The organism is [Clostridium] clostridioforme AGR2157 (assembly GCF_000424325.1).
Lineage (GTDB): Bacteria > Bacillota > Clostridia > Lachnospirales > Lachnospiraceae > Enterocloster > Enterocloster clostridioformis_A.
The window spans coordinates 1-57,671 of the sequence record NZ_AUJR01000031.1 but is presented as its reverse complement, the minus strand read 5'-3'; the positions used below and the strand labels follow the sequence as shown (position 1 = coordinate 57,671).

The 57,671-nt window shown below is 50.0% G+C and carries 59 protein-coding genes and 1 pseudogene (1 of these 60 running past the window's edge); 56 read left to right on the top strand and 4 right to left on the bottom strand.

Annotation, left to right across the window (positions count from 1 at the left end):
• The 27 genes from ffh to G614_RS0113945 form a co-directional block, all read left to right on the top strand.
• Positions 1 to 990 carry the 3' portion of a signal recognition particle protein gene (gene ffh, locus G614_RS0114075; protein ID WP_027642461.1) on the top strand. It extends 387 nt beyond the left edge of the window, so 990 of the gene's 1,377 nt are visible here — the last part of the coding sequence; the start codon falls outside the window, past its left edge; the stop codon is at positions 988 to 990.
• A gap of 100 nt (positions 991 to 1,090) precedes the next feature.
• Entirely contained in the window at positions 1,091 to 1,333 is a 243-nt protein-coding gene (gene rpsP / locus G614_RS0114070) for a 30S ribosomal protein S16 (protein ID WP_002583195.1), read from the top strand.
• 18 nt (positions 1,334 to 1,351) lie between these two features.
• Positions 1,352 to 1,579, top strand: a complete 228-nt coding sequence (locus G614_RS0114065) for a KH domain-containing protein (protein WP_002567740.1) — start codon at positions 1,352 to 1,354, stop codon at positions 1,577 to 1,579.
• 114 nt (positions 1,580 to 1,693) lie between these two features.
• Positions 1,694 to 2,206, top strand: a complete 513-nt coding sequence (gene rimM, locus G614_RS0114060) for a ribosome maturation factor RimM (RefSeq protein WP_027642460.1) — start codon at positions 1,694 to 1,696, stop codon at positions 2,204 to 2,206.
• A 154-nt stretch (positions 2,207 to 2,360) separates the two neighbouring features.
• Positions 2,361 to 2,996 (top strand): YcxB family protein, encoded by a 636-nt coding sequence (locus G614_RS0114055; protein ID WP_027642459.1) that lies wholly within the window; start codon positions 2,361 to 2,363, stop codon positions 2,994 to 2,996.
• 82 nt (positions 2,997 to 3,078) lie between these two features.
• Positions 3,079 to 5,139: a DNA mismatch repair endonuclease MutL gene (mutL, locus tag G614_RS0114050; RefSeq protein WP_027642458.1), complete on the top strand. Its 2,061-nt coding sequence runs from the start codon at positions 3,079 to 3,081 to the stop codon at positions 5,137 to 5,139.
• An 11-nt stretch (positions 5,140 to 5,150) separates the two neighbouring features.
• Entirely contained in the window at positions 5,151 to 6,110 is a 960-nt protein-coding gene (miaA, locus tag G614_RS0114045) for a tRNA (adenosine(37)-N6)-dimethylallyltransferase MiaA (protein WP_027642457.1), read from the top strand.
• A gap of 29 nt (positions 6,111 to 6,139) precedes the next feature.
• A complete protein-coding gene (locus G614_RS0114040) occupies positions 6,140 to 7,468 on the top strand; it encodes an aminotransferase class I/II-fold pyridoxal phosphate-dependent enzyme (protein ID WP_027642456.1) in 1,329 nt (442 codons plus the stop codon).
• A gap of 62 nt (positions 7,469 to 7,530) precedes the next feature.
• Positions 7,531 to 7,782, top strand: a complete 252-nt coding sequence (locus tag G614_RS0114035; RefSeq protein ID WP_002567735.1) for a DUF4321 domain-containing protein — start codon at positions 7,531 to 7,533, stop codon at positions 7,780 to 7,782.
• A 44-nt stretch (positions 7,783 to 7,826) separates the two neighbouring features.
• Positions 7,827 to 8,522 carry a RadC family protein gene (gene radC / locus G614_RS0114030; protein WP_027642455.1) on the top strand — a complete coding sequence of 232 codons (696 nt, stop codon included), beginning with the start codon at positions 7,827 to 7,829 and terminating at the stop codon, positions 8,520 to 8,522.
• A 14-nt stretch (positions 8,523 to 8,536) separates the two neighbouring features.
• The gene (mreC, locus tag G614_RS0114025; protein WP_027642454.1) at positions 8,537 to 9,382 is read left to right on the top strand and encodes a rod shape-determining protein MreC; all 846 of its coding nucleotides are present in this window, start codon (positions 8,537 to 8,539) and stop codon (positions 9,380 to 9,382) included.
• Positions 9,379 to 9,912 (top strand): rod shape-determining protein MreD, encoded by a 534-nt coding sequence (gene mreD, locus G614_RS0114020; protein WP_027642453.1) that lies wholly within the window; start codon positions 9,379 to 9,381, stop codon positions 9,910 to 9,912. The genes mreC and mreD overlap by 4 nt, the downstream gene beginning before the upstream one ends.
• Positions 9,905 to 12,826: a penicillin-binding transpeptidase domain-containing protein gene (locus tag G614_RS0114015; protein ID WP_027642452.1), complete on the top strand. Its 2,922-nt coding sequence runs from the start codon at positions 9,905 to 9,907 to the stop codon at positions 12,824 to 12,826. The genes mreD and G614_RS0114015 overlap by 8 nt, the downstream gene beginning before the upstream one ends.
• Positions 12,827 to 12,847: 21 nt before the next feature.
• Positions 12,848 to 13,516 carry a septum site-determining protein MinC gene (gene minC / locus G614_RS0114010; protein ID WP_027642451.1) on the top strand — a complete coding sequence of 223 codons (669 nt, stop codon included), beginning with the start codon at positions 12,848 to 12,850 and terminating at the stop codon, positions 13,514 to 13,516.
• A 77-nt stretch (positions 13,517 to 13,593) separates the two neighbouring features.
• Positions 13,594 to 14,385: a septum site-determining protein MinD gene (gene minD, locus G614_RS0114005; RefSeq protein WP_002567729.1), complete on the top strand. Its 792-nt coding sequence runs from the start codon at positions 13,594 to 13,596 to the stop codon at positions 14,383 to 14,385.
• Between the two features lie 16 nt (positions 14,386 to 14,401).
• Positions 14,402 to 14,686 carry a cell division topological specificity factor MinE gene (minE, locus tag G614_RS0114000; RefSeq protein ID WP_027642450.1) on the top strand — a complete coding sequence of 95 codons (285 nt, stop codon included), beginning with the start codon at positions 14,402 to 14,404 and terminating at the stop codon, positions 14,684 to 14,686.
• Between the two features lie 2 nt (positions 14,687 to 14,688).
• Entirely contained in the window at positions 14,689 to 15,810 is a 1,122-nt protein-coding gene (locus tag G614_RS0113995) for an FtsW/RodA/SpoVE family cell cycle protein (protein ID WP_027642449.1), read from the top strand.
• 21 nt (positions 15,811 to 15,831) lie between these two features.
• Complete coding sequence (mgsA, locus tag G614_RS0113990) at positions 15,832 to 16,227, top strand: methylglyoxal synthase (protein WP_002567726.1); 396 nt, start codon at positions 15,832 to 15,834, stop codon at positions 16,225 to 16,227.
• Positions 16,227 to 17,204 carry a D-alanyl-D-alanine carboxypeptidase family protein gene (locus G614_RS0113985; RefSeq protein WP_027642448.1) on the top strand — a complete coding sequence of 326 codons (978 nt, stop codon included), beginning with the start codon at positions 16,227 to 16,229 and terminating at the stop codon, positions 17,202 to 17,204. Before mgsA ends, G614_RS0113985 begins: the two co-directional genes overlap by 1 nt.
• An 89-nt stretch (positions 17,205 to 17,293) precedes the next feature.
• A complete protein-coding gene (locus G614_RS0113980) occupies positions 17,294 to 17,713 on the top strand; it encodes a hypothetical protein (protein ID WP_027642447.1) in 420 nt (139 codons plus the stop codon).
• A 127-nt stretch (positions 17,714 to 17,840) separates the two neighbouring features.
• Positions 17,841 to 19,241: an HlyD family efflux transporter periplasmic adaptor subunit gene (locus G614_RS0113975; RefSeq protein WP_027642446.1), complete on the top strand. Its 1,401-nt coding sequence runs from the start codon at positions 17,841 to 17,843 to the stop codon at positions 19,239 to 19,241.
• Positions 19,242 to 19,255: 14 nt separating this feature from the next.
• Positions 19,256 to 19,936: a YggS family pyridoxal phosphate-dependent enzyme gene (locus G614_RS0113970; RefSeq protein WP_027642445.1), complete on the top strand. Its 681-nt coding sequence runs from the start codon at positions 19,256 to 19,258 to the stop codon at positions 19,934 to 19,936.
• Positions 19,937 to 19,983: 47 nt separating this feature from the next.
• The gene (locus G614_RS0113965; RefSeq protein ID WP_002583177.1) at positions 19,984 to 20,493 is read left to right on the top strand and encodes a cell division protein SepF; all 510 of its coding nucleotides are present in this window, start codon (positions 19,984 to 19,986) and stop codon (positions 20,491 to 20,493) included.
• Between the two features lie 95 nt (positions 20,494 to 20,588).
• Positions 20,589 to 21,683 (top strand): 3-dehydroquinate synthase, encoded by a 1,095-nt coding sequence (gene aroB, locus G614_RS0113960; protein ID WP_027642444.1) that lies wholly within the window; start codon positions 20,589 to 20,591, stop codon positions 21,681 to 21,683.
• Positions 21,683 to 22,192 carry a signal peptidase II gene (gene lspA / locus G614_RS0113955; protein WP_027642443.1) on the top strand — a complete coding sequence of 170 codons (510 nt, stop codon included), beginning with the start codon at positions 21,683 to 21,685 and terminating at the stop codon, positions 22,190 to 22,192. Before aroB ends, lspA begins: the two co-directional genes overlap by 1 nt.
• 31 nt (positions 22,193 to 22,223) lie before the next feature.
• Complete coding sequence (locus G614_RS0113950; RefSeq protein WP_027642442.1) at positions 22,224 to 23,135, top strand: RluA family pseudouridine synthase; 912 nt, start codon at positions 22,224 to 22,226, stop codon at positions 23,133 to 23,135.
• A gap of 170 nt (positions 23,136 to 23,305) precedes the next feature.
• Positions 23,306 to 23,965: a cytidylate kinase-like family protein gene (locus G614_RS0113945; protein ID WP_027642441.1), complete on the top strand. Its 660-nt coding sequence runs from the start codon at positions 23,306 to 23,308 to the stop codon at positions 23,963 to 23,965.
• 135 nt (positions 23,966 to 24,100) lie between these two features.
• Here G614_RS0113945 and glmS read toward each other — a convergent pair whose 3' ends face one another.
• On the bottom strand, positions 24,101 to 25,927 hold the full coding sequence (gene glmS / locus G614_RS0113940) for a glutamine--fructose-6-phosphate transaminase (isomerizing) (RefSeq protein WP_027642440.1): 1,827 nt from the start codon (positions 25,925 to 25,927) through the stop codon (positions 24,101 to 24,103).
• A gap of 605 nt (positions 25,928 to 26,532) precedes the next feature.
• Between glmS and G614_RS0113935 the strand changes: the two genes are divergently transcribed.
• Positions 26,533 to 28,476: an LCP family protein gene (locus tag G614_RS0113935; protein ID WP_027642439.1), complete on the top strand. Its 1,944-nt coding sequence runs from the start codon at positions 26,533 to 26,535 to the stop codon at positions 28,474 to 28,476.
• A gap of 96 nt (positions 28,477 to 28,572) precedes the next feature.
• Here G614_RS0113935 and G614_RS0113930 read toward each other — a convergent pair whose 3' ends face one another.
• A complete protein-coding gene (locus G614_RS0113930; RefSeq protein ID WP_027642438.1) occupies positions 28,573 to 29,298 on the bottom strand; it encodes a tRNA 2-thiocytidine biosynthesis TtcA family protein in 726 nt (241 codons plus the stop codon).
• A gap of 213 nt (positions 29,299 to 29,511) precedes the next feature.
• Between G614_RS0113930 and G614_RS0113925 the strand changes: the two genes are divergently transcribed.
• From G614_RS0113925 to G614_RS0113865, 12 genes are all read left to right on the top strand, one after another.
• Complete coding sequence (locus G614_RS0113925; protein WP_027642437.1) at positions 29,512 to 29,769, top strand: HPr family phosphocarrier protein; 258 nt, start codon at positions 29,512 to 29,514, stop codon at positions 29,767 to 29,769.
• A gap of 147 nt (positions 29,770 to 29,916) precedes the next feature.
• Positions 29,917 to 31,011: a DUF871 domain-containing protein gene (locus G614_RS0113920; RefSeq protein WP_027642436.1), complete on the top strand. Its 1,095-nt coding sequence runs from the start codon at positions 29,917 to 29,919 to the stop codon at positions 31,009 to 31,011.
• Positions 31,012 to 31,035: 24 nt separating this feature from the next.
• Positions 31,036 to 32,955 carry a BglG family transcription antiterminator gene (locus G614_RS0113915; RefSeq protein ID WP_027642435.1) on the top strand — a complete coding sequence of 640 codons (1,920 nt, stop codon included), beginning with the start codon at positions 31,036 to 31,038 and terminating at the stop codon, positions 32,953 to 32,955.
• Between the two features lie 141 nt (positions 32,956 to 33,096).
• A complete protein-coding gene (locus G614_RS0113910) occupies positions 33,097 to 33,435 on the top strand; it encodes a PTS lactose/cellobiose transporter subunit IIA (RefSeq protein ID WP_027642434.1) in 339 nt (112 codons plus the stop codon).
• 79 nt (positions 33,436 to 33,514) lie between these two features.
• The gene (locus tag G614_RS0113905; protein ID WP_027642433.1) at positions 33,515 to 33,835 is read left to right on the top strand and encodes a PTS sugar transporter subunit IIB; all 321 of its coding nucleotides are present in this window, start codon (positions 33,515 to 33,517) and stop codon (positions 33,833 to 33,835) included.
• Positions 33,836 to 33,903: 68 nt separating this feature from the next.
• On the top strand, positions 33,904 to 35,238 hold the full coding sequence (celB, locus tag G614_RS0113900) for a PTS cellobiose transporter subunit IIC (RefSeq protein WP_027642432.1): 1,335 nt from the start codon (positions 33,904 to 33,906) through the stop codon (positions 35,236 to 35,238).
• Between the two features lie 72 nt (positions 35,239 to 35,310).
• Complete coding sequence (locus tag G614_RS0113895; RefSeq protein ID WP_027642431.1) at positions 35,311 to 35,835, top strand: GrdB-related putative oxidoreductase; 525 nt, start codon at positions 35,311 to 35,313, stop codon at positions 35,833 to 35,835.
• Positions 35,836 to 35,850: 15 nt separating this feature from the next.
• Entirely contained in the window at positions 35,851 to 36,831 is a 981-nt protein-coding gene (locus tag G614_RS0113890) for a N(4)-(beta-N-acetylglucosaminyl)-L-asparaginase (RefSeq protein ID WP_027642430.1), read from the top strand.
• A 4-nt stretch (positions 36,832 to 36,835) separates the two neighbouring features.
• Positions 36,836 to 38,011, top strand: a complete 1,176-nt coding sequence (locus tag G614_RS0113885; protein WP_027642429.1) for a Sapep family Mn(2+)-dependent dipeptidase — start codon at positions 36,836 to 36,838, stop codon at positions 38,009 to 38,011.
• Between the two features lie 50 nt (positions 38,012 to 38,061).
• Positions 38,062 to 38,808 (top strand): copper homeostasis protein CutC, encoded by a 747-nt coding sequence (locus G614_RS0113880; RefSeq protein WP_027642428.1) that lies wholly within the window; start codon positions 38,062 to 38,064, stop codon positions 38,806 to 38,808.
• A gap of 4 nt (positions 38,809 to 38,812) precedes the next feature.
• Complete coding sequence (locus tag G614_RS0113875) at positions 38,813 to 39,685, top strand: YitT family protein (RefSeq protein WP_027642427.1); 873 nt, start codon at positions 38,813 to 38,815, stop codon at positions 39,683 to 39,685.
• 242 nt (positions 39,686 to 39,927) lie between these two features.
• On the top strand, positions 39,928 to 40,968 hold the full coding sequence (locus G614_RS0113865) for a hypothetical protein (RefSeq protein ID WP_242828094.1): 1,041 nt from the start codon (positions 39,928 to 39,930) through the stop codon (positions 40,966 to 40,968).
• A 283-nt stretch (positions 40,969 to 41,251) separates the two neighbouring features.
• On the opposite strand, the gene G614_RS0113855 is transcribed toward G614_RS0113865, so the two are convergent.
• The gene (locus G614_RS0113855) at positions 41,252 to 41,485 is read right to left on the bottom strand and encodes an HPr family phosphocarrier protein (protein WP_027642424.1); all 234 of its coding nucleotides are present in this window, start codon (positions 41,483 to 41,485) and stop codon (positions 41,252 to 41,254) included.
• A gap of 518 nt (positions 41,486 to 42,003) precedes the next feature.
• Here G614_RS0113855 and G614_RS0113850 point away from each other — a divergent pair.
• From G614_RS0113850 to G614_RS0113770, 16 genes are all read left to right on the top strand, one after another.
• The gene (locus tag G614_RS0113850; RefSeq protein ID WP_027642423.1) at positions 42,004 to 42,423 is read left to right on the top strand and encodes an Hsp20/alpha crystallin family protein; all 420 of its coding nucleotides are present in this window, start codon (positions 42,004 to 42,006) and stop codon (positions 42,421 to 42,423) included.
• An 86-nt stretch (positions 42,424 to 42,509) separates the two neighbouring features.
• Positions 42,510 to 42,971, top strand: coding sequence for an Hsp20/alpha crystallin family protein (locus tag G614_RS0113845; RefSeq protein WP_027642422.1), 462 nt, complete (start codon positions 42,510 to 42,512; stop codon positions 42,969 to 42,971).
• Between the two features lie 260 nt (positions 42,972 to 43,231).
• Complete coding sequence (locus tag G614_RS0113840) at positions 43,232 to 44,545, top strand: hypothetical protein (RefSeq protein WP_242828093.1); 1,314 nt, start codon at positions 43,232 to 43,234, stop codon at positions 44,543 to 44,545.
• 255 nt (positions 44,546 to 44,800) lie between these two features.
• The gene (locus G614_RS0113835; RefSeq protein ID WP_027642420.1) at positions 44,801 to 46,024 is read left to right on the top strand and encodes a hypothetical protein; all 1,224 of its coding nucleotides are present in this window, start codon (positions 44,801 to 44,803) and stop codon (positions 46,022 to 46,024) included.
• A 126-nt stretch (positions 46,025 to 46,150) separates the two neighbouring features.
• The gene (locus G614_RS0113830) at positions 46,151 to 48,217 is read left to right on the top strand and encodes a ribonucleoside triphosphate reductase (protein WP_027642419.1); all 2,067 of its coding nucleotides are present in this window, start codon (positions 46,151 to 46,153) and stop codon (positions 48,215 to 48,217) included.
• A 90-nt stretch (positions 48,218 to 48,307) separates the two neighbouring features.
• Entirely contained in the window at positions 48,308 to 49,153 is an 846-nt protein-coding gene (locus G614_RS0113825) for a PhzF family phenazine biosynthesis protein (protein ID WP_027642418.1), read from the top strand.
• 52 nt (positions 49,154 to 49,205) lie between these two features.
• Positions 49,206 to 49,877, top strand: a complete 672-nt coding sequence (locus G614_RS0113820) for a response regulator transcription factor (protein ID WP_027642417.1) — start codon at positions 49,206 to 49,208, stop codon at positions 49,875 to 49,877.
• Positions 49,878 to 49,891: 14 nt separating this feature from the next.
• Complete coding sequence (locus G614_RS27500; RefSeq protein ID WP_330366894.1) at positions 49,892 to 50,617, top strand: hypothetical protein; 726 nt, start codon at positions 49,892 to 49,894, stop codon at positions 50,615 to 50,617.
• Between the two features lie 6 nt (positions 50,618 to 50,623).
• Positions 50,624 to 50,929, top strand: coding sequence for an ATP-binding protein (locus G614_RS33720; protein ID WP_330366893.1), 306 nt, complete (start codon positions 50,624 to 50,626; stop codon positions 50,927 to 50,929).
• A 178-nt stretch (positions 50,930 to 51,107) separates the two neighbouring features.
• On the top strand, positions 51,108 to 51,872 hold the full coding sequence (locus tag G614_RS0113810; protein ID WP_027642416.1) for an ABC transporter ATP-binding protein: 765 nt from the start codon (positions 51,108 to 51,110) through the stop codon (positions 51,870 to 51,872).
• Positions 51,869 to 53,851: an FtsX-like permease family protein gene (locus G614_RS0113805; RefSeq protein ID WP_027642415.1), complete on the top strand. Its 1,983-nt coding sequence runs from the start codon at positions 51,869 to 51,871 to the stop codon at positions 53,849 to 53,851. Before G614_RS0113810 ends, G614_RS0113805 begins: the two co-directional genes overlap by 4 nt.
• Before the next feature lie 277 nt (positions 53,852 to 54,128).
• Complete coding sequence (locus G614_RS0113790) at positions 54,129 to 54,311, top strand: hypothetical protein (protein ID WP_027642414.1); 183 nt, start codon at positions 54,129 to 54,131, stop codon at positions 54,309 to 54,311.
• A 74-nt stretch (positions 54,312 to 54,385) separates the two neighbouring features.
• Complete coding sequence (locus G614_RS0113785; RefSeq protein ID WP_027642413.1) at positions 54,386 to 55,009, top strand: DUF4317 family protein; 624 nt, start codon at positions 54,386 to 54,388, stop codon at positions 55,007 to 55,009.
• Positions 55,010 to 55,217: 208 nt separating this feature from the next.
• Positions 55,218 to 55,430: a hypothetical protein gene (locus G614_RS27495; RefSeq protein WP_242828091.1), complete on the top strand. Its 213-nt coding sequence runs from the start codon at positions 55,218 to 55,220 to the stop codon at positions 55,428 to 55,430.
• A 58-nt stretch (positions 55,431 to 55,488) separates the two neighbouring features.
• Positions 55,489 to 55,974, top strand: a complete 486-nt coding sequence (locus G614_RS0113775; protein WP_027642412.1) for a UPF0236 family transposase-like protein — start codon at positions 55,489 to 55,491, stop codon at positions 55,972 to 55,974.
• A gap of 279 nt (positions 55,975 to 56,253) precedes the next feature.
• Complete coding sequence (locus G614_RS0113770; RefSeq protein WP_027642411.1) at positions 56,254 to 57,273, top strand: DnaJ C-terminal domain-containing protein; 1,020 nt, start codon at positions 56,254 to 56,256, stop codon at positions 57,271 to 57,273.
• A 145-nt stretch (positions 57,274 to 57,418) separates the two neighbouring features.
• On the opposite strand, the pseudogene G614_RS27490 reads toward G614_RS0113770, so the two are convergent.
• Positions 57,419 to 57,671 (bottom strand): annotated as a pseudogene (locus G614_RS27490) (IS110 family transposase); the annotation flags it as partial.

The following is a 57,671-nucleotide window of genomic DNA, read 5'->3' as shown; positions in this document are numbered from 1 at the left end:
GGACGTAAGCCCCTGTTAGCTGCCTGCGACATCTACCGGCCGGCTGCCATAGAGCAGCTGCAGATTAACGGCGACCGGGTAGGCATTCCGGTATTTTCCATGGGAAACAAAAACAAGCCTGTGGACATTGCCAAGGCAGCCGTGGAACACGCATCCAAAAACGGCCTTAACGTGGTCATTCTGGATACGGCGGGACGTCTCCACATCGATGAAACCATGATGGATGAGCTGGTGGAGATAAAGGACAATCTGGATGTCTGTCAGACCATACTGGTGGTGGACGCCATGACCGGCCAGGATGCCGTGAATGTGGCCGGTACATTTAACGATAAGATAGGTATTGACGGTGTCATCCTCACAAAGCTGGATGGCGATACCAGAGGCGGTGCGGCCCTTTCCATCCGCGCAGTCACAGGTAAACCGATTCTATATGTTGGTATGGGCGAGAAGCTGTCCGACCTGGAACAGTTCTACCCGGACAGAATGGCTTCCAGAATCCTGGGAATGGGCGATATCCAGTCCCTGATTGAGAAGGCGGCTGCCGAGGTGGATGAGGAACAGGCCAAGGAGCTGAGCCAGAAGCTGCGCAAGGCGGAATTCGATTACAATGACTTCCTGACCCAGATGCAGCAGATTAAAAAGATGGGCGGTATGGGAAGTATCCTTTCCATGATGCCGGGCATGGGAAACCAGCTGTCCGGTGTGGATATGGATGAAGGTGAAAAATCCATGCACAGAGTAGAGTCCATCATCCTCTCCATGACAAAAGAGGAGAGGGCCAATCCAAATCTCATAAACCCTTCCAGAAAACAGCGCATTGCAAAAGGCGCCGGTGTGGAGGTCAGCGAGGTCAACCGTCTGGTAAAACAGTTCGACCAGATGAAGAAAATGATGAAGCAGATGCCGGGCCTTATGGGCGGCGGCAGGCGAAAAGGCGGATTCGGCGGTCTGGGAGGACTGCTGGGCGGCAAGATGAAGATGCCCTTTTAGGACACAGAATGCTGATAAAACAATCCGCAGACCAGGCTAGTCAAACAGGAATACTCCTGTATGTCTAATATAAGAACAATTCACAAGGAGGTGAAATCACATGGCAGTAAAGATGAGATTAAGAAGAATGGGACAGAAGAAGGCTCCTTTCTATAGAATCGTAGTTGCTGATTCCAGATCCCCAAGGGATGGCAAGTTCATCGAGGAAATCGGCACTTATGACCCAACCAGGGAACCAAGTGTCATCAAATTTGACGAGGAAGCAGCTAAGAAGTGGTTAGCAACAGGTGCACAGCCAACTGAGACCGTAGGAAAGCTCTTAAAAATCGCCGGCATTCAGTAGTTGAAATGAGGTGTTAAGATGAAGGAATTAGTCGAAGTGATTGCGAAAGCACTGGTCGATAACCCAGAAGAAGTTGTTGTTACCGAATCAATGAAGGGCGAGGACACCCTGATTGAGCTTAAGGTGTCTCCTGCCGACATGGGCAAGGTCATCGGCAAGCAGGGCAGGATTGCAAAGGCAATCCGTTCCGTTGTCAAGGCCGCTGCATCCAAGGAAGACAAGAAAGTAATTGTTGAGATTCAGTAAGCAGACAAGTTGAGGACCGCTGGCCGCAGGGCTGGCGGTTCATTTATTGCTCCGGAATATTGTCCCGGAAATATTGCTCCGTAAAATTACTTATCACAGAAAGGTGACAGGTGTATGGAAAACATGCTGAGAGTGGGAGTCATAACCTCCGCCCACGGAATCAAAGGGGAAGTAAAGGTATTCCCCACCACAGATGACGCCAAACGTTTCAAAGAGCTGAAGGAAGTCATCCTTGACACTGGAAAAGAGCATATTCCCATGGAAATCGAACATGTGAAATTCTTCAAGAACATGGTCATCCTCAAATTCAAGGGATATGACAATATAAATGAAATAGAAAAGTATAAATCCAAGGACCTGCTGATTACCAGGGATCAGGCCGTGGACCTTGAGCCCGATGAATACTTCATCACGGACCTGATTGGACTCACCGTTGTATCTGACCAGGGCGTGGAGCTTGGAACCCTTAAGGATGTGCTGGAAACAGGGGCCAATGATGTGTATGTGGTTGCCATGAAGGACGGAAAGGAACTGATGCTTCCCGCCATCGGTGACTGTATCCTGAATGTGGACCTGGAACAGGGGCGCATGGAGGTCCATGTTCTGGAGGGACTCATGGATTTGTAATGCTCATGACCCGGTAAGGCCCATGGTTCTGTAAAAAGGGCTTGTGTTTTATCTGGTTTTGTTGTATATAAAGAGAGGGGATAAACCGTACTGCATCATGTAATGCAGTATTGGGGCGGAAGGCCGCCGGTGCAGCAAGGAAAAGGAATCTGATATGATAACAGAAGACCAGCAGGCTAAGACGCAGTCCGTCTGCTATACGGTTGACATGAAGATGAACCAGGAATCATTGTACCATATGGTTTCCGTGGAAAAACATTTGAATCCGTCTGCGCCCCTTTGGGTGTGGCTTACATTCACGGCTCTCTTATGGACATGCCGCGCCGGCTGCGTAATTTCCATTCTCCTGCGCATATTTGGCATTTTCCACTCCCTGACCGCTGCCATTATCTTCCTGATTCTGGCGTATCTGGTCCGCACCGGGGGGCCAGGGTTCGTCCGCAGCGGCCTCTTTAATTCAGACCGTTCCAACCGGATGCAGCTGGACACTGCATGGAAGCGTTTCCTTGTCAAAAATGGAGAACCCCTTACGGTGACCTATGAATTTTACCGGAATTATTTCAGGACTTCCGGAGGCAGGGCAGTCCACGCATACAGCCAGATATCCCACATATGCGAGACACAGCGCTGCCTGGTGTTATATACCATGGACCACGGCGGCTATCTGCTGGATAAGAGACAGATGGGCGCTGTCTGCATAAACGGCCTGCGGACGTTTCTCTCAGAGCGTTCCGGAAAGTCGGTGAAATGGATACAGGTCAGGGATTATATACCTGTAAAAAGCAACTGATAAAGCCGGCCCTGGCATCTAAGATTGGGGCCGGCTTTTAGAGATACTTTTTGGCTGAGTACAGACAGAAAGGAACTTAAACATGGCCAACATAACTGTTTTAGACCAAAGCACTATCAATAAAATTGCGGCCGGCGAGGTCATTGAGCGGCCTGCCTCCGTAGTGAAGGAGCTGCTGGAAAATGCCATCGACGCCCATGCCACTGCCGTAACCGTGGAAATCAAGGACGGCGGCTGTTCCATGATTCGCGTCACTGACAACGGATGGGGCATCCCAAAGGAAGAGATTCCCCTGGCATTCCTGCGCCACGCCACAAGCAAAATCAAAACAGTGGAGGATTTATTCACCATATCCTCCCTGGGCTTTCGCGGCGAGGCCCTGGCCAGCATAGCGGCCGTGGCCCAGGTGGAGCTGATTACAAAGACAGGAGACAGCCTTACCGGTTCCCGGTACCAGATTGAAGGCGGGGTTGAGAAGGGACTGGAGGAGATAGGCGCCCCTGAGGGAACCACCCTCATTGCCCGCAGCCTGTTTTACAACACGCCTGCGCGGAAGAAATTCCTTAAGACCCCCATGACAGAGGGAGCCCATGTGGCGGCCCTGGTGGAGAAGATTGCCCTTTCCCACCCGGATATTTCCATCCGCTTCATACAGAACAATCAAAATAAGCTCTACACCTCAGGAAACCACAACCTGAAGGACCTGATATATACTGTATTCGGACGGGAGATTGCGGGAAACCTTCTCCCGGTGGAAATCAACGAGGACTGGATTACAGTCACCGGATTTACAGGCAAGCCGGTTATAGCCAGGTCCAACCGGAATTACGAGAATTATTTCATCAATGGCCGTTATATCAAGAGCACCATCATATCCAAGGCCATTGAGGAGGCATATAAGCCCTATATGATGCAGCACAAGTACCCGTTTACCATGCTGCATTTCCATATTGAGCCGGATACCCTGGACGTGAATGTACATCCCACCAAGATGGAACTGCGTTTTGCCGATGGGGAGAAGGTGTACAATGCAGTGTTAAGGGCTGTCAGCAATGCCCTGGCCCACAAGGAACTGATTCCCCAGGTAAGCCTGGAAGCCAGGCAGGAAAAGGAGGCAAGGCAGCTGGCAGAGAAGCTGGCTCCCCGCCCCGAGCCCTTCGAGGTGCGCAGACGGGAGAACTTAAGCCGGAAAACCGCCGTCAGCCCTGACCAGGTACAGCACGGCGGCCCATCCTCCGGCGCCGGTTCTGTTTACGCCCAGTCGGCCCCGCCCAGGCCCTCCTTTGTCAATGAGCTGATGCCTGACTGGCTGAAGGAGAGAAGAAAGGAACAGGAAAACCGTTTAGTCTCCCCGGCCGCCCTTAATCCTCTGAAGGGAAACCGCAAGACAGAGCTTCCGGTCCGGGAGGAGCGTATGGATACGGATACAGAAAAAGGTGCGGGTACCGGAAATTCTGACACACCTGATACCGCTTCTGCCCATGCCGCCGCCGGTACAGGTGGCGGCGCCGCTGAGCCGGAACAGCTGGACCTGTTTGACGGCAAGCTTTTGGACCCCAAGGCCAGGCTGAAGCATAAGCTTATCGGCCAGCTGTTTGACACCTACTGGATGGTGGAGTACAACGAACAGCTGTTCATCATTGACCAGCATGCCGCCCATGAAAAGGTGCTCTACGAGAATACCATAAAGTCTTTAAAGACGCGGCAGTACGACATGCAGATGGTGGACCCGCCCATTATCCTCACGCTGAACATGAACGAAGAACTTCTCCTGAAGAAATACATGGATTATTTCACGGGAATCGGTTTTGAGATAGAACCCTTTGGCGGCAGGGAATACGCGGTGCGCGGTGTGCCTGCCAACCTGTTTTCCATTGCCAAGAAGGAACTGCTGACAGAGATGATCGACGGGCTTTCGGAGGATATGTCTGTACATAACCCGGACATCATCTATGAAAAGGTGGCCTCGATGTCCTGCAAGGCAGCTGTCAAAGGGCATCATACCATGTCCTTCCAGGAGGCCAATGTGCTCATTGACCAGCTTCTGGACCTGGAAAATCCCTATTCCTGCCCTCACGGCAGACCTACCATCATCTCCATGAGCAAGTATGAGCTGGAGAAAAAATTCAAACGCATTGTCTGAAAGGAGCTTTTATGAAGCAGCCGCTCATTGTCCTCACAGGACCCACGGCAGTGGGAAAGACCGCCCTTTCCATCCGGCTGGCAAAGGCCATTGGCGGGGAAATCATCAGCGCGGATTCCATGCAGGTATACAGACACATGGATATCGGCTCTGCCAAGGTGACTCCCGGGGAAATGGATGGCGTTCCCCATTATCTCATTGACGTGCTGGAGCCACAGGAGTCCTTTAACGTGGTCACCTTCCAGCAGATGGCGAAGGAGGCCCTGAGGGAGATTTACAGCCGCGGCCGCATCCCTGTCATTGCCGGCGGAACCGGTTTTTATATACAGGCCCTGCTGTACGATATTGATTTTAAGGAAAATGAGGACAGCAGCCCTGTCCGCAGGGAACTGGAAGCCCTGGCTGAGCGGGAGGGAGAGAGGGCGCCCCAGGTCCTTCACGCCATGCTCCGCCAGGCGGACCCGGAGGCAGCCGCTCAAATCCATGCCAACAATATAAAGCGTGTCATCCGGGCCATTGAATACTTCCGCCAGACAGGGGAGAAGATTTCCCTCCATAACCAGCAGGAGCGGGAGAAGGAATCCCCCTACAATTTCCTCTACTATGTTCTGAACACGGACCGGGCCCTGCTCTATGAGAGAATTGACCGCAGGGTGGACCTGATGATGGAACAGGGACTGGTGGAGGAAGTAAAGGCCTTAAAGAATATGGGCTGCCGGAGAGGCCATACCTCCATGCAGGGGCTGGGATATAAGGAGATTCTGGACTATCTGGAGGGCAGATGCAGCCTGGAGGAGGCTGTATATATACTGAAGCGCGATACAAGACATTTTGCAAAACGCCAGCTGACCTGGTTCAAACGTGAGAGGGATGTACGCTTTTTGAATCTGCCTGAGTTCGGAGGGGATGTTTCAAAAGTCCTGGAGCGGATATTAGAGGATTGCGCAAAGCAGGGAATCGTGCTACAATAACAAACCGGAAAACGGAGGATTATAAACCAATGGATATAAATGAAATGAACCAGATGTACGAAAGCCTTGGCATCAGCCGGGAAGTCAGGGAATTTGCGGCAGAAACGGAAAAAGCGCTGAAGGAACGCTTTGAGGCCATTGATGCGGTGGCGGAATACAATCAGATGAAGGTCATCAAGGGAATGCAGGACAACCGTGTCAGCGATATCCACTTTGCAGCCACCACCGGCTACGGTTACAATGACCTGGGACGTGATACCCTGGAGGATGTGTACGCCAGCGTATTCCACGGTGAGAGCGCCCTTGTGCGTCCTCAGCTCATGAGCGGCACCCACGCCCTTCACGTGGCCCTGTCAGGCAACCTGCGTCCCGGGGACGAGCTTTTGTCGCCTGTGGGCAAGCCCTATGACACCCTGGAGGAAGTCATTGGAATCAGGGATTCTGTTGGCTCCCTTAAGGAATACGGGGTGGTCTACCGCCAGGTGGACCTGTTTGAGGACGGTTCCTTTGACTATGAAGGCATTGCGGCAGCCTTAAATGAAAAGACAAAGCTGGTGACCATACAGCGTTCCAAGGGATACGCCACCCGCCCCACATTGTCTGTGAAGCGGATTGGGGAATTGATTTCCTTTATCAAGAACATAAAACCGGACGTCATCTGCATGGTGGACAACTGCTATGGAGAGTTTGTGGAAACCCTGGAGCCAACCGATGTGGGGGCGGATATGATTGTGGGTTCCCTGATCAAAAATCCCGGCGGCGGACTGGCTCCCATCGGCGGCTATATCGTGGGCAGAAAGGACTGTATTGAACGGGCATCCTACCGCTTAAGCGCTCCCGGACTGGGTAAAGAGGTGGGCGCCAGCCTGGGGTTAAACCAGCAGCTCTACCAGGGACTTTTTCTTTCACCGGTTGTGGTGTCAGGAGCCTTAAAGGGCGCCATATTCGCGGCCAACATTTATGAGCGCCTGGGCTACGCAGTGGTGCCAAACGGCAGTGAATCCCGCCATGACATTATCCAGGCCATCACCTTTGGCACGCCTGAGGGAGTCATATCCTTCTGCAGGGGAATCCAGGCAGCGGCGCCGGTGGACAGCTATGTGACACCTGAACCATGGGACATGCCGGGATATGACAGCCCTGTTATTATGGCGGCAGGCGCTTTTGTCCAGGGATCGTCCATCGAGCTCTCAGCTGACGGTCCCATTAAGCCGCCTTATGCCGTATATTTCCAGGGAGGACTGACCTGGTACCACGCCAAGCTGGGAATACTCAAGTCATTACAGCAGCTGTTGGATGACGGGGTTTTTGAAAATCTTAAGATGACACCCCAGGAAACTTATGGTAATATATACTAATTAGGCCGAACCCAGGCCCTGTGGCCCAGGGGTTTGGCCTGACTGACCGGAGGGTAAGACACATGCATTACAAGAATTTCTGGATACTTTTAATCATGCTGCTGGCAGGCATTGTCCTAGGAGGCTTCATGGGACAGCTGGCTGAAGGGATTTCCTGGCTGAACTGGCTGAATTTCGGACAATCCTTTGGGCTGGATTCGCCTCTGGTAATTAATTTCGGCATCCTGGTCATCACCTTCGGACTGACCATCAAGATTACCATGGCCAGCATCATCGGCGTGGCAGTGGCACTCATCATTTACCGGTATATATAATTTTCCTGACTTTGTGCTTGGAGAGGTGCGTAGTTAGGAGAGAGATGGAAAGAATAAGAATTAAGGATTTGCCCCACAAGGACCGCCCCTATGAAAAATGTCTGCGTCTGGGTCCGGACAGCCTGTCCGACACAGAGCTTCTGGCAGTCATCCTGCGCACCGGAAGCAGGGAGGGAAACTCCCTGGACCTGGCAGACAGCCTGCTGGCTCTTGGAAGCCCCGGAGAAGGCCTTCTGGGCCTTTTACATCACTCCCTGGAGGACTTTACAGGAATCAAGGGCGTGGGTAAGGTAAAGGGGGTCCAGCTGCTTTGTATAGGAGAGCTGTCAAAACGAATCTGGAAGCGGAAGGCCAGCGAGCATGCCCTTTACTTTGGGCATCCGGAGGAAATATCTGACTATTATATGGAAGATATGCGCCATCTGGAGCAGGAGGAAATCCGCGTCATGTTCCTGAATACAAAGCAGGCCATGATTCGTGATCAAATCATGGCCAGAGGGACGGTAAATGCATCTGTCATGACGCCCCGCGAGGTACTCATAGAGGGGCTCAGGTGCCGGGCCGTGTCCATGGTGCTGGTTCACAATCATCCCAGCGGAGACCCCACCCCCAGCAGAGCGGACATGCTGCTCACCAAACGCCTGAAGGAAGCGGGAGACCTGGTGGGAATCACACTGATTGATCATGTTGTCATCGGAGACAGGCGCTATCTCAGTTTCCGCGAAGAGAATTTAATGTAAGAGGAAGTTTATCCATGGAAACCAAACACAGTAAATATATTCTGGCAGGACTTACGGTGCTGTGCGTACTGCTCATCTGCATCACATCCCTGAAGGACGGCATCATGGAACCCCTGCGCACCGGTGTGGGATATTTTCTGATTCCCATTCAGACAGGAGTCAACGCAGTGGGTACCGGCATCTATAACGAGTTAAAGGATTACGGCAGCTTAAAAGACGCGCTGCGGGAAAATGAGGAGCTGAAGACACAGATTGTACAGCTCACAGAGGACAATAACCGTCTGCAGGCAGAACAGTTTGAACTGGACCGCTTAAGGAAGCTCTACGAGCTGGACCAGGATTATATGCAGTATGATAAAATCGGGGCCAGGGTCATTGCCCGCGACTCGGAAAAATGGTTCCAGGTGTTCCGTATCAACAAGGGCTCTGCCGACGGAGTGGCCGTGGACATGAACGTGGTTGCCGACGGCGGTCTGGTGGGCATTGTGACGGATGTGGGCGCCAATTACGCCACGGTGCGTTCCATCATCGACGATTCCAGCCGGGTGGGAGCCATGAAGCTGGATTCCTCCTATAACTGTATTGTGGCAGGAGATCTGACCCTCTATGAGGAGGGGCGTCTTAAGCTTACGGATCTTTCAAAGGATGCGGTCCTCAGGGACGGCGATCAGATAGTTACCTCCAACATCAGCACCAAGTTCCTTCCGGGAATCCTGGTTGGATATGCTGCGGATGTCTCCATTGACCCGGATCACCTGACCCAGTCAGGCTACCTGATTCCGGTGGCTGATTTTAATAATCTGCAGGAAGTGCTGATCATTACGGATATCAAAGATACAGGAGAGGCGGCTGCCCAGTGATTCAAGCAAAGATAAAACAGGTACTTATCAATATATTGTTTATCGTGCTGGCATTTACGGTGCAGAACTGCGTATTTCCCTTGCTTCCGTTTTTGTCGGCAACGCCCAATCTGCTTTTAATCCTTACGTTTTCCTTTGGTTTTATCCACGGAAAGAACGCGGGGATGTTTTACGGCGTCTTTTCAGGCCTTTTACTGGATCTTTTCTACAGCGGGCCTTTTGGTTTTTATACCCTGATATATATTTATATCGGCTATGCCAACGGCATCTTTACCAAATACTATTATGAAGACTACATCACCCTTCCGCTGATACTCAGCATTTTCAACGGAATCTGGTACAGCATGTATATATACGTCTTCCGTTTCTTAATCCGCGGACGTCTGAACCTTCCTTATTATTTCAGGAACATCATGCTTCCGGAGATTATATTTACCGCAGTTACCACCCTTTTGATTTACAGGCTGTTCCTTTCCGCCAGCAGACGCGTGGAGGATATAGGAAAAAGGAGAGACACAAAACTTGTTTGACGAACTGTTAGAAATAGTAAAAGAATTTTTCAAGAAGCTGTTCAGCTCACGGCTCTTTGCACTTTCCGTGATATTTACCGTCATGTTTGCCGGGCTGTTAGGCAAGCTGTTCCAGATGCAGATTCTGGACGGAAGCGAATACCAGGAAACCTATATGCAGAGGACGGAAAAAAGCGTCACGACACCGGGGTCCAGGGGCAACATCTATGACAGGAACGGCAACAGGCTGGCTTATAATGAGCTGGCTTATTCCGTCACCATACAGGATTTGGGGGATTATCCCAGGCCCAGTTCCCGCAACCAGATGCTCTACCGCCTGGTACGGATACTGGACCGCCGCGGGGAGACCGTGGAAGGCAAATTCGAGATTGCCCTTGATCAGAACGGCGAGATGTTCTTTACATCCAGTTCTGATTCCGCCAGAACCCGTTTCTTCCTGAACTTTTACGGTCTTTCTTCCACCGCAAGCCTCAACGACCCAAAGGGCAAGTATCCCACCAACATCACGGCCAGAGAGGCCTTTGAGCGCAAGAAGGTGGACTATGAGCTGGATAAGATGAAGGATGAAAAAGGCAATCCCCTGGTCATACCGGACAACATTGCCCTTGACATGATAAACATTATCTACACCATGAAGCTGACCGAATACCAGAAGTACGAGACCACCACCGTGGCCACCAATATCAGCAATGAGACCATGGTGGAAATCAATGAAAACGCCGCGGACTTAAAGGGCGTCACGGTGGAGCAGTCCTATGTGCGCAGGTATGAGGACAGCATCTATTTCGCCCCTATCATCGGCTATACCGGCAAGGTTCAGGAGGACCAGCTGTCCTCCCTGAACGAACAGTGGCACCAGTCCGACGAGGCCGCCGGCCTGCCGGAAGACGCCCCGGACAAATACGATCTCAACGATATTGTGGGCCGTATCGGAATCGAGAAATCCATGGAGCTGGAGCTTCAGGGAGAAAAAGGCTACTCCAGGATGTATGTGGACAACATGGGACGTCCCCGCGAAATCATTGAAAAGACGGACGCCAAGGCCGGGGATGATGTGTACCTGACCATTGACAGGGACCTGCAGATTGCTGTTTACAAGCTGATTGAGCAGCAGCTGGCCGGTATCATCAGCTACCATCTCCAGTACGATGATTTGGACCCTGATAAGACCTATGACCCTTCCAAGATACCCATTCCTGTGAAGGACGCATATTACCAGCTGATTAACAACAATGTGCTGTCCCTGATGGATATGTCCCAGGAGGGGGCGTCTGACATTGAAAAACAGATTTACAGCAAATACGAGACATCCAGGGAACAGATACTCGCGGCGATACGGAACGAGCTTCTCAGCTCCCATGCCCTGGCCATGAACGATCTTCCCAAGGACATGGCTACTTATATGAATTATATCTATGCTTATCTGTCTGACGGGTCCGTAGGTATCATACAGAAGGATAAGATTGATCAGTCCTCGCCGGAATACCAGGCTTGGAGAGAAGGCACCATCAGCCTGAGGGACTATATCTACAGCGGAATCGCGGGAAACTGGGTGGACACCACCCATCTGGACGTGACCAGCAAATATTCCGATGCCGACGACATATTCACCCAGCTGGTGGACCATGTCATCGACTCCCTGCGCAGCGACAACAAATTCACAAAGCGCATGTTCCGTTACCTGATTAATGACGAGGTCATAACAGGCCGTGAGCTCTGTCTGGCCCTTTATGCCCAGGGTGTCCTGGCTTATGACGCCCAGGCCATAGCAGCTCTCCAGATGGGGGATTCCACCTACACCTACCAGTTTATCAAGGAGAAGATATCCAACCTGGAGCTGACGCCGGCACAGCTGGCCCTGGACCCGTGTACGGCCGGAGTAGTGGTAACGGACGTAAAGACGGGAGAGGTGCGGGCCCTGGTCACATACCCCAGCTATGACAATAACCTGATGTCAGGCAGCGTGGACGCAGCTTATTTCAGCCAGCTCCAGGACGATATGTCCAGACCACTGTACAACAACGCGACTCAGGCCCAGAAGGCTCCGGGCTCCACCTTTAAGCCCATCACGGCTGTGGCAGCCCTGGAAGAGGGCGTGATTGGGCTTCAGGACACCATCGAGTGTACCGGTATATACGACCAGATTTCCAAGCCCATCAAGTGCTGGATCTGGCCCGGGCGCCATAACAGCGAGAACATCGAAGAAGGCATACAGAACTCCTGCAACTACTTCTTCGCCGAGCTGGCCCACAGGCTCTGTATGAAGCCGGACGGCACCTATTCGCCGGACCAGGGTCTTGCCACTCTGCGCAAATACGCAACCCTTTTCGGTCTGGACCACACCTCAGGTGTGGAGATTTCCGAGAACGAGCCCCAGATATCATCTGAGGACCCGGAGCGTTCCGCCATGGGACAGGGCACCCATTCCTACACCAATGTCCAGCTTTCCCGCTATGTGGCTGCCCTTGCCAACCGCGGAAATGTATTTGAGCTGAGCCTTTTAGATAAACTTACCGACTCTGACGGCAACCTGATTAAGGACTATACCCCTGCCATAAGCTCCCATGTGGACGCGGCTGACAGTACCTGGGACGCAGTCCAGACCGGTATGCGCCGGGTAATCACAGACAGCTCCGCCAAGAGCATTTTCTCCGACCTCCCCGTGGAGGTGGCAGGCAAAACCGGAACAGCCCAGGAGGACAAGAGCCGTTCCAACCATGCCTTCTTCGTGTCCTTTGCGCCTTACAGCCATCCGGAAATCGCCGTGACTGTAAATATTCCTTACGGTTATGCGGGAACTAACGCCGCAACCCTTGGCAAAAAGGTGTACGAGTATTATTATAAATATACCACCCTGGAGCAGATAGAAAGCTCCGGTGCATTAGGTGTATCAAATGTAAAAATCGGTGACTAAACCAGCAAAAGAGGTGATTGTATGCGCAATGCAGTTGTAATTAAGAGCAGCAAGGCAGGAATGACTGTCATCCTGGACCCTGAACTCCCCTTTGGCGAGCTTTTGGAGGCCATTGGGAAGAAGTTCAGCGAGAGCGCCCGTTTCTGGGGTTCTGTCCAGATGACCCTGACCCTGGAGGGCCGGGATCTGACTGCGGCCCAGGAATTTGCAATTGTCGATACGATTACGAAGAACTCACAGATAGAAGTCCTCTGTCTTCTGGACACGGATGCGGAACGGATTGAACGCTGTGAGAAAGCACTTAACGATAAGCTGATGGAACTGAACTCCCAGACAGGACAGTTCTACCGGGGTACACTGAAGCGGGGAGACTGCCTGGAATCCGAGGCCAGCATCGTGCTCATAGGAAATGTGGACCACGGAGCCAGGGTAACGGCCAAGGGCAATGTCGTTGTGCTGGGAGAGCTGAAGGGTACGGTGACAGCCGGCGTGTCCGGCAATCCCCAGGCCATTGTCATGGCCCTTGACATGGCTCCCCTGCAAATCCGCATCGGAGATCTGAGCAGCCGTTTCAACGAAAGAAACAAGCGTCTGGGGCGGGGACCCATGATAGCCCTGGTGGAAGATAGGGCCATTGTTATGCGGTCTTTAAAAAAGTCATTCCTAAACAATATGTTAAATTTTGCTTAATGCCAAAAAAATACTGGTAAATTTACGAAATTTAATGTACAATAGGAAGGTAAAGTAATTTTCAGGAGGATTTCATCATGAGCGAGGTCATTGTGATTACTTCTGGAAAAGGCGGGGTAGGAAAGACGACTACTTCTGCCAATGTGGGAACAGGACTGGCTATCCTGGGTAAGCGGGTAGTGCTGATTGATACAGATATCGGCCTGCGCAACCTGGACGTGGTCATGGGACTGGAGAACCGCATTGTCTACAATCTTGTAGACGTGGTGGAAGGCAACTGCCGTATGAAGCAGGCCCTGATAAGAGACAAAAGATACCCGAACCTATACCTTCTGCCTTCGGCCCAGACACGGGACAAGACGTCCGTGAATCCGGAGCAGATGATAAAGCTGGTTGATGACCTGAGGGAAGAATTTGACTACATACTGTTAGATTGTCCCGCAGGCATTGAACAGGGATTTTACAATGCCATAGCCGGTGCTGACAGGGCACTGGTGGTTACGACGCCGGAGGTCTCGGCCATCCGCGATGCGGACCGTATCATCGGTCTGCTGGAACATGCGGAGATAGACGAGATTGACTTGATTGTCAACCGGATCCGGGCCGACATGGTCCGCAGGGGAGACATGATGTCCTTAAGCGATGTGACGGACATTCTGGCAGTAAACATCATCGGAGCAGTGCCCGATGACGAGAATATCGTCATTTCCACCAACCAGGGAGAACCTCTGGTGGGACTGGGTTCTACGGCCGGACAGGCTTATCTTGATATCTGCCGCAGGATACTGGGAGAGAGCATACCTATGACAAATCCCGGTGAGACGGAAACCTTTTTTGCCAGGCTGCGCGGAATACTTAAGAGAGCATAGAAGGGATGGTGTCAAGGTGAGATGGTTCCAGGGGCTTCAAACCAGGCGTTCCGGAGAGACAGCTAAGATGCGGCTAAAGCTTTTGCTGGTATCCGATAAGGCAGGCTGCTCACCGGAGATGATACTGATGATAAAAGATGACGTGATACACGCCATTTCCAAATATATGGAGATAGAAAAGGACAAAGTCCAGATACAGATGGATACAGAGGGCAGTCCCCAAAAAGGCGGCTGCCGGACACTGCCTGTGCTTCATGCCAACATACCGATTCGTTCCATATCGAACAAGGGGCTATATTAAATATGTTTTTGGATTATGATTTCAGACATTTTAATTTTCGGCTGATATTTTATATGATTGTACTCAACGTCATCGGCGTGCTGGTTATCCGCAGCGCTACGAACATGAACGCGGATGCAGTCAACAAGCAGCTATTAGGAGTGTTCATAGGACTGGCTGTGGCCATTGGTCTTTCCCTGGTGGATTACCACAAAATCCTGAACTTCAGTACCCTCATATACGGCCTGTGTATTGCAAGCCTTGTGGCTGTACTGATTTGGGGCAATGTGGTGAACAACGCCAGGCGGTGGATTGAGGTTCCGGCCATCGGCCAGCTTCAGCCATCGGAATTTGTTAAGATAGGCCTTATCATAACCTTTTCCTGGTATTTCATGAAATACCAGGAAAAGATTAATCAGGTCAGTACCGTAGCCATAGCAGCCGTACTTTTTGCCATTCCGGCGGCATTGATCTTCGAACAGCCGAATCTGTCTACTTGTCTTGTGATTATGGTAATGGTACTGGGAATCGTATTTGCAAGCGGCATAAGCTATAAGTGGATTGCGGGAACACTGGCTGTTACCATTCCCGTAATGTCCACCTTTGTCTACCTGCTGCTTCACGGTATGATTCCATTCATAAAGGATTATCAGGCAGGGCGTATCCTGGCCTGGTTTTATCCGGACCAGTACGGAGAGGCCCGTTATCAGCAGAATAACTCCATCATTGCCATCGGTTCAGGCCAGCTAAAGGGCAAAGGGCTTTTCAATACCACCATAGCGTCTGTCAAGAACGGCAATTTCCTGTCAGAGGAGCAGACGGACTTCATCTTTGCCGTGATCGGCGAGGAGCTGGGATTCATCGGCTGCGTGGTGGTCATCGCCTTATTTTTATTGATAATTTATGAATGTCTTATGATGGCTGCACGGGCCAGGGATTTATCCGGCCGCCTTATCTGTGTGGGCATGGCAACACTGATTGCGTTCCAGGCATTTGCCAACATCGCCGTTGCCACAGGCATCTTTCCCAATACAGGACTTCCCCTTCCGTTCATCAGTTTCGGAAGCAGTTCCCTAATCAGTATCTTCATGGGAATAGGGCTGGTGCTCAATGTGGGGCTTCAGAGAGAAACAAGACATATCTAATCCAAGGAGGGTTAATTTAATATGACAATTGGTTTGATTGCACATGACGCAAAAAAGAAACTGATGCAGAACTTCTGCATCGCATACAGAGGAATACTCAGCAAGAACACACTGTATGCAACAGGCACCACAGGCCGCCTGATTGAAGAGGTGGCTAACCTTAATATTCACAAATATCTGGCAGGGCATCTGGGCGGTATGCAGCAGATGGCAGCTCAGATTGAGCACAATGAGATGGATTTGGTCATCTTTTTACGTGACCCGCAGAATCCCAAATCACACGAGCCGGATGTAAACGACGTGGTCCGCCTGTGTGACATCTACAATATTCCCCTTGCCACCAATCTGGCATCTGCCGAACTGCTTATCAAGGCTCTTGACAGAGGCGATATGGAATGGCGCGAGGTAGTCAGGTAATGAAGGCAGTGCGGACGCGCAGCTTTCTGTGTGCGCTTCTTCTGGGGGCTGTCGCCCTTTCCACTACGGGCTGTCTTTCAGGCGTTAAGGAACCCTACAGCCTGGAAGATCGAATCCCGGTCATGGAGGACAGCCTGTCCCGGACCGTGCGCTATGCAGACGGTTTTGCTTCGGATTTATGCGTAGTGGAGGATGAAGGCAGCTTTGACGAAAGTTATGTGACATCGGAGGCAGCTGCCCTTTTTGATGTCAGCGACAGGGAAACACTCTATAGCAAGGAAGCCTTTGAACGGCTGTATCCGGCCAGTATCACCAAGGTGATGACAGCCCTTGTAGCCATTAAAAACGGCGATTTGAACGCCCGGGTAGTTGTGACGGATGATGCCGTCATCACGGAATCCGGGGCCACCCTGTGCGGCATTAAACCGGGTGATACCCTGACATTGGAACAGCTTTTATATGGGCTCATGCTCCCTTCGGGCAATGATGCGGGCGCTGCAATCGCAGTGCACATTGCGGGCAGCATTGATAAGTTCGCTGACATGATGAATCAGGAGGCTGCCAGTCTGGGAGCCACCGGAACTCATTTTGTGAACCCTCACGGGCTCAACGATCCGGACCATTATACCACGGCCTATGACCTGTATCTAATTTTCAATGAGGCCCTCAAATATCCGGTATTCCGGCAGATTGTGGGTACCACATCCTATACTGCCAACTACCACGACAAGGACAGCCAGGCCGTCACCAAGACATGGAAAGGCGGAAACTGGTTCATGACAAGGGAGCGGGAGACGCCGGAAGGCCTGACCGTATTCGGGGGAAAGACAGGCACTACAAACGCAGCCGGCTATTGTCTCATCATGGCTACCAGGGACCAGAATGATAAGGAATATATATCTGTTGTACTGAAATCGGACAGCCGTCCCGGCCTATATGATAACATGACAAATATAATTTCTAAAATCGTCAAATAGTGATTGCGCTTTCTATGAATTTATACTATAATTAAAGTAATCTTAATTGATTTTTTATACAACATATATAACTCAAGGAGGAGATTGGTATGGTTCAGATTATTGCAGGAAAAAAAGGTAAAGGCAAGACCAAACATCTGTTAGATATGGCCAATGCAGCTATCAAGGGGGCCAACGGCACTGTCGTATATCTGGATAAGAGTGCCCAGCATATGTATGAGTTAAACAACAAGATTCGTCTCATTAATGTCAATGAATTCCCACTTTCAAACAGCGATGGATTTTTAGGATTTATCTGTGGTATTATCTCTCAGGATCACGATTTGGAGACCATGTACCTGGATAGCTTTTTAAAGCTGTCATGCCTGGAGGGAGCAGACATTTCTGATACATATATGACATTGAAAAATATCGGTGAAAAATATCATATAACCTTTGTGTTAAGTATTTCCATGGACGCTGCGGAGCTTCCTGAGTGTGCTAAGGGCGATGTGATTATTTCATTGTAATGATACATATTCTGTGATAAAATACAGACAGGATTTATAGGCTGCCAACCTGCTGGGATTAAAATGCCTGGTATGGAGGGCAGCTTTTTGTGAAGTGATGCGTATTTTGTAAAAGGAGGCCGGATTTATGGCCAAAAAGAAAAACAAAAAAGTCATACGTTACCGCAGGCCTCTCAACATCAATGTGGGAATGATTATCTTCTTTATCATTTTCATCTACCTGGTATTCAGCGTTTATACGTATCTGAAACGGGAGAAGATCCAGTTTTATGAGGTGGTGGACGGCGGAATCGTCAATAACCGAATCTACAACGGGCTGATTCTCCGGGAGGAGCAGGTGCGCACAGCAGACCGCTCCGGCTATATCAACTATTATCTGCGGGAGGGAAAACGTGCTTCCGTGGGAAGCCGCATTTATTCCCTGGATGAGACAGGGAACCTGGAGGCACTGTTAAAAGAGAACGCCGAGGAGGGCAATTCCCTTTCCGATGACAGCCTGTCAGACCTGAAAAAGCAGCTTACATCCTTTGTGCTGTCCTTTCAGAACCAGGATTTCGGAACCATCTATGACGCCAGGATTTCCCTGGACGCCTCGGTGATGGAGTATTCCAGCTTCAGCACCCTGGACCAGTTAGACAAGCTGGCGGAACAGTCCGGGGCTGTCTTTGAACAGGTCCGATCCGATGTGTCCGGAGTGGTGTCTTACGGAATTGACTCCTTTGAATCCATGACAACGTCAGACGTGGAGGCAGCTGCCTTTGACCGGAGCACCTACGTCAAGACAGTACATAAATCCGGGGATTTGATTGACAGCGGCTCCCCGGCCTATAAGATTGTTACCTCGGAAAAATGGTCCATCGTATTTCCGCTGAGCGACGAGGACGCGGCCCTTTATAATGACAAGACCGTCCTTCGTGTCATATTCCGCGACTATTCCCTCAGCACACCGGCTGCCTATTCCACCTTTACGGGCAAGGATGGGGCCGCCTATGGGAAACTGGATTTTTCAAAATATATGGAACAGTTTATCTCGGACCGTTTCGTGGATTTCGAGATAAAAGTGGATAAGGCTGACGGTCTTAAAATTCCTGTCAGCGCAGTGACGGACAAGAATTTTTACCTTATACCGCTGGAATACATGACCCAGGGCGGCGATTCCTCGGAAGACGGTTTTTATAAGGAAGTTTATACGGAAAACGGCACATCCATTGTCTTCGTGCCCACTACGGTCTACTATTCGGACGACGAATTCTATTATGTGGACATGGGCGAGGAAAACGGCTTCAAGGCAGGGGATTATGTGGTCAGGCCCGAATCCCCGGACCGTTACCAGATTGGGAGGACTGCTTCCCTGAAGGGTGTTTACAATATTAATAAAGGCTATACTATTTTTAAACAAATTGATATACTGGATTCCAACAGTGAATATTATACTGTGCGGAAGAACATGAAATACGGCTTGTCCGTGTACGATCATATCGTGCTGGATGCCTCCATGGTGGAGGAAGGACAGCTGCTGTACCAGTAAGGGAGGAAAACAATATGATAAAAAATCAGCTGGAAGAAGTAAGAAAGCATATTGAAGATGCCTGCCGCAGGGCGGGAAGAAATCCTGAGGACGTGACTCTCATCGCAGTCAGCAAGACAAAACCCGTTTCCATGCTTATGGAGGCTTATGATGCAGGGGCCAGGGAGTTCGGTGAGAACAAGGTACAGGAAATCCTGAACAAGAAACCGAAGCTTCCGGAAGACATCCGCTGGCACATGATTGGGCATCTGCAGCGCAACAAGGTCCATCAGGTCATTGACAAGGCCGTGCTGATTCACTCTGTGGATTCCCTGCGCCTGGCGCAGCAGATTGAGACAGACGCGGCAAAGCTGGGACTGGATGTGGACATCCTTCTGGAGGTCAATGTGGCCCGTGAGGAGAGCAAATACGGGTTCCTCATGGAGGAAGTGGAGGATGCCATCATGCAGATTAAGGATTTCTCCCATGTGCATATTAAGGGGCTTATGACAATTGCGCCTTTTGTAGATAATCCAGAAGAAAATCGCGGAATTTTTAAAAAATTATTTGAATTTGCTGTTGACATAGGTGACAAAAACATTGATAATGTTACTATGAGTGTGCTCTCAATGGGAATGACTGGGGATTACGAGGTTGCCATTGAAGAAGGAGCAACCATGGTCAGGGTCGGTACCGGTATTTTCGGTGCACGATAAGGTGTTTCCCCCAGTAAGCACTTCATATAGAGATTGGAGAGTGTAAGATGAGTCTGTTAGGTAAGTTAATGGATACCATGAGATTAAATCCTGATGAGGAAGAGGATGATTACTACCTGGACGATGACTTTGAAGAGGAGGCCCCGCGCAAGGGACTGTTCTCAAAGAAGAATACGGAATATGATGATGAAGAGGAGCAGGACAAGCCCCGGTTTTTAGGAAGATCCAATCCCAAAGTAGTACCTATGAGACGCAGCATGGAAGTGACGATGATTAAACCCACATCCATGGAGGATTCCAGAGACATCTGTGATTACCTTCTGGCAGGCAAGGCAGTGGTACTGAATATGGAGGGTATACATACAGAAGTGGCTCAGAGAATCATAGATTTCACCTCAGGAGCCACCTATTCCATGAACGGCAATCTGCAGAAGATATCTAATTATATCTTCATCGCAACACCTGATTCCGTGGAACTGTCCGGGGATTTCCAGGACATTCTGGCCGCAGGCGGCGCCATGGGCATGGATGTTTCAGGACTTAATATCCATTTGTAATTGACAAGGAAAAGGAAGCCCCTGTATAGGGGACAAGTATGCGGCAGACCTGGTGTGTCTGCCGATTTGTTGTATAAAATCAGGAGGATACTGGCATGGCTGACAGGATAAATGTATGCAGGGATGGGAAGGCTATCTACGATATTGTACTGGCCCAATCCTTTGACGGTTTAAAGGAGGCAGTATCCTGCCTTCCTGTTAAGGAACACAAAATTTGCATTGTGACGGATTCCAATGTGGCGCCCCTTTATCTGGAGGAGGTGCGATCCATTCTGTCCGGATGCTGCAAGGCTGTTTCGGTCTTTACATTCCCGGCAGGGGAGGAGAATAAACATCTGGATACGGTGCGGAACCTGTATGAGCACCTGATTCTGGAGCATTTTGACAGAAAGGACATGCTGGCTGCCCTGGGAGGCGGTGTGGTCGGTGATTTATGCGGTTTCGGAGCCGCCACTTACCTCAGGGGAATTGACTTTATTCAGATTCCAACCACCCTGCTTTCACAGGTGGATTCCAGCATCGGCGGTAAGACCGGCGTGGATTTTGATGCCTATAAAAACATGGTAGGCGCTTTTCATATGCCCCGGCTGGTTTATGCGAACCTGAGCACCCTTTTAACCCTTCCCGAGGAACAGTTCTCCTCCGGCATGGGGGAGGTGGTGAAGCACGGCCTGATCAAGAATAAGGAGTATTACCAGTGGCTGAAGGATAACCGTGAGGGCATTGCTGCCAGGAATCTGGATCTGTGCCAGGCCATGGTTTACGAGAGCTGTATGATTAAAAAGCGTGTAGTGGAGCAGGACCCCACGGAACAGGGGGAGAGGGCTCTTCTGAATTTCGGCCATACCCTGGGCCATGCGGTTGAGAAGCTGGAGAATTTCACCATGCACCACGGCCACTGCGTGGGACTGGGCTGTATAGGTGCTGCCCGTATATCCCAGCTCAGAGGCATGCTTACGGAGGAAGAGGCGGCGGATATCAGGAATACCTTCCTTTCCTTTGGAATTCCTGACGCGGCGCCGGGCCTTGCGTGGGAGCAGGTACTTAAAACCGCCAAGAGCGATAAGAAGGTTGACGCCGGCGTCATCCGTTTTGTCCTGCTTAAGGCCATTGGACAGGCGTATGTGGACAAGACCGTTACGGCTGATGAGATGAAGGCTGGTTTTGACGTGATAGGAGGACAGGCATAATGACAAAACAAAAGCAATCCCTGATTGTCAGCTTCCTGATCGGCTTCGCTATTCTGGTGGGCCTGGACCAGTGGACCAAGGGACTGGTGGTACAATCCTTAAAAGGCCAGAAGCCCTTTGTCATCTGGAACGGGGTATTTGAATTCTATTATTCGGAAAACAGGGGCGCTGCCTTCGGGATGATGCAGGAAAAACAGCTTTTCTTCTTTCTCATCGCGGTCCTTGTGCTGGGAGCAGTGGCTTACCTCATATGTAAGATGCCGTCAGACGGCAAATACCGTCCCCTGGCCGTCTGCCTGATGATGATAAGCGCAGGCGCTGTGGGAAACATGATAGACCGGGTCTGCCAGGGATATGTGGTGGATTTCCTGTATTTTAAACTTATTAATTTTCCTATCTTTAATGTGGCCGACTGCTATGTTACCATCGGCGCTGCCTGCCTTGTGCTTTTAATCATGTTTTATTATAAGGACGAGGACATGGCATGTTTCTCATTGAAAAAACATTAGCATAAAACATCAGACAGGAGGACATACCCCTTTGAAACAGGAATTTTATCCAACGGATATGGAAGACCATGTGCGTATTGATAAATACCTTGCCGAAGCCTGCCCTGATTTAAGCCGCTCCTACATCCAGAAGCTCCTTAAATCAGGGCAGGTCCTGGTTAACGGCCAGGGCGTGAAGGCAAGCTATATCGTGGAGGAAGAGGACAGGATTGAGCTGGAGGTACCGGAGGCCGTGGAGCCGGAAATCGACGCGGAGCCCATGGATCTGGACATCCTCTATGAGGACCAGGACGTCATCCTCATCAACAAGCCTAAGGGAATGGTGGTCCACCCGGCTGCCGGACATTGCAGCCATACCCTGGTAAACGGCCTCATGTACCATTGTAAGGGCCAGCTCTCAGGCATCAATGGCGTCATGCGCCCGGGTATCGTCCACCGGATCGACATGGATACCACCGGGGTTATTATAGCGTGTAAGAATGATATGGCCCACAGCTCCATCGCAGCCCAGCTCAAGGAACACTCCATTACCCGCAGATACCAGGCCATTGTCCATGGCGTCATTTCAGAGGATGAGGGGACAGTGGACGCTCCCATCGGCCGCCATCCTGTGGAGCGCAAGAAGATGAGCATCAATTACCAGAACGGCAAGGATGCCGTAACCCATTACAGGGTTCTGAACCGTTTCAGACAGTACACCCATGTGGAGTGCAGGCTGGAGACAGGCCGCACCCATCAGATTCGCGTCCACATGGCCAGTATCCGCCATCCCCTTTTGGGGGACGCTGTGTACGGGCCTGCCAAGTGTCCCATAAGCGGTCTCAGCGGCCAGACCCTTCACGCCGGCGTTCTGGGATTCATCCATCCCAGAACGGGAGAATATATGGAATTTTCAGCGCCCCTGCCGGAATACTTTGATAAACTTCTCCATACCTTAAACTGAACCAGGGCGAAAAAGCGCAGTAAAAACATACTTTAATAGACAAGTTGTCACTTTTGTCGCAAAGCTTTATACTATTTTTTACTTTTTTATACATTTCTATATACTTTTCTGAATTTTTGAGTTATAATACTTAATAGATAAAATATGACTTATGACCTACAGGACAGACAGTGCAGAAAGGGGAATGTAGAATGACAAATAATCTTATTATCACCATTGGAAGGCAGTGTGGCAGCGGCGGCAAGATGATTGGCGAATTACTGGCAGAAAAGATGGGAGTTAAGTTCTACGACAAGGAATTGTTATCCATGGCTGCAAAACACAGCGGACTTTGCGAGGAGCTGTTTGAGAAACACGACGAACGGCCCACCAGCAGTTTCCTCTACTCACTGGTTATGGATTCCTATTCCATGGGCTATACGGCATCGGGATATTCCGATATGCCTATTAACCATAAGATATTCCTGGCACAGTTTGACACCATCAAAAAGCTGGCTGACGAGGCTTCCTGCGTCATGGTAGGACGGTGTGCGGATTACGCCCTGGAGGACTACCCCAATGTAGTCAGCGTATTCATCACGGCCAACGACGATGACAAGCTGAAACGCCTTCAGGACCTGTACAAAGTGGACGCGTCCAAGGCAAAGGACATCATGATTAAGACAGACAAACAGCGCGCCAGCTACTATAATTATTACTCCAACAAGAAGTGGAGCGATCCCCGCAGCTATGACTTGTGCCTCAACAGCAGCGTCACAGGACCGGAGGGCGCAGTGGATGTCATCCTGAATTTTGCAAAAGTGAAGCAGGAGTGGAGGAAACAGAAGTAGTCCCAGCGAAATGCAGGGGGACAGGGCATAAGTAACTAAAAAATCAGATGCAGCAACGCCGGCTATACCGGTATTGCTGCATCTGATTTTTACTGTAACAGATATTCACTGACTGGGATGCAAAGCAGAGCACTGTCACTCAACTGTAACGGATTTTGCCAGGTTGCGGGGCTGGTCCACATCCAGATGCTTGCCGACGGAAGCATAGTAGGCAATCAGCTGCAGGGCCACTGCAATAGGGAACACGGTGAAGCGGTCTTCCAGGTCCGGAATCCGAAGTTCCATGTCAGCCACTCCGTCCTCCACCACAGACTGTTTCTTTGCCAGAAGGATGACGTAAGCGCCTCTGGCCTTCACCTCCCGGATATTGGAAATGGTCTTGGCAAAGACATGGTCCTGGGTGGCTATGGCGATAACAGGCACATTGTCGTAAATCAGGGCAATGGTTCCGTGCTTTAATTCACCGGCAGCATACGCCTCCGCGTGGATGTAGGAGATTTCCTTAAGCTTCAGGGCTCCCTCCAGGGAAAAAGCGTAATCCAGGCCCCTTCCGATAAAAAAGGTGTCCCTCTCACGAATCAGGTGGCGCACAAAGGACTGGATGAATTCAGACTGTCCAATCATGGTTTCCATGGCAGGTATGACATCCATCAGGTCCTTCATGAATTCCCGGGCCTCTTCCTGGCTGAATGCCCCCCGGACCAGGGCCATACGGCAGCCAATCATGTAGAGGGCAGCCAGCTGCACGGAATATGCCTTTGTACTGGCTACTGCAATCTCAGGACCTGCATGGGTATAAAATACGTAATCGCTTTCCCTGGCAATGGTGGCCCCCTTTACATTGACAATGGAAAGGGTGGGAGAGCCAAGACTTTTAGCCAGGTTCATGGCGGCCAGCGTGTCAATGGTCTCCCCTGACTGCGAGATGACCATGACCAGGGTGCCGGAATCAATCAGCGGGGCCTCATACCGGAACTCAGACGCAATGGACACGGTGACGGGAATCCGGAGCATTGGCTCCATCAGCGCTTTTGCCACCATTCCTGCATGCATGGCAGTACCGCATGCAATGATGCGCACCTGGGAACACTCTGCGAATATGGAGTCCGGAATGCCGTCATCCCTAAAATCAGGCAGACGGTCCACCATCCTTGGAAGAATGGTATTCTTAAGGGCTTCCGGCTGCTCGTGGATTTCCTTAAGCATGAAATGAGGGTATCCGTTCTTCATGGCCGCATCCATGTTCCAGCTGACCTCCAGTGCCTCCGGCTCCACACGGTTAAAGTCCATATCGTATACACGGACTTTGTATGGCGTCAGGCGCACGATACAGCCCTCCGGAACCACGAAATACTCCCTGGTATAGGAAATCAGGGCAGTAAGGTCTGAGGCCACAAGAGCTCCTGAGTGGGTGTAGGATGCCACAAGGGGGCTTACCTTCCTTACGGCATATATCTCTCCGGGACGGTCCGCGAAAAGGATACAGAAACCATAGGAGCCTTCCAGTCTGCCTGTAAAAGCAGCGATGGCCTTAAACGGGTCCCGGCCGTATTCACTGTAAGCAGCATCCAGCACAGCCGCAGCCACCTCGCTGTCGGTCTGGGAGACAAGACGGCCTTCCAATCCGTATTCCTGCGTAAGCTGGCGGTAATTCTCGATGATGCCGTTGTGAATCAAGGTTACCTGCCCGAAGCTGTGGGGATGGGCATTGGCGTCCGTTACGCCTCCATGGGTGGCCCAGCGGGTATGGCCGATTCCGCAGTGGGATATCTCGTCGGTTGATTTTACACATTCTCTTAGGGCGGCCACCTTTCCCACCTTTTTAATGGTCCTGACCTGGGAATCCTGGTTGAAGTAAGCAATTCCGGCGCTGTCATATCCTCTGTATTCCAGTCCGGCAAGTCCCTTTAACAATACATCCCTGGCCTCCAAAGGGCCCGTATATCCAATTATTCCACACATAATTTGTTCTGCCTTTCTTTGTTAGTTGCAGTTACTTAAACTGCGGTGTCGTTCCTGAAAAAGACAACAAAAAACCAAGCTGTCTTATACAGGCAGTTTTCAGCATTCCATTTATCAACAATTTTTATATGATGTGATTTATCCGGTCACGCCGGCTTTGTTTTGCAGTTACCCGCATATTTTCCGGCATGCAACACGCCCGGACAGCATGGGAGAGCACCCGCCGAATTTCTCGATTCTCTCTCCACCTCGTTAACCTTTCCACCGGCAGCAGACCTTCCTGCTGTTCACGTTCCCGGTAAAAGGTGCATGGCGCTTAGCTTTGCTATGAGTCCCTATCCCTCCTGTGACAGATTGTGAATATTATAGCTCACTCTATTTTATGCGTCAACCATATTTGGGGTGAGCGGCCCTGCCGGACCCCGGCATAATCCCTGTTACAGGCGCTATTTTAAAGATTCTTTAAGACTTTTGTTCTATTCATTCCCCTGCCTGTGTGATATAATGGGGGACGGTGCAATTATATGATTTATGAATGATAAATTACCGGCGTATCCTGGAATGATTTTCGTATAGGAACCAAATAGATAAAGAGGAGTATAATCATGAATAACAGAGAAAATGACGATGAGCTGGAACGTATGAGGGCCCGTGCCAGAAGGGACGGCGTCCGGCAGGGCGGCGGCAGGTCATACCAGAGGCCTGCGCAGCCTGCCAGGGAGCGCATAAGTACCAGGCAATCCTATGATGGTCACGATGAGTATGACGAGGAGTACTATTACGGCGAGGAATACGACGTGGAAGGGGACAGGGAGGTTGATTTTCCCATGGAAGACTATCTGGACGACGAACCTCCGATGCCCGCCCGCCGCCTGAGGTCTTCCCGTGGTTCGTCCGGTTCTGCAAAAGGCCGGCACCAGGCACAGTCCGCGGGAAGCAGGCAGGCCCGGGGCGGGAAATCACGTCAGGCGGGAAGCGCCTCCTCCAATCCGGACAGGGCCAGGGCGGCACAGTCTGTTTCAAGGAATCAGGGGCGCGCCGGAAAAAGGCAGCGGGATACTATGGAAAGGGGCAGAACATCTGCCGGACGGCAGCAGGGACAGATGGCAAAACGACGTAAAAAGGGCAGATGGAAGGGGATTCTTTTGCTCCTTCTGGCTGCATTCATAGGATATGGGGCCTGGCTGTTCCTTCACAGACCCACAGGATATTGGAATATAGCTGTATTTGGCGTGGACAGCAGAGATGGCAATACCAAGAACGCCCTGGCAGATGTACAGATGATATGCAGCATTGACAGGTCCACGGGAGAAATCCGCCTTGTCAGCGTTTACAGGGATACTTACCTGAAAATCAATTCAGAGGGAACCTATCATAAAATCAATGAAGCATACTTTAAGGGGGGACATAAGCAGGCTGTGTCTGCCCTGGAGGAAAACCTGGATATCAAAATTGATGACTATGCCACCTTTAATTGGAAGTCAGTGGCCGAGGCCATCAATATTCTGGGCGGCATAGACCTGGAAATCACGCCTGCGGAATTTAAGTATATCAACGGATTTATTACAGAGACCGTCAATTCAACCGGCATTGGCTCCTATCAGCTGGAACAGGCCGGGATGAACCATTTAGACGGTGTTCAGGCCGTGGCCTACAGCCGGCTGCGTCTCATGGATACGGATTTCCAGAGGACGGAGCGTCAGAGAAAGGTGGTTGAGCTTGCCTTGGCAAAAGCAAAGCAGGCTGACCTCTCAACTTTGACTTCACTGGCAGGCTACATGGTACAGGAAATTTCCACCAGCGTAGGAGTAGGCGATGTGCTGCCTCTGGCAAAGGATATTGGAAAGTATCACATCGGAGAGACTGCCGGTTTCCCATTCTCAAGGCAGACCATGAAAATCGGAAAGATGGACTGCGTTGTGCCCGCCACCCTGGAAAGCAATGTAATCCTTCTCCATCAGTTCCTGTACGGCGAGGAGACATCCTACAGTCCATCTTCCTCTGTCAAGAAAATCAGCGCCCATATATCGGAAGAAACAGGGCTTTATGAGGAGGGTAAGGCGGCTCCTTCCGGAGGCGGTTCCTCAGGAGGCGGTTCCTCAGGAGGCAGCTCCTCAGGCGATAAGGCGCCTGCCCGGAATGTGCCGGCAGAGACACCTCTGCCCGAAATAACAGCGCCTGAGGAAACAACCCAGGAGAGTACAGAGGAGACAGATGAGACAGAGGAGACCACCCAGGAGAGCACCGAGGAAACAAAAGAGACCGAAGAAGTGGGGCCGGGCGTCTCAGACAAACCCACAAAGGCTCCTGACAGCACTAAAAATCCGGATGAGGAACAGGGACCGGGAGCCAGCGGACCAGGCGGCAGCGATGCCGGGGAGCCTTCCGGCAGCCATCCTGCAAAGGCTCCTGAAACAGAGAAGCCTGACTCCGTTTCCACCTCTGGTCCCGGATCCGGTTCTGACAGCACAAGCCAGGGTCCCGGAGGCCAGGACAACGGCCCTGGTCAGGCCCAGAGCGGTACGGGCGGGGGCGGCCCTGGTATGTAAGGTACCTACGGTATGTATGGTGCCTCCGGCATGTATGGCAGCCCCGACCTGCAAGACGCCCCCGGTATAGTAAATACAAAAGGATAACCTCAGGCATTATTTCAACGCCTGGGGCCATCCTTTTATATTGCCGTCCAATATGGCCCGGAACATGCAGTCTTTTATGTGAGGATTGTCCTCCTGCAGCTTATGTATCAGCTCCTTAATGTACTGCCGCTTTGTGTATCCGTCCATGGGGCATGGATTCTTGCATACAGGAAGCTGGTACTTATTCCGGAACCCTATAACATCTGCCTCTGTGACAAAAATCATGGGGCGGATGACTGTCAGGTCCATGCGGTCCAGATAGGTATAGGGTGAGAAGGAGTGGAACCTTCCCTCATAGAACAGTGACATCATCATAGTCTCAATCACATCATCCCTGTGATGGGCATAGGCAATCTTGTTGCATCCCATCTCCTTTGCTTTTTCATTGAGAGCGCCTTTTCGCATCTTGGCGCAGAGGGAACAGGGGTTGGTTTCCTTGCGGATGTCAAAGAGCACAGCGCCGATTTCCGTGCGGATGATTTCATATGGAATTTCAAATTCCCGGCACATGGCCGCCACCGGCTCCAAATCCATGTTGCCCAGTCCCAAATCCACGGTAATGGCGCACAGTTCATACTTTGCAGGGTAGAACCTCCTCAGATGATGAAGGGCGTGGATGAGTGTCAGGCTGTCCTTTCCTCCTGACACTCCTATGGCGATGCGGTCACCGTCCTGAATCAGCCCGTATGTATCAAGAGCCTGGCGTGTCAGGCTCAGAAGACGTTGTAATTTCATGTGGGTTCCAACTAATCCTTTCTGGTCATTATTTGCCGGTTCAGTGCCTTCGGTATTTCGTCTTTACCGGAATGCTGCACGGCTTTTTCTATTCTACCTGTCCACACACCTGGTTGTCAAGAAAAGTTAACTATGTTAAAATGGGGGAGAATAAATTAGTAACAGTTCACATCGGATGTCTGAACTGTTACATAAATTAAGGATGATGATGAAATGATAAGTTATAAATATGTAGTATCTGACAAGCAGGGGCTTCATGCTACCAATGCCATGAGTCTGAGCAGGGCGGCCGCAGGATATGAGAGCCGGATAACCCTTAAAAGCCAAAAGGGTACAGCGGACTGTAAGAATGTCCTTGCCCTCATGAGTCTGGGCGTGCACCAGGGAGAAAGCCTGGAGCTTACGGTAGAAGGGCCTGACGAGGGCCAGGCCTCCGGTTTCTTACAGGGGCTCATGCGCACCATTTTATAAACACGCTCTTGACAGGCGGCCATGATAAAATCAACCCGTTTCCTAGCTGTTAGGAAAAGGATTTACCGCAAAATCCCCTCTTGACAGGCTATAGTTAATGTCAAAGAACTGCTTTGCAGTCCAAATCTGGAAAGAGGGGTTATTATTATGGCAAGATTAGGTATTTCTATTTATCCGGAGCACTCCACAGAAGAACAGGACATAGCGTATATCAGAAAGGCAGGTAAACTGGGGTATAAGAGGATCTTTACCTGTCTTTTAAGTGTTGGGGAAAAGAGCAGGGAGGTAATCATCGGACAGTTTCGCCGCTTGGCTGATGAGGCCCATGCCTGCGGCATGGAAATCATTCCGGATGTAAGCCCTGCTGTATTTTCAAGGCTGGGAATCTCCTATGAGGACCTGTCCGTGTTCCGGGAAATGCATGTGGACGGCATCCGGCTGGACGAGGGATTTGACGGCATGAAGGAAAGCCTTATGACCTATAATCCACAGGGGCTGAAGGTGGAGCTGAATGCCAGCACCAAGCTGGTGTATGTGGAGAACATCATGGATCACCATCCGGACCGTGAGAAACTGATTACCTGCCATAATTTTTATCCGCAGGCATACACGGGACTGAGCCTGAAGCATTTTAACCGGTGCAATGACAAGATGAAATCACTGGGCCTCAGGGTTGCTGCGTTTGTATCCAGCAATGCGCCCGGAGCTTACGGTCCATGGCCTTTAAACGAAGGACTCTGTACTCTGGAAATGCACCGCGGCCTTCCGCTGGATTTCCAGGTACGCCATATGTTTGCCACGGGCATGATTGATGATGTGCTGATTGCCAATGCCTATGCGACGGACGAGGAGCTCAATGCCTGCGCGGCTGTCAATCCCGGCATCCTTACCTTCGGCATTGAACTGGAAAAGGAGCTGACAGACACAGAGAGACGGATCCTGGACTATGAGCCAAAGCATGTGGCGAGAGGGGATATGAGCGAATACATGATCCGCTCCACCTGGCCCAGGGTGACATTTGCGGACCAGTCCATTCCGGCTGCCAACACCAGGGATTTAAAGCAGGGCGATGTGGCCATTCTCAATGACGGTTACCTGAAATATAAAGGAGAGCTCCACATCGTCACAAAGGATATGCCCAATGACGGCCGCAAGAATGTGATTGGCCATCTGCCGGAGTATGAACATGTGCTGTTAGACTATATCGAGCCCTGGAGGGTGTTCGCGTTCCGTATTGTATAAGACTGTAGGAGAAGGAGTTTAACCATGCAGAATAAAAGACAGGAGCAGCTGCTTGCCATATTATCAGAGCGGGGGGACTGGATGACCAGCCTGCAGCTGGCCGGCCTTCTGCAGGTGTCGGACCGGACCATCCGCTCCGATGTGGGGGCCATCAATAAGCGCATGGACCCGCCGCCCATCGAGTCCAATGTGCGTCAGGGATACAGGCTGTGCGAGGATGCACGGCCTGCCCTGGCGTCCGGGGCAGAGACAAGGGAGGCAGACATTCCCCAGACTCCCGGCGCCCGCTGTGCATACATGATACAAAAATTGCTTTTTGAGGTAAAGGAGCTGAACCTTACCATGCTCCAGAGTCAGATCTATGTCAGCGGTTATTCCATTGACAATGATTTAAAGCGCATACGCAAGATGCTGGAGCCTTACGGCGGCCTTAAGCTGGTGCGGAACAAGGAATGCATATCCTTAAAGGGAGACGAGGCCAGCAAGCGCCGTTTCTACCGGGATTTACTGGTGGCTGAGGTGCAGGAGAACTTCCTTAACCTGAACACCCTGGCCCATCTCTACAGAAGCTTTAACCTGATTGAGGTCAAGGATATCTTTGTGAATGTGCTGGAAGAATATGATTATTCCATCCATGAGTCCATGTTTCCCATGCTGATTCTTCATGCGGGGACCAGCATTGAACGGATGAACTGCGCTAATTACATCAATATGGAGGAGGGGATGCAGGGGCTGGAGGAAACCATCGAATACCAGATATCCCAGACCTTCTTTGACCGCATTTCCAAGCGGCTGCACATAACGGTCCACGACGGCGAGGTGGGCATGTTTGCCCTGGTAATCATGGGCAGACGGGCTTCCAATTACACCAGCGATTTTGTCAATTATAATGGGAAGTGGATGAATACCAAGAAGCTGGTGGCTGAGGCCCTGGAACAGGTCTATGCCCTGTTCGGCCTGGATTTCAGGCAGGACGACGACCTGATGGCAGGTCTTAAGATGCATTTTCACGGACTCATCGAACGTGTTAAGAACCAGGTGCGGATGGAGGATGTGTTCGTGGAGGAAATCAAGCGCAAATATCCCCTTGTATTTGAAATGGGAATCTATGTGCTGGAGTTTCTGGAGCAGCGGCTGGGACGGCCCATATCAGATGTGGAAAGCTGTTATATTGCCCTTCACCTGGGAGCTGCCAGTGAACGCATGAATTCCGTGAGAAAATACAGGGCTGTGATGATTCTGCCCCACAACCAGTCCTTCTCCGACATGTGTGTGAAGAAGATATCCGACATGTTCCGTGAGCGGATGGAGGTGTTAAAGGTATTCGGCTATTTCGAGGAGGACGAAGTGTCGGCCCTGGATCCGGATTTGCTCCTCAGCACCTTTCCCCTGGAGCACAGATTGGATGTGGAGACAGTCTCCATCAACCTGTTTGTGGACTCGGAAACGGAGTCAAAAATCCTCCAGGCCATCAACCGCCTGGACAAAAAGGGCTTCCGGCTGGAATTCACATCCCATATAGGGAACCTGATACGAAAGGAGCATTATCACTCCCAGGTAGACATGGACCAGCCCGAGGAAATCATCCGTATGCTGTGCGCGGGCCTGGAAAAGGAGGGCATCGTGGAGCCGGAATTCACGGAAGTGGTCTTAAAGAGGGAGCAGATGTCGCCCACTTCCTTTGTGAACATCTTTGCCATTCCCCATGCCTTTGGCGCCTTTGCAAGAAATTCCACCATTGCCGTGGCGCAGCTTAAGAATCCGGTGAAATGGGGCGCCTTTGAGGTGCGTCTGGTCATGCTTTTCGCCATCAACGAGGGGGATGCCAGAATGATTAAAATTTTCTTTGACTGGGTATCCAATGTGGTAAACCAGCCTGAGGAGCTGGCAAAATTAGTGGCTCCATGCAGCTATGAGGAATTTATTGACAGAATTATGGGTTGAATTTCCTAACAGCTAGGAAATGCCTTTAAGGAAAAAAAGTGAATAACTGTCTTATAATTAAGGCAACTTAATAAGAAATGCAGCAAACAGAATGGTTTTGTTGCATTTTCTCGTTTCAAAAGCAGTAAGGAGGCAGTAAAAATGATAGAGGGATTAGAAATGATTTGCTTCAAAATTATCTCCAATGTAGGAGGAGCGCGTTCCAGCTACATCGAAGCAATCCAGAAAGCAAAGCAGGGCGACTTTGAGGGCGCCAGGGAATGTATAAGGACTGGACAGGAGATGTTCTTAGTTGGACATGAGGCCCACTTTGAACTGATTCAGAAGGAAGCCCAGGGAGAGCAGGTAGGCGGTTCCATGATTCTGGTTCATGCAGAAGACCAGCTCATGAGCGCGGAAGGCTTTAAAATTATCGCAGAAGAGATGATTGCCAGCTACGAAAGAATCGCTGAACTGGAGAAAAAGCTGGAAAATCGGTAAGGACAGATACGGTGTTTTACCCGTCGGTATAAAACAGGAACAATAAAAGGAAGCTATATATATCAAGGAGGATTTAATCATGAAACGAGTATATTTATTTTGCAGCGCGGGAATGTCCACCAGTATGCTGGCAAGCAAGATGCAGGGCGTAGCCAATTCCCATGACCTTCCCATCGAAGTGGAGGCCTTCCCGGACGGAAAGATTGGTCAGATTATTGATGAGAAGCACCCGGATGTGATTCTCTTAGGACCCCAGGTCAAATACCGCTACGGCGAAATCGTGGAAAAGTACGGCGGCAAAGGCATCCCGATTCAGGTCATCGATCAGACGGATTACGGTATGATGAACGGTGAGAAGGTGCTGAAATCAGCCATCAAGCTCATGAAATCAGCAAAATAACAGTCCGGCGCAGCATCGCAGCCGGCCTGGGTTAAAACAATCATAGTTGAAATGGGGGAACATGAATCATGCTAAATAAGTTAGAGTCCGTACTCATGCCATTGGCAGAGAAAATCGGAAAGAATAAATATCTCATTGCCATCCGTGACGGCTTCCTGCTGTCCATGCCGCTATTAATCGTAGGGTCCTTTTTCCTGCTGATTGCCAACTTCCCAATACCGGGATGGACGGATTTCTGGGCCCGGTTTTTCGGGGACAACTGGGCATCCTATTTTTCAAAGCCCACTGACGCCACCTTCTCCATCATGGCAGTGCTGGCCGTTGTAGGCATTGGCTATTCCTTCGCAGAACAGATGAACGCAGATAAGCTTTTCGGAGCCGCCATTGCCCTGGTAAGCTGGTTCCTCATCATGCCCTACGAGATTCTTGTGGACGGCGGTTCCAGCGTCACCGGAATTCCGTTAAACTGGGTGGGATCCAAAGGTATCTTCGTGGGAATCATCGTAGCCTTCCTGTCAGTCCATATCTATGCGTGGGTAAACAAAAAGGGCTGGGTCATCAAGATGCCTGACGGCGTTCCTCCTACGGTATCAAAGTCGTTTTCGGCCCTGATTCCTGCTGGTGTTTCCATACTGGTATTCTTTATCATGAATATCGTATTTGCAATGACTCCTTATAAAAATGCATTTAACTTTATCTTTACTATTTTGCAGACACCGCTTTTAAAGCTGGGCAATACGCTTCCGGCCATGGTAATCGCATATATATTCCTTCACTTCTTCTGGTTCTTTGGAGTGAACGGCGGTTCCGTGGTAGGCGCTGTGTTCAATCCCATCCTTCAGACCCTGTCTGCCGACAACCTGGCTGCATTCCAGGCTGGCCAGGCACTGCCCAATATCATTTCCCAGCAGTTCCAGGATTTGTTCGCAACCTTCGGCGGATGCGGTTCCACACTGTCACTGCTCATCGCAATGCTTTTATTCTGCCATTCCAAGCGTATCAAGGAATTAGGCAAACTGGCGTTAATCCCCGGCGTGTTCGGCATCAACGAGCCCATCGTGTTCGGCCTTCCCATTGTGCTGAACCCAATGATTCTCATTCCTTTTATGCTGGTGCCGACCATAAACATCGTGATTTCTTATTTCTGTATGAGCATTGGTCTGGTTCCCCTCTGTACGGGCGTTGCCATTCCATGGACCATGCCTGTGGTGCTGTCCGGATTCCTGGCAACAGGATGGCAGGGAGCCGTACTGCAGCTGCTGCTTCTCATACTGGGAGTATTTATCTACATGCCGTTCATTAAGATGATGGATAAGCAGTACCTGGAAGATGAGGCCAAGGCTTCTGAGAAATCAGATGACGATGACATTGACTTTGATGACCTTTCCTTTGACGACCTGTAGGACGGCTGCCATTGACGGCCCGGCTTTCCTTTGACAATCCCAATGGGGATACAATAATATGAGGTGAAGATAATGAAAATTATTATGATATACGACCAGATTCAGTCCGGTCTTGGAACAAAAGATGACACAATGGTTCCCCTTACAGGCAAAAAGGAGCCCATCGGTCCCGCAGTCATGATGGAGCCCTTCTTAAAGAAGGTGGACGGCCATGTGACAGCCTGCCTGTGCTGCGGCAACGGAACCTTCTTAGCTGACCCGGAGGAGGTAAGCCGCAAGCTCTGCGCCATGGTAAATAAGCTGCAGCCGGATGTGGTCATGTGCGGTCCTGCCTTTAACTTCGCTGACTATGCGGCCATGTGCGCAAAGGTGGCATGCGACATCAACGCCACCACAAAGGCAAAGGCATTTGCAGCCATGTCCGTAGAGAACAAGGATACCATCGCCGCCTACAAGGATAAGGTGGCCATTGTGGAAACACCGAAAAAGGGCGGCATGGGACTGAACGACGCGCTTAAGAACATGTGTGAACTGGCAAAGGCACTGGCTGACGGCAGCGATACAGCGGAACTGGAACATAAATTCTGTTTCAAATAGAGGAGGATATGCAGGATGTGGGGTATGATTGCAACCTGGCGCATGGCAGTGGAGGGAATCACTAAGGGCGCCGAAATGTTAAAGGACGGCGGGGACGCAGGAGACGCCATCGAGTCTGCCATCCGGGAAGTGGAGGATTTTCCTTACTATAAATCCGTTGGCTACGGCGGACTTCCCAACGAGGAGATGGAAGTGGAAATGGACGCTGCCTTTATGGACGGCAATACCCTGGATATCGGCGCTGTTGCGGCCATCAGGGACTTTGCCAATCCTGTGTCCATTGCCAGGCGCTTGAGCCATGAAAAGGTCAACAGCCTGCTGGTGGCGGAGGGCGCTGAAAAATTCGCCCACAAGGAAGGATTTGAGCGCAAGAATATGCTGACAGACCGGGCAAAGGCCCATTACAGAAAACGCTTAAAGGAGATGTCCGCCCAGGCAGCCGTCCAGACCGCCTCCCAAAAGCTTAAGCCATACTCCGGCCACGATACCGTGGGCATGGCCTGCCTGGACATAACCGGCAAAATGACAGCCGCTACCTCCACCAGCGGCCTCTTTATGAAGAAGAAGGGCAGAGTAGGGGACTCGCCCATATCCGGCTCCGGATTCTATGCTGACAGCAAAAAGGGCGCTGCCAGTGCCACCGGCCTGGGTGAGGACCTGATGAAGGGCTGCATTTCCTATGAAATCGTTCGCCTCATGGGAGAGGGTATGCATCCCCAGGAGGCCTGTGAGACCGCCGTGTCCCGCCTGGACGCGGAGCTTAGGGAGCGCAGGGGCGAGGCAGGTGATTTATCCCTTATAGCCATGAACCCAAAGGGCGAGTGGGGCGTGGCCACCAACATAGAGGGATTTTCCTTTGCCGTTGTCACAGAGGCCCTGGAGCCAACCGTGTATCTGGTGACCCGCCAGGAGGACGGCCGCTGTACCTACGAAAAGGCATCGGATGAGTGGATGGAAAACTATATGAAGACGCGCATGGCGCCCATTGAGGAATAGGAATATGGATGAGCAGAATCAGATAGACAGAAAGCTTCTGGACTATATCGACGAAAACCGGGACCGGCTGATTGAACATGTTCGTCAGATGGTGCGCATTGACAGCGTGGAAAGGGAGGCCCGGGATGGGGCTCCCTTTGGCCCCGGTGTAAAGGAAGCCCTGGACCTGGCCCTCTCCATCAGCAGGGAGATGGGCTTTGAAACCGTTAATCTGGACGGATACATCGGATATGCATTCTATGGCAGGGGAGAAGACTATGTCTGCGCCATGGGGCATGTGGACGTGGTGCCGGTGGGCGAGGGCTGGAGGGAGCCGCCTTTCAGCGGCTATATGGAAAACGGAGTCATATACAGCAGGGGAGTATTGGACAATAAAGGGCCTGTCATGGCCTGCCTGTACGGGCTGGCCGCTGTCAAGGCGCTGGGGCTTACCCTCAGGCATCCGGTGCGCATCATCTTCGGATGTGACGAGGAAACGGGATTTGAGGACCTCAGGTACTATCTGTCAAAAGAAAAACCTCCTGTTTACGGATTTACGCCGGACTGCAAATATCCTGTGGTATACAGTGAGCGAGGAAGGGCAGTGGTGCGCATCATTGGCACAAGGGAATGCCTGGGTACATTTTTCGACTTTGTAAACAAATATTTTATCGGCGCCGGAAACACAGGCGACCGATTGGGTATTGACTACTACCATGAAGAATATGGTATGATGGAAATGCGCGGTTACAGACTGGGTTTAGAGCCCGGCGGGAACGCCGGACATGGGAACGCCGGCCACGGAAACACGGAAAACATGGTATCCTTTGACGCCACCTTAAGCTACCCGGGCGGTATCACCATCCGGGAAATCATGAAGCCCATAACGGAAAAGGCAGAGTGCTGCGGCCTGAAGGCAAAGCTGGTACAGAACTATGATCCGGTGGTTTTTGCCAAGGATACGCCCATGGTAAAAGCCATGCAGGACAGCTATGAGCGGGTCACGGGCATGGACGGCACTCCCGTGACCACCACCGGCGGCACCTATGCCAAGGCCATGCCCGGAATTGTCCCATTCGGTCCCAGTTTTCCGGGCCAAAAGGGAATCAGCCACAATCCAAATGAGTGGATGACCGTGGACGACCTGGTAACCAACGCAAAAATATATGCACTGGCCCTGTACCGTCTTGCACAGCTTTAGGCCTTTGGCCGGTACTGTGCTGATGGACAGGAAGAAGGAGAGGTTTTTATATGTTGGAGATATGCTGCGGCAGCTACTACGATGCCCTGCAGGCTGCGTCCGGTGGAGCCGGACGGATTGAACTGAACTGCGCCCTGCACATGGGCGGGCTCACGCCCTCCCTGGCATCCCTGGAACTTGTGAAGGAACACTGCAATGTGAAGGTAATTGCCATGGTCCGGCCCAGAGGCGGCGGATTCTGTTACAGTGAAGAAGATTTTGATGTAATGCTCAGGGAATGCGAACATCTGGTCCGCCACGGAGCGGACGGCATTGCCTTCGGCTGTCTTAGGGAGGACGCCTCCATTGACAGGGAAAGGAATGCCCGAATGATTTCCATTATCCACAGCCATGGAAAGGAAGCAGTATTCCACCGGGCCTTTGACTGCACCTCCAACCCCTATGAATCCATAGAGACCCTGATTGAGCTGGGGGCTGACCGTCTTTTGACCAGCGGTTTAAAACCAAAGGCAGTGGAAGGAAAGGCTCTGTTGGGAGCCCTTCAGTCAGCTTATGGAAACAGCATCGAAATCCTGGCCGGAAGCGGCATCAATGCCTCCAATGCCAGAAAGCTCATGGAAGAAACCGGAATAAAGCAGGTACACAGCTCCTGCAAGGACTGGATGACGGACCCCACCACCACTTCCAATGGAGTGACCTACGGCTTTGCAGAACCTCCCCATGCAAACTGCTATGACGTGGTGTCAGAGACACTGGTCCGCCAGCTCTTAGACAGCCTTGGGGAGTTGGGGAGATAGGACCATGATAGCAAAATACAAAAAGAACATACTGGTGAGAAGGCTCATAACCATCCTGGCTGTAGTAGCGTCCGCCCTGCTGCAGACCTATGTGATTCAGGCATTTATACGGCCGGCCAACCTTCTGTCCAGCGGATTTACCGGTGTGGCTATCCTCATTGACAGGATTGCCTCCCTCTACGGGCACAATATTTCCACCTCCCTGGGAATGCTGGTCCTCAATATACCGGTGGCCATCCTCTGCAGCAGGAGCATCAGCATGCGTTTTACCTTTTATTCCATGCTTCAGGTGTTCCTGGCCAGCTTCTTTCTCAAAATATGCAGCTTTGAACCCCTGTTCAACGATGTGCTTCTGGATGTGGTTTTCGGCGGTTTCCTGTACGGACTGTCCATTGCCATTGCCTTAAGGGGAAATGCCTCCACAGGCGGCACGGACTTCATTGCCCTGTATGTTTCCAATAAGACAGGGCGGTCTATATGGGAATATGTGTTTGCAGGCAACTGCGTGATTCTCTGCATCTTCGGATACATGTTCGGATGGCTGTATGCAGGATATTCCATCCTGTTCCAGTTCGTATCCACCAAAGCCATCTCTGCCTTCCATCACAGGTATGAACGGGTTACACTGCAGATTACCACCACCAAGGCGCCGGAAATCATAAATCAGTACATAAAACAATACAGACACGGCATATCCTGTGTGGATGCAGTGGGCGGTTACAGTCATAAGAAGATGTATCTGCTTCACACCGTGGTGTCCTCCTATGAGGTGAACGATATTGTGCATCTCATGCGGGAACAGGATCCCCATGTCATTGTCAATATGATTAAAACGGAAAACTTTTACGGCGGATTTTATCAGGCGCCCATTGAATAGTGTTGCCGCGCGGCAGGGTGATTTGGCCGTAAAAGATTTGATTAACATAAAAATTTTATGTCAACTTTTCTTTTTTATCCGCGCTGCCGGCCGGATGACCGAAGGTTCTCACTGCCAAATATACTTCGGAAAAATTAAGATATATGAAAGGGATGTTAAGTTGATACTTGCATCCTTTTTGTTTACAATAAAACCAGACACGACAACTGAAAAAGACGGATTACATGAGGGAGGATTTTAAATTGAGGAATTCAGGAAAAGTACTTTGCATCGCAAGTCTGCTGGGGCTGATGCTTTTGTCTGGCTGTGGCCAGAAGTCAGAGCCTGCTGCAGAAACCGGGGCAGACCAGGAGATTTATATTTATTCCGACACCCAGGCCGGCACTTCTGCCGGTCATGAAACTGCCCCGGCTGCAAATGGCATCAGAGCCATCATCCAGGACCAGTCCTTTGACGTGGAACTGGATGGCTGGGGTAAGGTACGGTTTGTGTCCTGTGAACCGGAGGATTCCCTTGACACACCCCATTTTTACCTTATGAAGGATAATCAGGTCCTCTATACCTTTCCCTGGGAAGACCGTACCGGAACTCCCGGCATCTTTGACAGCGTCCGTTTTGTATCCTTTCCGGATATAGACAAGGACGGAAAAAAGGATGTCATCGTTGGCGTGGGAAAAATGTTTCAGAATGCGGACAGCCCTATCCCATACAGCGTCATATCCATTTATCTGAACAGGGGCGATGGTTTCGATACAGCTGATTCATTGACCGGCCAGGTAAACGAGGCTGTAATGTACGGGGAAGCAGAGTATAAGGAGGTGTCTGCCCTGATAGAGAAGTTCATGGATGAGTCCTCAGGCAGCACAAAAGCAACCGGACAACCGGCAGAAGAGAGCAGCAGTGAGACCAATGTGGTTTCCGGAGAAATCATCCGGCAGGCTGCAGGATCCTGGACCCTAAACGGGCCGAAAACAGAGGCCGAACTCAAACAATATGGTTCCCTGCAGGAGATGTTCGGAACCGGATTGCATATGGGCAATGGCCTGGAAATCAGCGATACCGGAGAGATCAGTTATTATATCGGAATCGGCATCGGCGGAAAGGGACAGTGCACGGAGCCGGGCGGCTCCACAGAATCAGGCGGTTCCATTACCGCCTCCATTACTCCCTATGAAGACCATGGAGACAGCCAAAACAGCCTGACTCTTCACCTGATATCTGAGGATGACAAAGAGTATCTGACCATGGAGTATGACGGCGAGATACTGTACTGGAGCAGATAGCCGCGGGCTGAAAAGATAAAACCTAATATCCAAACACTGTTTTACAAAGAATTTACAAAATACGCCTCTCAGAATTTACAGAGATTTTATATAATGAAATCACAAAATGAAATTCGGGAGGTGTGCGGTATGAAATCATTTAAAACCATAAAGGAATATTGGCGTCTGGCAATTCTCGGACTGGCCTATACAGCCGTGTTCGCCGCCGCCATCACAATCATAATCAGATAGTCAAAAGCAGCCGGCAAAATATAGCCGGCTGCTTTTCCGAATCCTGTTCTGTTTATACCGCAAATTTCGCAAGTCTGTTTTTTATATCCCTGGAGCCATCCTCATCAATGTGAAGAATCAGCTCCACTGTGCGGGATACCGCCAGGTAAAGAACTCCCAGAACGGACTTGGCGTCTACCATACGGCTGCCATACTTAATATCTGCATCACAGTCATAATGGCTCAGTGTATTCACAAAATCTACCACCTGTTCCGGCTGTTCAAACTTAACTAACATACTTGTCATAATCTTACACTCCTTTGCATATCACCGGCTTCTGTTTTCCGCCGGATTTGTCATATGGTGTTATTATAAGTATAGGAGCCCTGCATGGATTTTTCCATGGTAAGATCTTTGGATTTCCTGTAATATTTCACGTTTTTTGCCTGATTTAAGGAAGATCAGGAAATAAAACGTTAAATCCGCATCTTTGGATGACATTATAGTAGCACCATAAGGTTTAAAGATTCCATATCCAAATCATGGGGAAAATATAAAGATTCCATGAGGAATGTTTTAAATCATTCACAGAATCTGCCAAGCCCAAAATGTGAAAACGTACGGGAAAATATGAAAATGTGAAAAAAGTGTGAAATTAGCACTCACCTCTTGACTTTGCTAATAATGCGTGTTATATTACGTGTAGAACAAAGGAGGAGGTAAGAAAAAGATGAAATGAGATGTATTTCATAAGTTCCTTCCCATCCAGTTCCAGTACAATATATAACAACCACATAGATTATTAAATAAAGGAGAGATGACATATGTTGATGCCTAGTATTTTTGGAGAAAACTTATTGGATGACTTTTTTGATTACTCATTCGGCAGCCACAAGACATTCGATATGCTGAATACCGATATCAAGGATACTGAAAATGGCTATGAGATAACCATGAACATGCCCGGTGTCAAAAAAGAAGATGTAAAGGCAGAGCTCAAGGACGGCTATCTGACCATACAGGCCACAACAGATTCCAGCAAGGATGAGAAGGATTCCAACGGAACCTACATCCGCAGGGAGCGTTATGTCGGTTCCTGCAGCAGAAGCTTCTATGTAGGTGACGCAGTGACCCAGGAGGACATCAAGGCCAAATTCGAGGACGGCACCCTGAAGATGCTGGTTCCCAAGAAAGAAGCAAAACCGGCCGTGGAAGAGAAAAAGTATATTGCAATCGAAGGTTAAACTGATATGTGACAGACAGACCTAAACATACATTGCTCCCGGAACTGTCTCCGGGAGCCGCACAGATAACAAAGGAGGAATGATGTATGTTAATGCCCAGTATTTTTGGTGAAAATATGTTTGATGAATTTTTCAGGGATCCATTTTTTGACGACAGGGATATGATGAAGCTGGAGAAGAAATTATATGGACGCAGAGGCAAAAACCTGATGAAAACCGACATCCGTGAAACAGATACAGGATATGAGCTGGAAATGGATTTGCCGGGATTTAAGAAGGACGAAATCAAGGTATCCCTCAAGGACGGATATTTGACCATCTGCGCTGCCAAAGGATTGGATAAGGATGAGCAGGAGAAGAACAGCGGCAGATATATCCGCCAGGAGCGTTATGCCGGTGCCTGCGAGAGAAGCTTCTATGTGGGCGGGGATGTGACTGAAGAGGATATAAAGGGTGAATTCAAGCACGGCATCCTGAGACTGTCCATTTCCAAGAAGGAAGCAAAGTCCCTGGCAGAGGAGAAGAAATATATCTCCATTGAAGGATAACCATGACACAACAAAACCGAACCCCGCAGTGCCGGTGATTGTAGTATTACATCATTGGGGCTGTGGGGTTCCCTTTTTTCTGTCCGGTATTTTATTCATCCCCCTGATTATGTGCATGTTTTCGGGCAGAAAGTCCGGCAGCAAAAGTAGAATCGTCGATATTAGGAATTTTGCAAGGGAAAATTAAGAGTTCTCTTCCTGCACTTATAGTATACTTTTAGTATAAAATGGAACAGCGCAGGGAAAGGATGGAACGTGGGATGATGAGAAAACTCTGGGGGATGCGTCATGGGATGATATGGCCTTGGACGATAGTGACTATACTTGCAGTGACTGCACTGCTCTGCGGATGCAGCAGCGCAGTATCTCCCACAGCGGCCAGCAGCGTGGTGCGTGAGCCCACTCTGCCGGAGAGCACGGAATACCCGTCAGAGATGCAGCCGCCGGAAACAGTGTCAGAACCCCGGTACGAAACCGGAACCAGAATGGATGATAACACAGAAGCTCAGACCAGGGCAATTTCCGCCTTATCACATAAACTGCCTGAAATCACAGTAAAACCGGAACAGCTGATGGACGCAGGAGCTCTCTATCCCATGGAGTACGGGACTGATACGGATGTTATATTCTTTGCGGATATAAACCATGATGGAGAACCGGAACGCATCACTGCCGGACTGCTTGATCTCCAAGCATCGGGAGGACAAGATTCCTCCCTTAAGGTACTGGCAGGAGAATCCGCTGATTCCCCGGTCATCTGGAAGCACGACTACAGTCTGGCTCATGCAGGCTGGTCCATGCTGTACCTCTACAGGGAATACGGGGCAGATTATCTTCTGGAATACTCCCCCTATATGAACCAGGGATATGGCGCATACAGTCTCCGGGTCTTTTATATAGGTCCGGATAACAAGACAGTGGAGGTACATTCCCACACGGCAGACTTTGCACTTCAGCAGGAGGACAGGACAGGCTTTTTCGGAGACGCAGACGCCCTTGCAGCATTCATGGATACGGCAGAGAACTACATAAAGAACAGTCTTTTGCTGGTAAGTACTGACCAGGGCGAACTGGCGTACAGCACACCGGAACGTCCGGTTACCCTGGACCATGATAATTCCTTCTTTACTGATTCATGGAATGCAACAGGAAAATGGGACGGGCAGGAAACCATTAGGTATATGTCACAAAAAAACTGGATGGAGACAGAGGGCATTTCCCGGCTTTGCATTTCCCGCCTATCCGGGGATACGGTGAATGTACAATTAAAAAACCGAAATCACTTTTATACCACGTCCGATTGGATGATGGACCAGTTATTTACAGATATGTCCGGCAGGAACTGGACCTTTCTTCCAGACCAGGAACCGCCGCCAGGCCCTCCTGACGCAGTACTGTCTGTTTACAGGAGGGAAGGCGGGGATGTGTTTGTATCATGCTATCAAAAGGAAGAGACAGCAGTCATCTGGACAGCTCCTTTTGTCTATAATATTGCCAACGATATGAGAAGTATTAATGAATGCTATCATATGTCCGCCAATGCAATGGAACACCTTCTATCATGGACTCCATGATGCTGTCTGTAATTTCAGTTCTGTAATGGAATCCGGCAACAGGAGAGTTAAGTATCTGATTTCCGCCAAGCAGTACATAATTCATCAGAGTCACGTCTTCCTACAATTCATAGAATCAGCGGATGAAGAAGACGAAGAATGGTCGCCGGACCAAATCTTACTTGTAGCGGGATGGAAAACACTCTATTTACTGAACTATATTGACTGAATCCTATAAACCGAACCAAAACACATATGAAAACGAAGGTAAAAAACATGAGGCATATCTCTAACAAACTGACAACATCCTTACTCTGCATGGCGCTGTGCGGCGCATTGACTGCCTGCGGACACAAGGAACCATCCCAGGTGCAGTCCCCGGAACAGACAGAAACCCAAAACACTGAGGCAGAACCGGAAATCAGGATTGACACGCAAACGGGCTCCCGGCCTGACCAGGCATCGGCGCAGCAGGGAGACAGCACCGGAGCCCCGGCTGATTCAGACCAGGGGACGGCCGGATATCTGCTGATTAAGGAGCAGACTTTTGATGTGACACTGGAGCCATTGGGCAGCGTCACATTTTCATCCTATGAACCGGACAGCCGTCAAAATCCTCTTGCAGATGTCCTGTTTGAGATAAAGAAGGCCGGAAAAACGGTGTGCCTTCTGGACGGCGTGTACGAGGACAACATACGGAGCAATGAGACGTTTAATAAGGTGGAGGCAGTGTCCTTTCCTGACTATAACAACGATGGTTTCAATGATATCATCATAATATGCAGCTACTCACCGGCCTCCGGGCTGGAGACAGGCACCGGCTATCCTGAGGTGAGAATCTACAGCGGGAAGGCTGACGGCAGCTTTACCCTGGAGAGAAATCTGTCAGAGAACGCCAACTCGGCCCTTGCCGAAAAGACCATACAGTCTGTCCTGGGATTTCTGGGCACGGGAAAGGGCGGGACCAAAGTATCTGCATCCGGCTGGAAACAGGCCTATATCGACCTTCTCCAATCCCAGGACAGCGGTCAGTGGCAGGGGTATAATTTAATTTACATCAATGACGATGCCATCCCGGAATTGGTGGAAATCGGAATCGACGAGGCAACGGGCTGCAATATAGTTAGTTTTGCAGACGGGGCTGCCGATGAAACGCAGCTGTCCCGACTCTCTTTCTCTTATATTGAACGCGGAAATCTTCTGTGCAACTCTGAGGGAAATATGGATTGCTACTACGATATCGTGTACAGCATGGAGTCCGGCCGCCTGATTCCCATTGCATCCGGGTATTATGGGGCAGAGGATAACTCCAATGTGCAGTTTGATGATGAGGGTAATCCCATCTATCAATATGATTGGGAGGGTGTCATGATGACTCAGGAAGAATACAATCAGGCATTCCAGGCTGTCTATGACAGATCCTCTGAGAAGCCGGGATATGAATGGGATAAATGGTTTTCCCTGGAAGGGGTGATTCAGGCCATTGGCGACATCCAATAAACGCCTGGATGGGAGGCAAAGCATTCTGATGAAATGATGCTGTATTTATGCCCATGTCTTTGATATAATGGAATAAATCTGCTTATACTGACAGTGATTCACACCTAACGAGGAGGAGACAAGAACATGCTTTTAGTGGCTAAAAGGGACGGGGAAACCGTGGAATTCCAATTGGATAAGATAACGCTGGCTATCAAGAAGGCATTTAAAGCAACAGGTAAATCATATACGGCTGATATTATTGAGCTATTGTCGCTCCGGGTCACCTCTGATTTCCAGAAGAAGATAAAAGACAGCCGGATTAGCGTGGAGGATATCCAGGACAGCGTGGAAAAGGTCCTGGAGGAATCCGGATACACCGATGTGGCCAAGGCCTACATACTGTATCGAAAACAGCGGGAGAAAATCAGGAATTTAGATAAGACCATCCTGGACTATAAGGATGTGGTGGATAACTACGTAAAGGTGGAGGACTGGCGCGTCAAGGAAAATTCAACCATCACATATTCTGTTGGCGGGCTGATTCTGAACAATTCCGGCGCAGTGACTGCCAATTACTGGCTTACGGAAGTGTATGACAGGGAGATTTCCGATGCCCACGTAAACGGTGACATCCATATCCATGATTTATCCATGCTGACCAGCTACAGCTGCGGATGGTCCCTCAGAAAGCTTCTGCTGGACGGCCTGGGCGGCATCACCGGGAAAATCACCGCATCCCCGGCCAAGCACTTGGCCACCCTCTGCAACCAGATGGTAAACTTTCTGGGAATCATGCAGAATGAGTGGGCTGCCTCCCAGTCATTCTCATCCTTTGACACCTACCTGGCTCCCTTTGTGAAGGCAGATAACCTGTCCTACGATAAGGTGAAGAAATGCATGGAGGCATTTGTCTTTGGAGTCAACACCCCCAGCCGCTGGGGTACCCAGGCCCCATTTTCCCACATTTTCATGGACCTGAAGGTGCCAGGAGACATGGCGGATGAACAGGCCATTGTGGGCGGCAGGAGAATGGAATTTACATACGGGGACTGCCAGAATGAAATGGACATGGTGAACAGGGCGTTCATGGAAACCATGCTGGAAGGCGATGCCAATGGCCTGGGATTCCAGTATCCCATTCCGGCTTATGGGATAGGAGCGGATTATGACTGGTCGGATACCGAACAAAACCGGTTATTGTTTTCCCTTGCATCCCATTACGGGACCCCGTATTTCATCAATTACAAGGGAAACGGCATGAAACCGGAAGATGTAAGGACTTCTTATGATGGAATCCAGCCGGACTTCCATGTACTGCGGAAAAAGGCAGGCGGCTTTTTCGGATACGGGGAGCATACAGGTTCCGTTGGCGTGGTCACGGTCAATCTTCCCCGGATTGCGTACCAGTCAAAGGACGAGAAGGAGTTTTATGCCCGGCTGGACCAGATGATGGACCTGGCTGCCCGTTCCCTGAGCATTAAGCGGAAGGTGATCTCCACCCTGTTAAAGAATGGGCTTTATCCCTATACGGCCTGTTACCTCACTGATTTTGACAATCACTTTTCCTCCATCGGCGTCATCGGCATGAATGAAGCAGGGCTCAATGCACCGTGGCTGAAGGCCGGCCTGGAATTCGAAGAGACAAAGAAGTTCGCTGTCTCTGTCCTGAACCATATGCGTGAAAAGCTGATTGGATACCAGATAGAGTACGGTAATCTCTACGGCCTGGAAGCCACGCCGGCAGAGTCAGCTACCTTCCGCTTCGCCAGACTGGACCGGGAGCGTTTCCCCGGGATCCGGACAGCCGGCCGCGAAGGGGACAAGCCCTATTATACAAACAGCACCAAGCTGCCGGCTGATTATGACGGCACATTGCAGGATGCGCTTATAAACCAGGATTCCCTGCAGCCCCTTTACACCACAGGCACTGTATTCCATGTGTACATGGAGCAGGAACTGGAGGACTGGAAAAAAGCAAGGAACCTGCTCCGCGGCATGATTACAGAGCACCATATCCCCTGCTTCACACTGTCTCCTGTTTACACCATCTGCCAGACCTGCGGCTATCTGCCCGGCAGACAGGAGATTTGTCCGAAATGCAAAGGCACCGCAGATGTTTACAGCAGGATTGCGGGCTATTACAGGCCGGTCCATGACTGGAACGACGGCAAGGCACAGGAGTTTAAAAACAGGGTTATGTTCCGTATCTGAGAATGACGGTTCCATAACCGTGGATCTTATATTTACCTCCGGCAAACTGGCCGTATTTTTGCATTATGACAGGAGAGACTGCGAATGACGATGGATGTTTATGTGGCGAGTGCGTTCAGCAAAGATAACAGGGGCGGAAATAAGGCGGGCGTGGTGCTGCAGCGGGCCCGCCTGAATGAAGCAGAAAAAACAAAAACAGCCTTTCTGCTGGGATATTCAGAGACAGCCTTTGTGGATGATTCAGAGCTGGCTGATTTTAAGTTAGAATACTTTACCTCTGAGGGGGAAGTCCCTCTGTGCGGTCATGCCACAATAGGGACTTTTACTGTGCTGCGGCATTTAGGGATGCTTAAAAAACAGGAGTATACCATTGAGACAAAATCAGGTATATTGAGAATACGTGCGGATGAAAACGGCCTGATTTTCATGGAGCAGAATACCCCGAAATTCTATGAAAAGCTGGATAAGGGGGATGTGGAGGCATGTTTTAATCCGGACGGCATCGCCGATACCTTACCTGTGCAAATTGTGTCCACGGGATTAAGGGATATTATGGTTCCGGTGACGGACCCTGAGATTCTGGGCAGGATGACGCCTGATTTTGCCGCCATCACCAGGCTAAGCCGGGAGAAAGAATGCATCGGCATCCATGCGTTCTCCCCTGCAAAAGAGACGGGCCTGACCGCCATATGCAGGAATTTTGCCCCGCTTTACGGCATAGATGAGGAATCCGCCACCGGCACCTCCAACTGTGCGCTGGCCTGCTATTTATACGAGTACGCATCAAAACAAGACCAGTATATCTTTGAACAGGGGCATAATCTAAACAGCATTTCCAGAATATACGTTAATCTGGATACCGAAGATAATACGATTACGGGGGTATGGGCGGGAGGATACGGGTATTTGTCCTCTGTGAGAAGTGCTGCGGTTTAACCATCCATCTTCCCAGCCATACCAGACAGATTCAGTAAGAGGAGCCGGACCTATGTATAAAATTTTCATTGTGGAGGACGACCACGTCATCGCGGGGGTATTGGCAGACCATTTACGGTCATGGGGGTGGGAAACCTTGTGTGCAGTGAACTTTGAGGATGTATTGGGTGAATTTGTGGCCTTTGGGCCGCAGATGGTACTTTTAGACATCTCCCTTCCCTTTTATGACGGATATCACTGGTGCCGCCAGATCCGCCAATGCTCCAGGGTACCTGTCATATTTATTTCCTCTACCTCTGACAACCTCAATATAGTGATGGCTATGAACATGGGCGGTGATGATTTTATTGCCAAGCCCTTTGATTTGGATGTCCTGACAGCTAAAATACAGGCATTGCTGCGAAGGACCTATGAATTTGCAGGACAGAACCGTCTGCTGGAACACCGTGGCGCTGTGCTGGATGTGGATGACGGGGCATTGTATGTGGACGGCAATAAGCTTACCCTGACACGGAATGAACAGAGAATCCTCCAGATTCTCATGGAAAATAAGGGACGGATTATAAGCCGCGATACCCTGATGCTGCGTTTGTGGGAATCCGACAGCTATGTGGATGATAATACACTGACCGTAAATGTCACACGGCTGCGAAAAAAGCTGGAGCAATCCGGTTTGTCTGATTTCATCCAGACCAGAAAAGGCTGCGGATATCTGATTGAGTGATTGGGAGGTCATGTATGGCAGAGAATACAAGAAATAGTTCCAGTGGGCCGCTGGCCATGGAATATTTGAAGCGGTACAGGGGGTTTATCAGCCTCATTTTACTTTTTACCGCGATCTTTGGCGCTGTATTTTATGGATACCGTCTGCCTGCGGAGGCAGTCCTGTACGGATTCCTGCTGTGTATCTGCGCTGCGGTCCCGCTTGTTGCATGGCATTACAGGCAATTTTGCAGAAAGGCCGGCTTATTATCCCGTATGGAATCTGCTTTCATGCGCGACCCGGACCATTCTTACATTGAGTCCTATCCTGACTCCGGTTCATTGCTGGAAACAGAATACCAGAATCTGCTGACATTGGTCGGCAGGGACAGGGAACGAATCCGCAGCCAGGCTGAAAGGGAACGGAATGAAATGTCTGACTACTATGCCATGTGGGTCCATCAGATAAAGACACCCATTGCGGCCATGAGGCTTTTACTGCAGAAGCAGGAGAGCGAATCAGCCCCGGAGCTTACAGAACAGCTGTTTAAAATTGAGGAATATGTGAACATGGTACTGCAATACCTGCGGCTGGACAATCACAATGACCTGATTGTCCAGTGGAATGACCTGGACCGCATTGTGCGGCAGGCCGTACACAAATATGCCGGAATGTTCATACGGAAAAGACTGTCATTAACCTATGAACCGCTTAACCGCAGAGTTCTGACTGATGAAAAATGGCTGGTGTTTGTGGTGTAACAGATTTTGTCCAATTCCGTGAAATATACAAGGCAGGGCGGAGTCACCATATGGGTGGAAGAAGATCCCGAAACAACCCTGGTCATCCGGGACACCGGAATAGGAATTGCATGGGAAGACCAGCCCCGTATTTTCGAGAAAGGCTTTACCGGTTATAACGGACATTCTGATAAGCGTTCTTCCGGCATCGGACTCTATCTGTGCAGGAGAATTCTAAGGCGCCTGTCACACAGCATATCGGTTGAATCAGAACCAGGTAAGGGCACCGTGGTCCGGATTCGTCTTGGAAGTGAATCCCTTCCGGTGGAATAACCCCCTTCACCTTGTTTTACCTGACAGATACCGCGGCCAATCTTACAAAAATGTAAGCCTCCAAAGGAAAATGTAAGATACAGCCATGGCAGCCCTTTCCCTGATTTTGTATAATGCATGTGTATTACATCTTATGTCACTTGGAAATGACCGATAAATGAGATTGGAGGAATAAAGCATGGCTGTTTTGGATGTACGGCACCTGAAAAAAATATACACCACCCGCTTTGGCGGAAACCGGGTCCAGGCCCTGGCGGATGTCAGCTTTACAGTGGAAGAGGGAGAGTTTGTTGCCATCATGGGGGAATCCGGTTCCGGAAAGACAACGCTGCTCAATATACTGGCAGCCCTGGACCGGCCAACTTCCGGTTCTGTCTTTCTAAAGGGAACTGATTTAAACAGCATCCCGGAGCACAAGATGGCGGAGTTTAGGCGAGGCCATCTGGGATTTGTATTCCAGGATTTCAACCTGCTGGATACCTTTACGGTAAAAGATAATATCTTTCTGCCCCTGGTGTTATCAAAGCTTCCCTATGAGGAGATGGAGCGCAGGCTTGTGCCTCTTTCCGCAAAGCTGAGGCTGTCCGAACTGCTGAATAAATTTCCCTATGAAATATCCGGCGGACAGAAACAGAGAACCGCAGCAGCACGGGCCCTCATTACCAATCCGGGCATCCTGCTGGCGGACGAGCCCACCGGGGCCCTGGATTCCAAGGCAGCAGACGGACTTCTTCGGATGTTCGGGGAAATCAACCGGGAAGGGCAGACCATCCTGATGGTGACCCACAGTGTCCGGGCAGCCAGCCATGCCGGGCGCGTGCTGTTTATAAAGGACGGTGAGGTATTCCATCAGCTCTACCGTGGAAAGAAAACAAATGATGAGCTGTACCAGAACATTGCAGATACATTGACTATGATAACGACAGGTGGTGATCGGGCATGAATGGTATATTCTACTTAAAACTGGCAGTTCAGAACATCCGGAAAAATGCCCGGACCTATGTTCCGTATATCCTGACCTGCACCGGGTCCGTGATGATGTTTGACATTCTTCTCACCCTGGCCTCCAATGAACAGATTGCCCAAATGAATGGCGGCTCCGACATGCGGACCATTTTAAATCTTGGATGCTTCATCACCACGCTGTTTACCGGGGGATTCCTGTTCTATACAAACAGCTTTCTGATGAAACGGCGGAAGATGGAGATTGGGCTGTATAACATACTGGGGATGGGCAAGCGGCATATCGGGAAAATCCTGTTTTTTGAAACCCTCATCATTGCTGCCATAAGCCTTACAGCCGGAATCGCAGGAGGATTTATCCTGTCCAAAGCAGTCTATCTTTTGCTGCTGGGCCTGCTGGAAGCGCCTGTGCAGTGGGGATTCTACTTTTCCGGAACAGCGGCCGCCTTATCCATTCTCTTATATGGATTGGTGTTCCTGGTCATTCTCGCTGTCAATTTGGCCAGGGTACACATAAGCAGCCCGGTGGACCTCCTTCATGGCAGCCGTATGGGAGAAAGGGAGCCGAAAACTCACGGCATCACTGCCATAGCCGGTATCCTGGCCTTGGGGAGCGGATATTACATGGCCATTACTACCAAAAATCCGGCCCTTGCAATCAGTGTGTTTTTCCTGGCATCCATCCTTGTGATGATTGGCACATACCTTCTGTTTACCGCGGGAAGCATCGCACTTTTAAAATTCCTGAAAAGGCGGAAGGAGTTTTATTACAAGACCAGTCATTTCATATCTGTATCCGGACTTTTGTACCGCATGAAGCAGAACGCCGCGGGTCTGGCAGGTATCTGTATACTGTCCACCTCCGTACTGGTCATGCTGTCCAGCACAGTGGCCCTCTATGTGGGTATGGACGATGTCCTGAGGAACCGCTTTCCGCGCAATATCATGCTGGAGGCGGATAAGGCCGCGGACAGCGATGAGGAAGTCATCACATCTGCCGTTAAAGAGGTGCTGTCAGCCAATCACATATCCGAAAAAAACACTCTGGCCTACCGGGACCTGCCGCTTCTGGTGATGGAAGTCAAGGAGGGCGCCTTTGATGTACGCCAGTTATACACCGCAGAAGATTTGGAGCGGATCAGTCCCATGTATGTCATGACCCAGGATGACTACAACCGGATAACAGGAAACAGCGCAAAGCTGACAGAAGGCCAGTGCATGGTCATTACCCGGGAAAAAACCTATCAGAAAAATGATCTGACCCTTTTGGGAAGAACCTATGAAACTGTGCCGGCCGGAGATTATGGGCTTTGGGAGGGAGCTGATACATTTGGATCTGTGGTATATTATCTGATCGTACCTGACATGGAGGAAATGCAGATTCTGGAGACTCTCCAGCAGACGCAGGCAGAGGAATTTGCGTCCCATATCCAATACCATTACGGATTTGATTTAGACCAGGACAAAGACACGCAAATCCGTATTTTTGAAGAAATCATGACAAAGGCTTCCGTTATTCCCGAAGGTTTCCGGGGAGAGTGCGCGGCCCTTCAGAGGGCCTCCTATTATTCGCTGAATGCCGGACTGCTGTTCCTTGGACTTTTTCTGGGCGCCCTCTTTGTAATGGCCAATGTTCTGATTATCTACTATAAGCAGGTGACAGAGGGCTATGATGACAAGGGCCGCTATGAAATCATGCAGAAAGTCGGGCTGTCAGGAACAGAAATCAAGCAGTCCATACGTTCCCAGATACTGTTAATGTTCTTCCTGCCCTTAGCTGCCGCAGCCATGCACATCACAGCAGCCTTTCCCCTTATTACAAAGCTGCTGTCAGCCATGAACCTGACCAATGTAAGGCTTTTTGCAGCCACCACGACCGGAACCCTGGCAGTGTTCGCGGTTATCTATGCGGCTGTATATATACTCACATCCAGGGTGTATCTGAAAATCGTCAGCTGACAAAGCATCATCCATTGTCCCATATCTCATGCCATGCTTCGTAATAATCGCAGCGGTACCCGTCACAGGCAGTTAGCAGATAACGGCCTGCCAGCTGTCCGCAGCCATATCCCATGGACCGGGCGGCTTCCAGGATGCTCCGGCGTTATTACAGTCAGGGGATTGGGCATTTACTCACCTCATCCTATGGAAACGTAAACCTGACGGGAAGGAAAGCAGAGCAGATAACCAAAGGTATCACGCAACAGCAGACTAAGGCTGTCGGTACGGCAAGGCGATGATTGCTGACGGATTTTCCCTGGAAATGTCAGATGGCAGCTGCAACCTGAAACAGGCTGATTTAAAACAGACTGACTTTGAGCAGGAAGAGGATTACGAGAAAGACCATGGTTCCAAACGGAATATAAATGCATCTGCGTCTGACGGAGATATCGTGCTTTCCTTTACAGTAGGAAAATAGGTTGTTGGTCCATGAAGTATATGGTACAATCTGTTTATGAATGACAGAAAAGACAGGAAGGTAACTGACAGATTATGATAAACAGAGAAGACATGCTGGAGCTTACAAGACGGATGACCCTTTCCCGCACCTCCTTTACCAGGATTGCGGGATGTTATGTGGACAGGGATGGGGATTTTGACGGAAGTTTTAATATTAATTTTCTGAAATTATCAGCATCAGAACGGACAAAGAAACTGAAGCTGGCTAAGGAAATCCCCTTTGCAGCCACGAATGTGAACCTGAAAAAGTATGAATATCCTCAAAGCGCACGGAAACCTGGAAGTATGTGGCAGCTGCTCATGGCCATGAACGAATGCGGCCTGAAAAATGATGCCCTGATGGATACCTTTTATGATGTTGTCATGGAGCATTACCGTGCAGACAGGGAGTATGCCATCCTGGTTTTCCATGACCGTTATGATATCCCGGCAAAAGGTTCTGACAAGGAACGCCAGTGGGAATCAGAAGAAGTATTTGAATATATGATTTGCGCCGTCTGCCCACTGAGCGGGGAGTATGAGCCGGATAAACCCGTATGCGGCTTTTTATTCCCTGCCTTTACGGACAGGAGCGGGGATCTGAATCACATTGATGTGTTTCAGGCGGATGCGGACAAGCCTCACAATGAAATACTGAAGCTTTTGGGAATCAATTGACAGAGTTTGGACTTCCGGATGTAGAGAGTGTGCCTGACACCCTCCAAAATCTGGAAGTCCTATTCAATGCCCTTACGCGGCTGGACGGTTACCTGATATCCGACATCCGGGACTGCGTTCTCTGCCTTATGATACCGGCTATGTATTTCTGTTCATCCTCATTATGCTGGCGCTGGAATTCTATCCACTGGGGAAAATCGCAGACCGAATGTTCTGGAAACACACCCGGGAAGTCCTCGATTTTCATGGGTGTAAGGACAGGGCGGAGGAAGTGAACCAGGAGCTGAAAAAGAAGCTGGCAGAGGACGGAAGCCTGTCAACGGCCAACAGTCTGTCCATTCTGGGTCTGGATCTGCTGCTCGTATTTTTCTGCAAACAGGTAACCACGGCAATTTTTCTGTATTTCAGCTACACCAGATAAAGGGGGCCCGTCACAACGAATATACCCGTTCCGCAAGGGTGGCGAGCATGCCAGTTTGATGGATTCCGTAAGCAAGCAGACGGTGAAAAACCTGGTGCATGATACAGTAATTGAACTGCCGATTCAGGAACAGGAGGAGAAAAAAAGAATCCGGCACCTGCATATCGAAGCAGATGAGGATCATGTTGCAGCCCAGTTTTTTGAGAAGAAGGGGGATTTGAAGCGGGATAGAGAGGGGCGAAAGAACAATACCCTGATGCCCAAGCTGATCTGTGTTTATGAGGATATTGTAGAGGAAAACGGAGAGAAGTCCAAGTCCAAGAGATACCGTCTAATGGGAAAACACTATTTCAGCGGACTATATCCGGGAAAAAAGAATGAAGAGCTGTGGGAAGAGGTAAGAGATTATATCGGAGCGACCTATGACCTGGAATACCTGGAAAAGATCTATATTGCAGGAGATGGATCTGCCTGGATTAAAGCAGGGTGCGAGGTCCTTGAAAAAGCCCAAAGTAGAGTAAAGGTAGTGAACCTGGTAAAATAGGGGAAATTGACGCTACCATAATTGTAAATTACTCTTGACGGCACATCTAGTATGTGTTATAACACATATATAACAGATAGGGTTATGGATCAAAGGGAAACTATGAAACTGTCATTTTGAAAATGTTTGTTTTATAAGAAAGAACCCGAACCGGCAGCGAAAAAAAGAAGTGTAATACAATCAGGAGATAATGTAGTAGCGAAGGTATGCGGGGGAGCATTTAAGTGTTCTCCCGTTTTTCTCTTATCTAAATATCCAAAGGAAAGAAGGGGAGCATGAATGATGAAAAAAGATTATTATGATGTTTTAGGTGTCAGCAGGACAGCAGATGCCGCAGCAATTAAAAAAGCATACAGGAAACTGGCAAAAAAGTATCATCCGGACAGTAATGTGGGAAATGCCCAGGCAGAAGAACGTTTCAAAGAACTAAATGAGGCCTATGATATACTGGGTGACGAAAAACAACGGGAATTATATGACCAGTATGGACATGCAGCATTTGATGAGACAGCCGGAGCTTATGGAAGCACAGAAAGCAATGGTTTTGAGAATAACCCCCATTATGCCTACGGAGATATGAATAATGGCTATCGTGAATATCATTTTGTAGGCGGAGAGGATATGGACGATATTCTGAAACATATTTTCGGAGGTTCTGGTGCTTTTCAGAGAGGAACAGCGAATGGATTTCGGGGTAACGGATTCAACAAAAGCTATTCCAGACACGGATTCCCGGAAAAGGGGGCAGACATTCAGAGCAGCATAGAAGTCAGTTTCGATGAAGCGGCCTTTGGCTGCAAAAAAATAATCCGTCTGCAGGACGAAAACGGACAGGTGCAGTCAATGGAGGTAAATATTCCGGCAGGCATTGCAAACGGCAAAGTAATTCGTTTAAAAGGAAAAGGTATGGCCGGAACCAATGGCGGAGAGCCTGGAAATCTGCTCCTGAACATAACAGTACATGACAAACCGGGATTTCGCAGAGACTGTCAGAATGTTTATACAACCGTTACAATTCCGTTTACAACAGCAGTGCTTGGTGGTGAAGTCAAGATTTCCACGATTTATGGTGATGTTATGTGCAAGATAAAGGCAGGTACACAGTCCGGAAGCCAGATTCGTCTGAAGGGTAAGGGCATTGTGACCTCAGGAAATCCAGCTGTACATGGCGACCAGTATGTGACAGTAGAGGTACAGGTTCCAAAGAACCTGACGACAGAGGCAAAGCAGAAATTAAAAGAATTTGAACAGCTCTGCAATGAAGCTGGCAAAAGTGCCCATGGCGGATATGCCGCTTGAAGATATAAGTTTTTACTGTGAAACATAACCTTCCGGGTAGCCAAAAAAGCGCAGACTTCCCCCTTGAAACTTTTTCAAAAGCGCAGACTTCCCCCTTGAAACTTTTTCAAGTTTTTTTAAAGAATTATGAACTTAGCTGACAGATTCAGGTGGCAGCTGCCGGGACTTCCCAGCCAAGCGCTTTTAGCTTTTTCAGGTACGCGTTGATTTTGCGCTCCTTGTTGAATTGGTTGTAATAATCAGCCCCAAGATCCTTGAAGGCTACTCCGTCTTTGAGGATATGGTAAATGGCTATCAGCATCGAATGGGCGACTGCGACATAGGCGCGCTTACTTCCCCTGTGAGCGCTGATGCGCATAAACTGCGCATGGAAATACGACTTTTTATTTTTTACTGTG

Coding starts and splice junctions, on each gene's coding strand:
- G614_RS0114065 (WP_002567740.1), top strand. CDS start 1,352: ATGAAGGAATTAGTCGAAGTGATTGCGAAAGCACTGGTCGATAACCCA.
- G614_RS0113935 (WP_027642439.1), top strand. CDS start 26,533: ATGAATAACAGAGAAAATGACGATGAGCTGGAACGTATGAGGGCCCGT.
- G614_RS0113810 (WP_027642416.1), top strand. CDS start 51,108: ATGGCTGTTTTGGATGTACGGCACCTGAAAAAAATATACACCACCCGC.
- G614_RS0113875 (WP_027642427.1), top strand. CDS start 38,813: ATGATAGCAAAATACAAAAAGAACATACTGGTGAGAAGGCTCATAACC.
- G614_RS0113830 (WP_027642419.1), top strand. CDS start 46,151: ATGCTTTTAGTGGCTAAAAGGGACGGGGAAACCGTGGAATTCCAATTG.
- G614_RS0113895 (WP_027642431.1), top strand. CDS start 35,311: ATGAAAATTATTATGATATACGACCAGATTCAGTCCGGTCTTGGAACA.
- G614_RS0113840 (WP_242828093.1), top strand. CDS start 43,232: ATGATGAGAAAACTCTGGGGGATGCGTCATGGGATGATATGGCCTTGG.
- G614_RS0113970 (WP_027642445.1), top strand. CDS start 19,256: ATGATAAAAAATCAGCTGGAAGAAGTAAGAAAGCATATTGAAGATGCC.
- G614_RS0113855 (WP_027642424.1), bottom strand. CDS start 41,485: ATGACAAGTATGTTAGTTAAGTTTGAACAGCCGGAACAGGTGGTAGAT.
- G614_RS0113820 (WP_027642417.1), top strand. CDS start 49,206: ATGTATAAAATTTTCATTGTGGAGGACGACCACGTCATCGCGGGGGTA.
- miaA (WP_027642457.1), top strand. CDS start 5,151: ATGAAGCAGCCGCTCATTGTCCTCACAGGACCCACGGCAGTGGGAAAG.
- G614_RS0113825 (WP_027642418.1), top strand. CDS start 48,308: ATGGATGTTTATGTGGCGAGTGCGTTCAGCAAAGATAACAGGGGCGGA.
- celB (WP_027642432.1), top strand. CDS start 33,904: ATGCTAAATAAGTTAGAGTCCGTACTCATGCCATTGGCAGAGAAAATC.
- G614_RS0113975 (WP_027642446.1), top strand. CDS start 17,841: ATGGCCAAAAAGAAAAACAAAAAAGTCATACGTTACCGCAGGCCTCTC.
- G614_RS0114040 (WP_027642456.1), top strand. CDS start 6,140: ATGGATATAAATGAAATGAACCAGATGTACGAAAGCCTTGGCATCAGC.
- G614_RS0113995 (WP_027642449.1), top strand. CDS start 14,689: ATGTTTTTGGATTATGATTTCAGACATTTTAATTTTCGGCTGATATTT.
- G614_RS0113770 (WP_027642411.1), top strand. CDS start 56,254: ATGATGAAAAAAGATTATTATGATGTTTTAGGTGTCAGCAGGACAGCA.
- G614_RS0113965 (WP_002583177.1), top strand. CDS start 19,984: ATGAGTCTGTTAGGTAAGTTAATGGATACCATGAGATTAAATCCTGAT.
- mgsA (WP_002567726.1), top strand. CDS start 15,832: ATGACAATTGGTTTGATTGCACATGACGCAAAAAAGAAACTGATGCAG.
- G614_RS0114055 (WP_027642459.1), top strand. CDS start 2,361: ATGATAACAGAAGACCAGCAGGCTAAGACGCAGTCCGTCTGCTATACG.
- G614_RS0113885 (WP_027642429.1), top strand. CDS start 36,836: ATGGATGAGCAGAATCAGATAGACAGAAAGCTTCTGGACTATATCGAC.
- G614_RS0113905 (WP_027642433.1), top strand. CDS start 33,515: ATGAAACGAGTATATTTATTTTGCAGCGCGGGAATGTCCACCAGTATG.
- G614_RS0113775 (WP_027642412.1), top strand. CDS start 55,489: ATGGATTCCGTAAGCAAGCAGACGGTGAAAAACCTGGTGCATGATACA.
- G614_RS0114035 (WP_002567735.1), top strand. CDS start 7,531: ATGCATTACAAGAATTTCTGGATACTTTTAATCATGCTGCTGGCAGGC.
- G614_RS0113985 (WP_027642448.1), top strand. CDS start 16,227: ATGAAGGCAGTGCGGACGCGCAGCTTTCTGTGTGCGCTTCTTCTGGGG.
- minD (WP_002567729.1), top strand. CDS start 13,594: ATGAGCGAGGTCATTGTGATTACTTCTGGAAAAGGCGGGGTAGGAAAG.
- G614_RS0113915 (WP_027642435.1), top strand. CDS start 31,036: ATGCAGAATAAAAGACAGGAGCAGCTGCTTGCCATATTATCAGAGCGG.
- rimM (WP_027642460.1), top strand. CDS start 1,694: ATGGAAAACATGCTGAGAGTGGGAGTCATAACCTCCGCCCACGGAATC.
- G614_RS0113920 (WP_027642436.1), top strand. CDS start 29,917: ATGGCAAGATTAGGTATTTCTATTTATCCGGAGCACTCCACAGAAGAA.
- aroB (WP_027642444.1), top strand. CDS start 20,589: ATGGCTGACAGGATAAATGTATGCAGGGATGGGAAGGCTATCTACGAT.
- G614_RS0113805 (WP_027642415.1), top strand. CDS start 51,869: ATGAATGGTATATTCTACTTAAAACTGGCAGTTCAGAACATCCGGAAA.
- G614_RS0113850 (WP_027642423.1), top strand. CDS start 42,004: ATGTTGATGCCTAGTATTTTTGGAGAAAACTTATTGGATGACTTTTTT.
- G614_RS0113845 (WP_027642422.1), top strand. CDS start 42,510: ATGTTAATGCCCAGTATTTTTGGTGAAAATATGTTTGATGAATTTTTC.
- lspA (WP_027642443.1), top strand. CDS start 21,683: ATGACAAAACAAAAGCAATCCCTGATTGTCAGCTTCCTGATCGGCTTC.
- G614_RS0113930 (WP_027642438.1), bottom strand. CDS start 29,298: ATGAAATTACAACGTCTTCTGAGCCTGACACGCCAGGCTCTTGATACA.
- G614_RS0113785 (WP_027642413.1), top strand. CDS start 54,386: ATGATAAACAGAGAAGACATGCTGGAGCTTACAAGACGGATGACCCTT.
- G614_RS0113790 (WP_027642414.1), top strand. CDS start 54,129: ATGATTGCTGACGGATTTTCCCTGGAAATGTCAGATGGCAGCTGCAAC.
- minC (WP_027642451.1), top strand. CDS start 12,848: ATGCGCAATGCAGTTGTAATTAAGAGCAGCAAGGCAGGAATGACTGTC.
- G614_RS0113910 (WP_027642434.1), top strand. CDS start 33,097: ATGATAGAGGGATTAGAAATGATTTGCTTCAAAATTATCTCCAATGTA.
- G614_RS0113980 (WP_027642447.1), top strand. CDS start 17,294: ATGGTTCAGATTATTGCAGGAAAAAAAGGTAAAGGCAAGACCAAACAT.
- mutL (WP_027642458.1), top strand. CDS start 3,079: ATGGCCAACATAACTGTTTTAGACCAAAGCACTATCAATAAAATTGCG.
- mreC (WP_027642454.1), top strand. CDS start 8,537: ATGGAAACCAAACACAGTAAATATATTCTGGCAGGACTTACGGTGCTG.
- G614_RS27500 (WP_330366894.1), top strand. CDS start 49,892: ATGGCAGAGAATACAAGAAATAGTTCCAGTGGGCCGCTGGCCATGGAA.
- rpsP (WP_002583195.1), top strand. CDS start 1,091: ATGGCAGTAAAGATGAGATTAAGAAGAATGGGACAGAAGAAGGCTCCT.
- G614_RS27495 (WP_242828091.1), top strand. CDS start 55,218: ATGTTCTGGAAACACACCCGGGAAGTCCTCGATTTTCATGGGTGTAAG.
- G614_RS0113925 (WP_027642437.1), top strand. CDS start 29,512: ATGATAAGTTATAAATATGTAGTATCTGACAAGCAGGGGCTTCATGCT.
- glmS (WP_027642440.1), bottom strand. CDS start 25,927: ATGTGTGGAATAATTGGATATACGGGCCCTTTGGAGGCCAGGGATGTA.
- G614_RS0113880 (WP_027642428.1), top strand. CDS start 38,062: ATGTTGGAGATATGCTGCGGCAGCTACTACGATGCCCTGCAGGCTGCG.
- radC (WP_027642455.1), top strand. CDS start 7,827: ATGGAAAGAATAAGAATTAAGGATTTGCCCCACAAGGACCGCCCCTAT.
- G614_RS0113835 (WP_027642420.1), top strand. CDS start 44,801: ATGAGGCATATCTCTAACAAACTGACAACATCCTTACTCTGCATGGCG.
- G614_RS0113890 (WP_027642430.1), top strand. CDS start 35,851: ATGTGGGGTATGATTGCAACCTGGCGCATGGCAGTGGAGGGAATCACT.